Origin of the sequence: Caballeronia sp. INML2, from assembly GCF_023631365.1 — a bacterium.
GTDB lineage: Bacteria > Pseudomonadota > Gammaproteobacteria > Burkholderiales > Burkholderiaceae > Caballeronia > Caballeronia turbans.
The window spans coordinates 57,672-114,118 of sequence record NZ_JALQDH010000013.1 but is presented as its reverse complement, the minus strand read 5'-3'; the positions used below and the strand labels follow the sequence as shown (position 1 = coordinate 114,118).

The following is a 56,447-nucleotide window of genomic DNA, read 5'->3' as shown; positions in this document are numbered from 1 at the left end:
TAAATTGCGCGCTGTGCTTGCTCATAAAAAACACCCCAAGTCGTTGGACGGTTGTCCAACTTTTGGGGTGCAGTTCAATCCAGGGACCGGGGTTTTTTATCGCCTGTCGATCCTGAAATCGATCTCCGATGGCCGCCCTTCCAGCGCCAGCGACGCGCGAACGGCAGGGCTTCGGCTGATCACCTTGCCTCGTCGCACGACGGCCGTGCGCGCCGCCCGCAGGCGTATCGCTTCGATAGGATCGCGCGCGTCGAGCACGACGCAATCCGCGTTGCATCCGGTTTCGATGCCGTAACCTTCCAGCCCGAGAATGCGCGCGGGATGCTTCGTCACCGCATCGAAGCAGGCGCGCATCGCATCGACGCCGGTCATCTGCGCGACGTGCAGACCCATGTGCGCGACTTCGAGCATGTCGCCGGAGCCGAGGCTGTACCACGGGTCCATCACGCAGTCATGGCCGAACGCGACCGTGATGCCGCCCGCCATCAGTTCGGGCACGCGCGTCATGCCCCGTCGCTTCGGATACGTATCCGAGCGCCCTTGCAGCGTGATGTTGATGAGCGGATTTGCGATCGCCGCGACGCCCGCCTCGCGCATCAACGGAATGAGCTTGCTGACGTAGTAGTTGTCCATCGAATGCATCGACGTGAGATGCGAGCCGGTCACGCGGCCGTGCAGTCCGAGCCGATGCGTTTGCGCCGCCAGCGTTTCGATGTGGCGCGACATCGGATCGTCGGATTCGTCGCAGTGCATGTCGACGCGCAAGCCCTGCTCCGCCGCGTATTCGCACAGGAGCTTCACCGATGCCGCGCCGTCGGCCATCGTGCGCTCGAAGTGCGGAATGCCGCCGACGACATCGACGCCCATCGCGATCGCGCGCTTCAGGTTGTCGAACGCGCCCGCGCTGCGCAATACGCCGTCTTGCGGAAACGCGACGAGTTGCAGATCGAGATACGGTTTCACGCGACGCTTGACTTCGACGAGCGCTTCCACGGCCAGGAGGCGCGGATCGCAGACATCGACGTGAGAACGGATCGCGAGCAGCCCGCGCGCCACGGCCCAGTCGCAGTACTGCAACGCGCGCTCGACGAGCGCTTCCTGCGTGAGCTCGGGCTTCAGCTCGCCCCACAGCGCAATGCCTTCGAGCAGGGTGCCCGACGCATTCACGCGCGGCAATCCATAGGAAAGCGTCGCGTCCATGTGGAAGTGCGCATCGACGAAAGGCGCGGTGACGAGCGAGCCGTTCGCATCGATTTCCTCTCGCGCGGTGGCCGCCAGATGCGGCTCGATCGCGGCAATACGCCCCGCTTCCATGCCGATATCGTTAAGCCCGCGCGAGTTCGCGAGCGATGCGCGGCGAATGATCAAATCCATGTGCGAAACCTCCGTCAGGCCGTTCGTCCGATGTGTTCGTCCGATTGTATCGGGACAGAAAAGCCGTGCGCGTTCGATTCAGCGCATCACGCGATGGCGTCCGACCACAGCGAAACTGAGCGACAGCGAACCGCGCGGCATGGCGCGTTCCGGTTCGATCGCGAGCGGATAGGCGTTGCCCTGGCGCGCGAGCGGTTCATAAAGATCAGGACGGCGCGCGGCCAGCGCCTTGCGCCCTGCACTCGCCTCGGCCAACGATGGCCGCACGTCCGCGACGACGAGATGGTCATTGCCCGACGCACGACGAGCGAGCACGCGGCCGTCCGGGCCGGCGATCAGCGCCTCGTCGCCCGACGTGTGGCTGCACGCGATGAACATGCCGTTGTCGGCGGCGCGCGCGGCGAGCATCCCGCGATGCGTTCGATCGCCGCGCATCGGTGCGATGAGAAGCGTCGCGCCAAGGAGCGCGGTCATTCGCACGTTTTCGACGACGTCGTTGTCATCGCCGATCAGAATGCCGATGCGTGCGCAGAAGGGCGCATCGAACACGGTGAAGCGCTCACCGCTATGCAACCCGCGATGCGACGCATGCAGCTTGCGATGGCGCACGTGCGCGCCGCCCGGAAAGAGCATCGCATAGCTGTCGTAAAGGCGCCCGTCTTCGGTGCGCTCGATCCAGCCGACGCCCGCCGCGACGCCGGTATCGTCGACGGCGGCGGCGATCGCGCGGATCGAAGGGCCATCGAACGATTCGGCACGCGATGCGTCGTCCGGTACGCCGATGCTCAATTGCGGGAACACCACCAGCTGTACCTTCTGAAATGCGGCGTCGGCGATCAGCGCACGATGGCGCGCGGCATCGCCATGCTGTGAATCGAGCGCAGTCACGGCGATGCGAAACGAAGTGGCATCCAAGCGAGGCTCCGGAACAATCGAGTAGATGGCCTCATTGAACCGCTCGCACATCGATAAGTAAAATGAATGTTTCGATCGATTCGATCGCCAGAAGGAATCGAATATCCGATGGAACTGAAACTCCTGCGCGCCTTCCTCACCATCGCCGAACTGCGCCATTTCGGCCGCGCTGCCGAAGCCCTGCACCTCAGCCAGCCCGCGCTCAGCAAGCAGGTCGCCGCGCTCGAAGCGAGCCTCGGCGCGCGTCTGTTCGAACGCGGGCGCCACGGCGCGGATCTGACGGCGTTCGGCGCCGGCTTCATCGCCGATGCGCAAGCGCTGGTGCGCGATGCCGACGCCGTGCTCGTGCGCGCACGCGAAGCCGCGAGCGGTGCGCGCGGGTTTCTGCGCGTCGGCTTGTGCCTGTCGACGCTTACGCATGTGCCGAAGCTGATCGCGGAGTTCGGCGCGCTCAATCCGGGCGTGAGCATCACGCTGCACGATCTTTCGTCCCACGAGCAGACGCGCCGCATCCTCGCGAACAAGCTCGATGTGGGATTCATGCGCATGCCCGCTAACGCCGGGCTTTCGGGCTTCACCGTACTCGATGAAACGCTCGCGCTCGCCGTGCCCGAGCACACGCGCTACAAACGTCTGCCCATGGACCTGAACGAACTGAACGAGCCGGGATTCATCGCGCTATCGCGAACGCGCGGGCCGGGTCTCGCCGCGCAGATCGATCGCTGGCGCGCCGGGCACGGCTTCGTGCCGCGCGTGATTCAGGAAGCGGACGACATTCAATCCGTCCTCGCATCCGTGGCGGGCGGCGTGGGCGCCGCGTTCCTGCCATCGCGTGCGCGATACCTGCTGCGCGATGCACGCGTGCTGACCTTGCGCGATCAGGCCGCGCGATGGCGCGTCGGCCTTGCATGGCAGGCCGAACGCGACGATACCGTCACGCACGGCTTCGTCGCGTTCATGAAAGCGCGCGTGAAGACATTGAAGGCGACCGCTACGCTCGACGCCTGAGCTTCGCGAGAAGCATCGCTTTGACGCCGGGCCATTCGTCGTCGATGATCGAAAAGCGCACCGAGTTGCGCTTGCGGCCATCGGGCATGATGCGCTCGTGCCGCACGATGCCTTCCTGTTTCGCGCCAATGCCGAGTATCGCCGCCCGCGATGTCTCGTTGAGCTCGTCGGTGGAGAATTGCACGCGCACGCAGTTCATCGCTTCGAACGCGTGCGCGAGCAGCAGATATTTCGCTTCCGTGTTGATGCCGGTGCGCTGCGTCGATGCCGCGAGCCACGTATGGCCGATTTCGAGCTTGCGGTTCGCGCGATCGATCTTCCAGTAACGCGTGCTCCCGAGGACGCGCCCGCCATCGGCCTGCACGATTACGAAGGGCATCACCGTGCCGGCATCGCGACCCGCGAGCGCGGTGTCGAGGTAGCGGTCGATCGTGTCCTCATTCGGCACGACCGTCACGTTCAGATTCCAGAGCTCGCCATCGGCGGCGGCATCGAGCAAGGCGGCACGGTCATCGCGTTGCAGCGGGCGAAGCTGCACGCGTTGCCCGTTCAGGGTCGGTTGGCTCATCGACTGTCGGCAGGTTTGCGTTGAGACGACATCATAATTCGCCGCGCTATCCGATGCCCGCGAGCCGATATCCGACGCCCGTCTCCGTCACGATATGCACGGGCTGCGCGGGGTCGCGCTCGAGCTTCTGCCGCAAATGCCCCATGTAGACGCGCAGGTAATGCGCGTTCCCGACGTGTTCCGGTCCCCACACTTCGCGCAACAACTGCCGATGCGTGAGCACGCAGCCCGCGTGACGCATCAGCACAGTCAGGAGCCTGTATTCGATCGGCGTGAGGCGCACCGGCTGCCCTTCCCGCGTCACGAGCCGCTTGCCCAGATCGACGGCGATATCGCCGAAGCGAATCATCGGCGTCTCGTCCTGCGCCTGCGCGTTGCGCCGCAACTGCGCACGCATGCGCGCGAGCAGTTCGGGCACGCCGAAGGGCTTGGTCAGATAGTCGTCGGCGCCCGCATCGAGCGCGGCGACTTTCGTTTGCTCGCTCGTGCGCGCCGAGAGCACGATCACCGGCGTGCGCGTCCAGCCGCGCAGCTCGCGGATCACGTCGATGCCGTCCGCGTCCGGCAAGCCGAGATCGATCACGATCAGATCGGGCTTGCGCGTCGCGGCTTCGCGCAGGCCGGCCGCGGCCGTATCGGCTTCGATCGCCGTCATGCCGTGCGCATGCAGCGTCGCGCGCACGAAGCGGCGAATCTGCGGATCGTCCTCGATGACGACGACCGATACGGCCGCATCAGGCATCGCCCGCTCCCGGCGTCGCCGCCTTCGATTCGATATCTTCATCGGGCGGCACGTCTTCCGGCGGCGCATCGTCGGCCGGCAGCGTGAACCAGAAGCGCGCGCCCTGTATGCGTCCGTTCGCGTCCTCACGATTTCCCGCCCCGATCTGCCCGCCATGCGCCTCGACGATCGCGCGGCAGATCGCGAGACCGAGCCCGATGCCCGGCTGCGCCGATTCCTTCTCGCCGCGCGTGAACTTGTCGAAGAGACGGGTCTGCATGCCGGACGGCACCCCCGGGCCTTCATCGTCGATGCACACCCGCACGAAGCGCGCATCGCCGTCGTGCTCCAGCGCGGCGCTGATGTGTATCGGTGTCCCCGGCGGCGTGTACTTCGCGGCGTTTTCCAGCAGATTCGCGAAGAGACGCTCCATCAGCACCGCGTCGAGCTGCAGAAGCGGCAGATCGGCGGGCACGCGCACTTGCACGGCGCGTCTTGCGAGCACGCGGCGCGAGGTCGCGAGCGCCGCGCCCACGGTCTCCTCGAGCATCGACCATTGGCGGTTCAGGCGAATCGCGCCCGCTTGCAGGCGCGCCATGTCGAGCAGATTCGTCACGAGCCCGCTCATGCGCAGCGCTTCCTCGTGGATCGCGTGCACGAGTTCCTGCGCCTCATCCGCGCCGCCTCCGGCTTCGCGCGCCCGTTCCTCCAGCACCGAAGCGAAGCCGACGATCGAGGTGAGCGGCGTGCGCAGATCGTGCGAGATCGCGGACAGGAGCGAGTTGCGCAAGCGCTCCGATTCCATGTTGACGAGCGCGTCCTGCGCGATCTCGACGTAATGCACACGCTCCAGCGCGAGCGCGATCTGCGACGCGAACGTCTCGATCATGCGGCGCTGCTCGGGCACCGCGAGTTCGGCCTCGCGCTCGGTCGCAAGCGCGAGCACGCCGCGCGTGCGCATCGGCGCTTTCAGCGGCAGATAGAGCGCCTGACTCGCGGGCAAGGTTTCGGTGCCGCGGCCCGCGGGCTTCTGCTGGTCGTAGACCCATTGCGCGATGTCGAGATCGAGACGCGCGGCGTCGAGCGTTACATCCGGATTCGGCTCGCCCACTTTCTGCCGCACTTTTTCGGCGGCGTCGGGCAACAGCATCGCGACCTTCGACTGAAACACCTCCGCGACGTGACGCGTGCCGATTTCGATGATCTGCTCGGTCATCAATGCGGCGCCGAGTTCCCTGGTCATCGCGTACATTGCGCCGGTGCGGCGTTCGCGCTGCGACGCGATGCGCGCCTCGCGCCGCAGGCTCGACGTCAGATGGCTGATCGTGAGCGAGGTCAGCAGCATCACGATGAAGGTCAGCAGATACTGCGTGTCCGTCACGGAGAAAGACAGCTCGGGCGGCACGAAGAAAAAATCGAACGCGGCGACGGAAAGGAACGACAGCATCACGCCCGGCCCGCGCCCGAGGCGCACCGCTGCGAAGATCACGCCGAGCAGGTACAGCATCACGAGATTCGTGAGCGCGAACCGATGCGCGGCCAGCATGTCGGCGACGAGCGTGATGGCGCCGCCGATCGCGAGCGCGACGACATAGGCGCGCGGCGGCGAGTGCGCGCCGTCGCGCCAGATGCCGAACGCCTGCGCGAGCGTGCGGCGTCGCTCGTCGCGGGCGCCGGTCGAAACGAGCGTCACGTCGATATCCGAGCCCTGCCGGATGATGCGCTCGCTGACCGGCCGCGCGAACACGCGCCGCCATCCTTCACTCGCCGATGCGCCCGCGACGAGCTTCGACACGTTGCGCATGTGCGCATAGTCGATGAGCGTCGCGGCGGCATCGGCGCCGTCGAGCGTCACCGTTTCCGCGCCGAGTTCGGAGGCGAGCTTGAGCGCATCGAGCGTGCGGCGGCGGATGTCGTCGGACAGGCGTTGCAGCTTCGGCGTTTCGACGTAGACGGCGAGCCAGTCGGCCTTGAGCGCAGCGGCGAGCCGCGCCGCCGCGCGCACGAGCGTCGCGCTTTCCGGTCCCGGCCCGACGCACGCGATGAGCCGCTCGCGCGCGCGCCAGATGCGTTCGATCGACTGATCGGCGCGATATTCGCGCATCTGCGCATCGACGCGGTCCGCCGTGCGGCGCAACGCGAGCTCGCGCAGCGCGATCAGGTTGCCTTTGCGAAAGAAGTTGCGCACCGCGTGCTCGGCTTGCTGCGGCAGATAGACCTTGCCTTCGCGCAGACGGTCGAGCAGTTCTTCGGGCGGAAGATCGACGAGCGTGACTTCATCGGCGAGATCGAAGATGCGGTCGGGCACGGTCTCCCAGACGCGAATGCCGGTGATGCGGCCCACGATGTCGTTCAGGCTTTCGAGGTGCTGGACGTTGACGGTCGTGTAGACGTCGATGCCCGCGTCGAGCAGTTCCTGCACGTCCTGCCAGCGCTTCATGTGGCGCGAGCCTTGCACGTTCGAATGTGCGAGTTCGTCGACGAGGATGAGTTGGGGCTTTCTTGCCAGGGCTGCGTCGAGGTCGAATTCGGCGAGCAGACGGCCGCGGTACTCGATGCGCGCAGGCGGGAATGTTTCGAGCCCTTCGAGCAGGGCGAGGGTTTCCTTGCGGCCATGCGTTTCGACCACGCCGACGACGACTTCCACGTTCTCGTCGCGGCGGCGGCGCGCGGCCTGGAGCATCGCGAAGGTTTTGCCTACGCCGGCTGAGGCGCCGAAGAAGATCTTCAGCCTTCCGCGCTGGCGTTTTTCTTCGTCGCGGTGGAGTTTGTCGAGGAGTTCGTCGGGGGTTGGGCGGGGCATGGTTCTGGTTTTTTGCTTCGCTTTGCTTTGGTTTGCTTCGGTTTGCTCGGGCTTCTATGGAATCCTGTGTTCGTGTCGGTCGATTGGCTCTGCCCCTGTGCGGGGCGGCAGTCACTTTCTTTGCTGCTGCAAAGAAAGTAACCAAAGAAAGCAGCTCGAGACGCCCGCGGTCACACGCAGTTTGGCCATGCTTGCCAGCCCATCGTGGGCTGCCTAAGTGTCTCCCTCATAGGCCCAACCGGGCTTGGCTCGCGCACGGTCTGTCGCCTCGCACCGCTTCACTCACTGGCTCAGCGCCAAATGGCTCCAGCCCGCTTCGCGGCCGACCGGTCAATCGGGTTTGCCGAACCTTCTTTACTAACGCCTCCATCTCACTGCAAGTCAGACCGATGTTGTCCCTTGCATACCCTGCGGCAGCGCGTAGCGCTGTGCCGGCGCCATTTTGTGCTGAACCAGCGCGCTTGAACAACTAGCTTGTCAGACCGTGTGCGATCCAAGCCCGATTAGTCTTGTGAGGGCGACACTTAGGCAGCCCACGATCGCCTGGCAAGCATGGCCAAACTGCGTGTGACCGCGGGCCTAACAAGCTGCTTTCTTTGGTTACTTTCTTTGCAGCAGCAAAGAAAGTGACTGCCGCCCCGCACAGGGGCAGTGCTAATAAACCAAAAACAAAACGGGATCCGGCAAAAAAAAACCCCTACCGCCCCACGTGCTTCTCATCCAAATCAAGATTCAATTTAAGCACATTCACCCTGGGCTCTCCGAGCAAACCAAACTGCCGCCCGCTCGTGGCCCGAGCGACAATCGCCTCGACCTCCGCCACCGACATCCCGCGCTCCTTCGCAACGCGAGGAACCTGATAAGCCGCGGCAGCAGGACTGATATCCGGATCGAGCCCGCTCCCCGACGAAGTCACGAGATCGACAGGCACGGCAGCCCGATTGCCCGGATCGAGCTCATGCAACGCGGCGATCCGCGCCTTGACCTCATCGGCGAGCGCGGGATTCGTCGGCCCGAGATTCGAGCCGCCGGAATTCCCGGCGTTATACGGATTCGGCGTCGTCGCCGACAAACGGCCCCAGAAATACCCAGGCGCATCGAACTGCTGTCCGATGATCGCCGAGCCGATCACCTTGCCATCGCGCTCGATCAGACTGCCATTGGCCTGATGCGAAAACGCCGCCTGTCCGATCGCGGTCACGACCGCCGGATACACCACGCCCGTCACGACGCTCAACGCGACGAACAACACCAGCATGGGACGCAAAAAGCTCTTCATGATGTACATGCCTCGATAAAAGATGCGGTCAACTCCAGCCCAGCGCGGCGATCGTCATATCGATCAGCTTGATGAACGGAAACGGCAACAGAATTCCGCCTAGGCCGTAGATCAGCAGGTTCCGTCGCAACAACGAAGCCGCACCGAGCGCGCGATACTTCACGCCCTTGAGCGCCAGCGGAATCAGAAACACGATGATCAGCGCGTTGAAGATCACCGCCGACAAGATCGCCGACGCAGGCGAAGCCAGATGCATGACATCCAGCACGCGCAACTGCGGATACGTCGTCGCGAACGCGGCCGGGATGATCGCGAAGTACTTGGCGACATCATTCGCGATGGAAAACGTCGTCAGCGAGCCGCGCGTCATCAGCATCTGCTTACCGATCTCGACGATCTCGATCAGCTTCGTCGGATTCGAATCGAGGTCGACCATGTTGCCCGCTTCCTTCGCGGCCTGCGTGCCGGTGTTCATCGCCACCGCGACGTCGGCCTGCGCGAGCGCGGGCGCGTCGTTGGTGCCGTCGCCGGTCATCGCGACGAGCCGCCCCTGCGCCTGATGTTCGCGGATCGTCGTGAGCTTGGCCTCGGGCGTCGCCTCGGCCAGGAAGTCGTCGACGCCCGCTTCCGCCGCGATCGCCGCGGCCGTCAGGCGGTTGTCGCCCGTCACCATCACCGTCTTGATGCCCATCTTGCGCAGCTCCGCGAACCGCTCGCGAATCCCGCCCTTCACGATGTCCTTCAACTCGATCACGCCGAGCGCACGCGTCGTATCGTTCACGCGCTCGGCGACCACGAGCGGCGTGCTGCCGCGACGCGCGATCTCGTCGACGGCGTTCTGCACGTCCTGCGCAAAGCGCCCGCCGTGCTCTTCGACGTACTTCTTCACCGCATCGGCCGCGCCCTTGCGGATCTCGCGATTCTGAAGATCGACGCCGCTCATGCGCGTCTGCGCCGTGAACGCGAGGAACGTCGCGTGCAGTGTCGCCATGTCGCGCTCGCGGATATTGAAGCGCTGCTTCGCCAGCACGACGATGCTGCGGCCTTCCGGCGTTTCATCGGCGAGCGATGCGAGTTGCGCCGCATCGGCGAGATCGCGCTCGGCGATGCCTGGCGCCGCGACGAACGTCGATGCCTGGCGATTGCCGAGCGTGATCGTGCCGGTCTTGTCGAGCAACAGCACGTCGACGTCGCCCGCCGCCTCGACCGCGCGGCCCGACGTGGCGATCACGTTCGCCTGCATCATGCGGCTCATGCCCGCGACGCCGATCGCCGAAAGCAGCCCGCCGATCGTCGTCGGAATCAGACACACGAGCAGCGCGACGAGCGCGGTGATCGTCACGACGTGGCCCTGCTTCGCCGCTTCCACGGAGAACAGCGAGAACGGCAGCAGCGTGGCCGTGGCGAAGAGCAGCACGAGCGTCAACGCGACGAGCAGGATCGTCAGCGCGATTTCGTTCGGCGTCTTCTGACGCTTGGCGCCCTCCACCATCGCGATCATGCGATCCAGAAACGCCTCGCCCGGATTCACCGACACACGCACGACGATCCAGTCCGAGAGCACGCGCGTGCCCCCCGTCACCGACGAGAAGTCGCCGCCCGACTCGCGGATCACCGGCGCCGATTCGCCCGTGATCGCCGATTCGTCGACGGATGCGACGCCTTCGATCACTTCGCCATCGGCGGGAATCACATCGCCCGCTTCGACGAGGACGACATCGCCTTTACGCAGATCGGTCGACGTCGTGATGCGGATCGGCGACTTCGGATGCGGCTCGTTGAGCTTCTTCGCCATCACGTTGTGCTTCGCGCTGCGCAACGACGCGGCCTGCGCCTTCGAGCGCCCTTCCGCGAGCGCTTCGGCGAAGTTCGCGAAGAGCACGGTGAACCAGAGCCACAGTGCGATCGCGAGAATGAAACCGGCAGGCGCTTCGGCCTGGCCGGCGAGCGCGGCAATGAAGAGGACCGTCGTCAGGATGCTGCCGACGTAGACGCAGAACATCACCGGATTGCGCAATTGCGTGCGCGGCCCGAGCTTCCTGAACGCATCGACGATCGCGGGCTTCACGAGCGCCGGGTCGAACATCGAGCGCGCCGCCGTGCGTGCCTGCCCGAGATTCTCCGGGCGATGCAGCGGAGGTTGATTGGATTGAGTCATGCTGTTCCCGAATTCAGTGGCCTGTGATCATGGTGAGATGCTCGACGATGGGACCGAGCGCGAGCGCCGGCACATACGTGAGCGCGCCGACGAGCAGCAGCGTGCCGAGCAGCAGCACCACGAAGAGCGGACCGTGCGTCGGCAGCGTGCCGGCGGTCACGGCAAGACGTTTCTTCGCCGCGAGCGAGCCCGCGATGGCGAGCACGGGCACGATCGAGCCGAAGCGGCCGAACCACATCGCGATGGCGAGCATCGAGTTATAGAACGGCGTGTTCACCGAAAGGCCCGCGAACGCGCTGCCGTTGTTGTTGGCGGCGGAGCTGAACGCATAGAGGATTTCGGAGAAGCCATGCGCGCCGGGATTCGCGATACCCGCGGTGCCCGACGCCGTGAGCACGGCGATCGACGTGCCCACGAGCACGATCAGCGGTGTGAGCAGGATCGCGATCGACACCATCTTCATCTCGAACGACTCGATCTTCTTGCCGACGTATTCCGGCGTGCGTCCGATCATCAGCCCCGCGACGAAAACCGCGAGCAGCGCGAAGACAAGCATGCCGTAGAGCCCAGAGCCGACGCCGCCGAAGATCACTTCGCCGAGCTGGATCAGCAGCATCGGCACGAGGCCGCCCAATGGCGTCAGTGAATCGTGCATGTTCGCAACCGCGCCGCACGACGCCGCCGTGGTCGCGACCGTGAAGATGCCCGATTGCGCAATGCCGAAGCGCGTTTCCTTGCCTTCCATGTTGCCGCCCGCCTGCGATGCGAAGGCGCGCGTATCGACGTGCAACGACGCGTAGAGCGGATTGCCCGCCTGCTCCGCCGAAATCTCGCCGACGCACGCGGCCGCGAACGCGATGGTCATCGCGGCGAGCACGGCATAGCCTTGCCGGCCGTCGCCGACCGTGCGGCCGAACACGACGCACAGCGCCGCCGGGATGATCAGCATCGCGAGCATCTGCATGAAGTTCGAGAATGGCGTCGGGTTCTCGTACGGATGCGCGGAGTTGGCGTTGAAGAAGCCGCCGCCGTTGGTGCCGAGCATCTTGATCGCTTCCTGCGACGCGACCGGGCCCATCGGCAACGTCTGCTTGTCGGCCGTGAGCGTTTGCGTGACGGACTTGCCCTGCGCGTCAGTCGATTGCATCTGATAACGCGTGACCTGAAGCGTCGGCACGTCCTGAGACGCCTTGAAGTTCTGGATCGCGCCCTGGCTCACGAAGACGAGCGCGAAGACGACGGCGAGCGGCGCGAGGATGTACAGCGTCGTGCGCGTGAGATCCACCCAGAAGTTGCCGATGGTCTGCGCCGAGTGCCGCTTGAAGCCGCGAATCAGCGCGACGACGACCGCGATGCCCGTCGCCGCCGACAGGAAGTTCTGCACGGTAAGGCCGAACATCTGCGCGAGATAGCCGAGCGTGCTTTCGCCGCCGTAGTCCTGCCAGTTCGTGTTGGTCACGAAGCTGACGGCGGTGTTGAACGCGGCATCGGGCGTCATGCCGCTCATGGATTGCGGATTGAGCGGCAGCATGCCTTGCAGGCGCAGCAACGCGTACAACACGAGCGCGCCGAGGACATTGAAGAGCAGCACGGCAAGCGCGTAATGCTTCCATGACATCTCGGCATCGGGGTCGACGCCGGCGATGCGGTAGAGCATCGATTCGAGCGGGCGGCCGATTCTGCGCACGACGATCGACGTGCCGTCGAGCACGCCCGCCATGTAACGCCCGAGCGGAATCGCGAGCGCGATGAGTACGACGATGAAGATCGCCGTCTGCACGAAGGTATTGGCGTTCATTCGAGATCCTCCGCACGCAGGAGCGCGTACACGAGGTACACGAGAAGCAGCAGCGTCGAGGCTGCCGCGAGCCACATCATCCAGGCGTTCATGAGCGGCCTCCGGGCACGCGGCGGTGCAATCGCTCGCAGCCGCCCGCGAGCGCCACGCATAGTCCCCAAAAAAGGACGATGCCGGCGAGGTAAAGCAGGTCCATGTCGTGTTCTCCCCTTGTGTGGTTCAGGACAGGGTCGAGATTAAGGAAATGGACGTAAAGGGCGCGACAAAGGTGGGAATCGGGGCGTAAAAATCGCGTAAACAGGCTGTCGTCACGACACAAAGGCCGCGCGCACGCATCGCGCCGCAGTAGATGCCGGGCACGATCCAGCCGCTGGGAAGCGCGCCGAAAAGGTCCGGTCGATTGCCGCGTGGAACGTCTCGGATCTGATCGATGACTTCAAAGACAAGACGCTGAAAGCGCCTCTCGCTGACGGGACGATCTATTACCGAAAGTGGGATCTGGAAAACGTGCTTCGCCCGAAGCTCGGCTCGATGGAAGTTCGCAAGGTCACGCCGGCTGACATCATGCACATGCTGGAACGCAGCAAGCGATCGTGGACCGTCTGCAAACGCATCCTCACGACATCGACGCAACTGTTTGCGCACGCCTCACGGAAGCGGATGATCGACGTCAATCCGTGCGTCGGCATCACGCAGAAGTCGATCATGGGCCCGCGTCCGCCGGTCAGATCACGCGTCATGCTATCCGAGGACGAGTTGCGTAAGTTGCTCGGCGAGATCGACGAGACCATCGGCCGCGAGCACGGCCTTGCTCTTCGTGTACTGCTTGCGAAATGCGTGCGCACGGTCGAGCTGGCCTACACTGCGCCCACGTTTCTCGGCTACCTCGGTCTCGTATATCTCGTGTCCTGGCTGTCGTATCGATACATCGAGTTTGGGGCGGTCAAGGAGTGGAGGGCTCTGCTGCCATCAACGCGAAAGGTCGATGCGGCCGTTGCTGCACCAGCCGACTAGTCGTCGCCCGAGGCTGCATCGCCTGCCGCAGGACGGCCGGAAGACGGTCGTAACCTCAAAAGAAAAAGCCACCCGAAGGTGGCTTGGTGTGACCGGTCTGCACCTGCTTGCCGCCTCGCGGGCGGCTGGTTTGTCACTGGTAAAATGCGCGCTCTAAAACAGGGGGAGCAGTGGCAAAGCGCAGAGTGGATTGGATCGACGCGGCTAAGGGAATCGGCATTTTCTTTGTGGTTCTCGGGCACAGCCCGCTCTCCTACGAGAGTCGAGCGTTCGTGTACGCGTTCCACATGCCGTTGTTCTTCTTTCTTTCAGGGTTTCTCGTCGCCAATGCAAATTCGCTTTCAATGGCTGACAAGGCCAAGTCATTGCTGATTCCCTACTTGCTGTTGTGCCTCATACAGCTTGCGATTTTCACGTCTTACGAAAAGGCGCTCATCGACGACCCGACGACGACTGCGCAGGCGATATGGGGTTTTCTGTACTCGTCTGCCCCGGCGCTGAAAATCGACAAACCGTACTGGTTCCTGCCGTGCCTGTTCGTGACCTTCGCGTATTTCAAGCTTCTCACAAGACTAAGGACTACCCGGGCATTAGCAGTAGCAGTCGTTTTTCTTTCGATCGTCGCCTACGAATACAGCTCAATCGCAAGGTCAATGCACCTGCCTAGGTGGCCCTGGAGTTCCGATACAGCATTGATGGCTGTTTGCTTCATGATTGCTGGCTACCTATGCCGGCCGCTGTCGCCCGTTGTCGAGAGTTTGCGAAGACGCACTTCGTTTTGTATCGCAGCGCTCTTATTCTTCGCGGTATGGGTCGTGGTGCAGTTCAATAGCCGAAGCGACATGCTCGGACTCGGCTACGGGCGACACCTGTACCTCTATGCTGCCGGATCAGCCGCAGGCATTGTTGCCTGCATCTCGCTGGCGCAAGCGCTGTCGCGCGTCCGAGTATTGAAGCGGCTAGGCGAGAACAGCCTCACGCTTTTCATGTTCCAAGGCAACGTTTTAATACTTATCAACGTTGTCATCGGACAGTTGAACAATGCGCAGATCACTGATTGGCATGTCCAGGACACACTCAAGTGGGGAGTGATCTACGCCCTGGTCGCGATCGTTGCGTTGATGCCGTTCTGTTGGCTTGTCAACAGGTACGCCCCCTGGTTGGTGAGGGGCATACCTCGATCGGCCCCGTAGCGCTGCATCCGTGGCCCGCGCTCGGGCACCCACAGGAATTGACGTGCCCGGGAGACCCAAGCAGGTCGCCGTGACTGTGGTCGGCAGCGCCGGGTGACGCTCGATGAAGTAGATGCGCCCGATCCCGTCCTGGAACCGGCCGGCCGATGTGTCGGGATCGACGCCGTTCACGACCTCGAGGATGTCGTCGTTTTTTGCGCCGACGATCGCTGCTGTGCTCGAGGCAAGCTGGCCCTGCGATGTGCTCAGATTAGGCGTGCCGTCGGCGTTCGTCGTGCCAATCGAAGTGAGCGCGGATAGAATGGCTGGCGCCCTCGCCCCCGCCCGATCGCCCACCAAGGCCCGGGGGGTAGCCAAGTGAATAGCTAGACCCGCGCCCAAGCGCCCGCCCTCCTCAAAGCCTTACTGACAAAGCGTCTCTGAATCTCGTGAAAATCGCCACCTGGAACGTCAACTCCCTCAAAGTCCGCCAGCAACACGTCATCGACTGGCTCGCGCTCTCGGGCGTCGACGTGTTGTGCCTTCAGGAACTGAAGATGCCCGACGAGAAATTCCCTCGCGCCGAGCTCGAAGCCGCCGGCTACAAGAGCTGGTTCGCGGGACAGAAGACGTACAACGGCGTCGGCATTCTGGTGCGAGCGGACGCGGGCTTCGAAGTGGATGAAATCAGCGTGGTGCGCAATATCCCCGGTTTCGAGGACTTGCAGCAACGGGTGATCGCCGCGACGATCGACGGCGTGCGCATCGTCTCGGCCTATTTCCCGAACGGTCAGGCGCCCGGCTCCGAGAAGTTCGCCTACAAGATGCGCTGGCTGAATGCGCTGCGTGAATGGCTGCGCGAGGATATGGCGCGTCACCCGCAGCTTGCGCTACTGGGCGATTACAACATCGCGCCGGAAGACCGCGATGTGCACGATCCGAAGGCCTGGGAAGGACAGAATCTCGTCTCGCCCGAAGAGCGCGCGCACTTCGCGCAGCTCGTCGAGCTCGGCCTGACCGATGCCTTCCGCAAGTTCGAGCAGCCCGAGAAGCTCTTTACGTGGTGGGACTACCGGATGATGGCGTTCCGCCGCAACGCGGGGCTGCGCATCGATCACATTTTGTTGTCGGAACAGCTCGCGGCGCGCTGCACGTCATGTGAAGTGGATAAGGTGCCGCGCAAGTGGGATCAGCCGTCCGACCACGCGCCCGTGATCGCGACGATCGACTGATCCCTGTTCAAGCGCCGCTCACGCGTCGAGATGCAGTTCCTGAATCTTGCGCGTGATCGTATTGCGGCCGATGCCCAGCCGCTCCGCCGCCTCGACCTTGCGCCCGCGCGTGAAATCCAGCGCCTCGCGGATCACCGCGGCTTCGAAGCGGCGCGCGAGTTCATCCATCACGTCGGCGGAATTTTCGCGCAACAGGCGCGCGACTTCGGTGCGCAAGCCGTTCTCCCACACACTCGTCGCGACGCCCGCGACCGTCGGCGCCGACGCGATCGCGCCGTTCGGCGCAGCAGGCGCCGGCGCCACCGCGCCATCGGAAGAAACGGCAATGACCTCCGGCGCATAATCTTGCCGCGGCGTGAGATCGGGCGGCAGATCCTTCTGCTCGATCACCTGCGCGGGCGCCATCACCGTGAGCCAGTTGCAGAGGTTCTCGAGCTGACGCACGTTGCCGGGAAACGGCAGCGACGCGAGATACGCGAGCGCCGCATCCGACACACGCTTGGGCTCGACGCCGAGATCCCGCGCACTCTTTTGCAGGAAATGGCGCGTGAGCAGCGGAATATCCTCGCTGCGCTCGCGCAGTGCCGGCAGACGCAGGCGAATCACGTTCAGGCGGTGATACAAGTCCTCGCGGAACAAGCCCTGCCGCACGCGCGCATCGAGATTCTGGTGCGTCGCCGCGATCACCCGCACGTTCGCCTTCAGCGGATTGTGGCCGCCCACCCGATAGAACTGTCCGTCCGACAGCACGCGCAACAGGCGCGTCTGAAGGTCGAACGGCATGTCGCCGATTTCATCCAGAAAGAGCGTGCCGTTCTCGGCCTGCTCGAAGCGGCCCTGGCGCATCGCCTGCGCGCCGGTGAATGCGCCGCGCTCGTGGCCGAACAGTTCGGACTCCAGCAGATCCTTCGGAATCGCCGCCGTGTTCAGTGCGATGAACGGTCCGTTCGCGCGTGGGCTATGTCGGTGCAAAGCGCGCGCGACAAGCTCCTTTCCGGTGCCTGATTCGCCCGTGATGAGCACGGTCGCCGCCGAATGCGACAAGCGGCCGATCGCGCGGAACATATCCTGCATCGCGGGCGCCTGGCCGAGCATCTCGGGCGTTTCCGTCACCCGCTCGTCGACGGCCGCCTCGCCGCGCATGCTTTCGTCGACGGCGCGGCGGATCAGCTCGACGGCCTTGTCGACATCGAAGGGCTTGGCGAGATATTCGAACGCGCCGCCCTGGAATGCGGCCACGGCGCTATCCAGATCCGAGAACGCCGTCATGATGATGACGGGCAGACCCGGCAGGCGGTCGCGCACGGTCTGCAGCAGCTCCAGCCCGGAGCCGCCCGGCATGCGGATGTCGGAGACGAGCACTTGCGGGCTTTCTCCTTCGAGCGCGGCGAGCGCATCGCGCACACCGGAGAAACTGCGCGTCGTGAAGTTTTCTCGGGCCAGCGCCTTTTCCAGCACCCAGCGGATGGATTGGTCGTCGTCTACTATCCAGATCGGCTTCATATCGTTCGGCGAGAAGTCTTCGTATGGTTCGGTGTGAGCCCGTCGAAACGGTCAGGCTTCGATGCCTGATGTGTCACGTGCTTCGCGTGACGTCGCTGGTCGATCGTGATCAATTCTCAAACGGCAACAAGATGGCGAATTCGGTGCAACCCGGCCGGCTCTCGACTTCGATCAAGCCATCGTGCTGATGCACGAACGACTGCGCGAGCGTGAGACCGAGTCCGCTGCCGTCTTCCCTGCCCGATACGAGCGGGAAGAAGATCCGGTCGCGGATTTCGCTGGGGATGCCGGGACCGTTGTCAGTGATATGCAAGTCCAATGCCAGTTTGTGCAGCTTTTTGCCGATCGTCACCTTGCGCGCGATACGCGTGCGCAGTTCGATCCGCGCATCGCCCTGAGAAATGCGCTCCTTCAGCGCTTCGGCTGCGTTGCGCACGACGTTGAGGAGCGCCTGAATCAGTTGCTCCTTGTCGCCGCGCAGGTCGGGCACGCTCACGTCGTAGTCGCGCTCGATCGTGAGGCCGCGCGGGAACTCCGCGAGGATCACGGCCCGCACGCGCTCGCATACTTCGTGGATGTTCACATCGCCGACGATATGCGGATGCCGGTGCGGCTCCAGCAAGCGATCGACGAGCGTCTGCAGGCGATCCGACTCCTTGATGATGACCTGCGTGTACTCGCGCAGTTCGTCGCGTTCGCGTGCGCCGAGCTCGAACTCCAGCAACTGCGCGGCGCCCCGGATGCCGCCGAGCGGGTTCTTGATCTCGTGCGCGAGATTGCGGATCAGCTGCTTGTTGACGGCAGTGAGATCGTGGATGCGCTCTTCGCGATCGGTGCGCAGATGGCGCTCGTTCTCGAAGAGTTCGAGCAGCACGTACTCCGACGCCGCTTCGAGATAGCCGACAATGGCGTGCACATGCACCGGCTCGCGGCTTTGACGTTCGAGCACCGCGTCGAGCCGCGTCGCGTTGAAGCGGTTCTCCGCGATCGACGCGATCGTGGTCGCCAGCTCGTCCGCATTCGCGAACAGCTCGGGCCAGTTCATCTGCGTCAGTTGCTTGCGCGACATCTCCAGCATCGCTTCGGCCGACGGGTTCGCGTACGCGATCCTGAGATTGCGCATGTCCAGAACGAGCACGTTCGTGGGCAGCGCCTCGAATCCCGGAAGCAGTCCGCTTGCCGCCAGTTGCGAGTCGTCCGTCAGCGCATCCGCGTGGCCCTTGCGCGCCTTGATCAGGTTCTTTAACACCATCGTGCAATGGTTGAGGTCGTTCGTGACACCGATCTTCTTCTCGATCTATGACATTGCGGCGATTAAAAAAGGGACGGCGCGCCGTCCCTTTTTTTCACTGCATCGCATGCGTCGCGCGCTTCGCCGGACTGCTCGCTTCGAAGCGCGCTCGGGCCATGCCGCTTACAGCGAGTAGTACATCTCGAACTCGATCGGATGCACCGCCTGACGATAACGCTGCAGCTCGTTCGTCTTCAGTTCGATGTATGCGTCGAGCATCGAATCCGTGAACACGCCGCCGCGCGTCAGGAACTCGCGGTCCGCGTCGAGCGCGTCGAGTGCCTGATCGAGGCCCGCGCACACGGTCGGGATCTTCTTGTCTTCTTCCGGCGGCAGGTCGTACAGATTCTTGTCCGCGGCTTCGCCCGGATGAATCTTGTTCTGCACGCCGTCGAGACCCGCCATCATCAGCGCGGAGAAGCACAGGTACGGGTTCGCCAGCGGATCCGGGAAGCGCGTTTCGATGCGGCGGCCCTTCGGGTTGCTCACGTGCGGAATACGGATCGATGCCGAACGGTTGCGAGCCGAGTAAGCCAGCTTCACGGGCGCTTCGAAGTGCGGCACGAGACGCTTGTACGAGTTCGTACCCGGGTTCGTGATCGCGTTCAGCGCGCGCGCATGCTTGATGATGCCGCCGATGTAGAACAGCGCGAATTCCGACAGGCCTGCGTAGCCGTTGCCCGCGAACAGGTTCTGGCCGTCCTTCCAGATCGACTGGTGAACGTGCATGCCCGAACCGTTGTCGCCGACGATCGGCTTCGGCATGAAAGTCGCCGTCTTGCCGTACGTGTGCGCCACGTTATGGATGATGTACTTCATCTGCTGCAGCCAGTCCGCGCGCTGAACCAGCGTCGAGAACTTGGTGCCGATTTCGTTCTGGCCCTGGCCCGCCACTTCGTGGTGATGCACTTCGACCGGAATGCCGATCTGCTCGAGCAGCAGACACATTTCCGAGCGGATGTCCTGGAACGTGTCGACCGGTGCGACCGGGAAGTAGCCGCCCTTCGTGCCCGGACGGTGGCCGGTGTTGCCGCCTTCGAATTCCTTCGCCGACGACCACGGCGCTTCTTCCGAGCCGATCTTCACGAACGTGCCCGACTGGTCAGTGTTCCACTGCACCGAGTCGAAAATGAAGAATTCCGGCTCCGGACCGAAGAAGGCGGTGTCGCCCAGGCCCGAGCTCTTGAGATAGGCTTCCGCGCGTCGTGCGAGCGAACGCGGGTCGCGCTCGTAGCCCTTGCCGTCGGCGGGCTCGACCACGTCGCAGGTCAGGACCAGCGTGGACTCTTCATAGAACGGGTCGATGAACGCGGTGTCCGCATCCGGCACGAGCAGCATGTCCGACGCTTCGATACCCTTCCAGCCGGCGATGGACGAACCGTCGAAAGCGTGGCCGCTTTCAAATTTGTCTTCGTCGAATGCCGAGACCGGCACGGAAACGTGTTGTTCTTTGCCGCGCGTGTCGGTGAAGCGGAAGTCGACGAACTTGACGTCCTCGTCCTTGACGAGTTGCATGACGTCGGCCACGGATTTACTCATTACCTATCTCCTGATTAACAAAAGTCGGCGAATCGCTTCGCCGCCCCGACCAATCCTGTACATCAATTCAATCGAGGTTGGAAAAGCAGCTTCCGTGCCAAGCGCACCATCTCTGCGCTAAGCGCTTGAAGCAGCGTGCGTTTTGTGTGAAACGACTTCATTTCCTGCGACGGCCATTAATGCGCTGTCAAGCCGTCTGCACCTTTTCGGTGCGTCCGAGTTTGCTCAGTATTATCGGAGCACCTTTTGGGTGCGTCGCGCCTGACGTGCACCACTTTCGCACATCAGGCACTAAGGCTTTGCCCGCGCTCGGTGGTCCCCGCGTGCCGCGCTAGAATAATTCTTTGCGCTTAACGGAGACTGATGCGCCATGAGCACACTCGAACAACTCTATAGCCAGGCCGGAAAACGCGCCGCCGAGAACAACCTGACCTACGCAGGCGCCTTCTCGCCCGTCGAAGCTTTCGAACTGCTGCAACTCGACCCACGCGCGCGCCTCGTCGACGTGCGCACGCGTGCCGAACTGGATTGGGTCGGCCGCCCGGCCATCGATGGCGCGCAGTACGCGCACATCGAGTGGATTCGTTACCCCGGCTCGGTGCCGAACGCCGAGTTTATCGAACAATTGAGACAAGTCGCCACCCCGGATACGCCTGTCGTGTTTTTGTGCCGCAGCGCCGCGCGTTCGAAGCTGGCGGCAGTCGCGGCGCAGAAAGCGGGATATGCGCAAGCGTATGACCTGCTCGAAGGATTCGAAGGCGACAAGGATGGGCAAGGGCATCGGAAAACGGTGTCGGGATGGTGTTTCCGCAAGCTGCCGTGGATCGGGGCTTGAGCGGCTTGCTCAGTCCCGCGCGTCGAGCAGTGTCCGCACGCGCCTGACGCTCGCTTCATCCACAGGCGCGAGCCCCTTTCCATCGACACGCACACCCGAGCCGAAGTGCACCGCGCGCACGCCCGTCGATGCGACGAAAGGCGCAGCCGCATCGACGGTCAGTCCGGCGCCCGCGAGCACCGTGCAGCGCTCTCCCGCCGCCCTTTCGACGAGCTTCGCGATCACCGTCTGCGCGTCCAGCACCGACGGCTTGCCGCCCGACGTCAACACGTTCGTCACGGCATCGAATGTCAGCAGCGTATCGAACGCGGCGAAGAGATCGCGAGCTTCGTCGAACGCGCGGTGAAAAGTGAGCTGTAAGCCATCCGCCGCTTCGATCACGCGCGCGAGGCCGTCGTTATCGACATCGCCATTCGCGTTCAGCATGCCCACGACGATCGCATTCGCCCGCGTCTTCGCCACTGCACGCACGTCGCGGATGATGACCGCGTAGTCGTCGGCGTCGTAGACGAACGAGCGACTATGCGGCCGCACGATTACATTCACCGGAATGCCGACCGCGTCGATCACCGCTTCGATCAGCCCGATGCTCGGCGTCAATCCGCCCTCGCCCATCGCGGTGACAAGCTCCAGCCGGTTCGCGCCGCCGCGTTCCGCCGCGCGCGCATCGGCGACCGTGGTCGCGATGACTTCAAGCAACGTCACTTCGCTTCCTCCGGCGGCACTTCCACGACCTCGCCGCCCAGCGCGATCACGCCTTCACGCAGCACCTCGAACGCCGCGTTCGCCTGCTCGGGGTCGCCCTTGACGCCCAGGTCGATATGCGAGCGCGCGTAAAGAGCGCCGCGCGCCGCATCGCCGACGCTCGGCAGGCTGAATGCGCGCACGCCGTCGAAATCGCGCTCGATCGTGACCATCAGCGGCGTGATGCGCGATTCCGGCAGGCCGAAGACGAGCAGCGAGCGCTCGACATGCGGCGTCGCGTGATGCAGATGCGCGTACTTCGTGTCGAGCACCCATTCGATCATCGGCCAGGCCATCACCGGAAAGCCCGGCACGAAGTGATGATCGCCGACTGAGAAGCCGGGAATCTTGTTGTAGCTGTTCGGAATGATCTCCGCGCCCTGCGGAAACGTCCCCATGTTCAGCCGATGCAGGTTCTCCGGCGACTGCAGATCGACCGGCTTGTCACCCGCCTGCGCCGCCTGCGCTGCCGTTTCCCGAATGCGCGCGCGGATCAGCTCCGCCGCTTCCGGATGCAAGGCGAGCGGCACGCCCAGCGCTTTCGCGGCGCACTGGCGCGTGTGATCGTCCGGTGTCGCGCCGATGCCGCCCGTCGAAAAAACGATATCGCCGGACGCGAAGGTCCGCGCGAGCGTCGCGGTGATGCGCGCGGGATCGTCGCCGACGTATTCGGCCCAGTCGAGCGACAGGCCGCGCGCACTCAGCAATTCGATGATTTTCGGCAGATGCTTGTCGGTGCGGCGGCCGGACAAGATCTCGTCGCCGATGATGATGACGCCAATGCCCATGTGTGCCCCTTTGTTCTTACAGTGAAACGTCGCGGGATTCGACCGTGATCGCCGGATAACCCGGCTCGTTCGCCCGCAGGCGCTCGAGCGCGTGCAGACAGTAATGCGCGAACCACAGCGCGGAAAACACGAGGATGAAGGCATACGCCCAGATCGTCACGGCGGCGACGACCGGAAAGAGCGGCAAGAGCCACACGGACCACGCCCAGAGCATCGTCGGTACGGAACTCAGAAGGCCGCTCACGATGCCGATGGCGAGCAGGGGCCACCGCGCATCGCGCACGATCGCGCGGCGCTCTTCCGCGCTGGCATGCAGCGCGAGCGCGTCGTAAGTCATCACGCGATAGGTCAGCCAGCCCCACATAAGCGGCGGAATCAACGCGAAGAACGGCGGAATCAGCCACAAGGGCAGCGTGACGACCAGCAACACGAGACACACGAGCGTCGTCAGCACCGAGTGGCCGAGACTGCCGTACCACGTGCCGCCGCGCCGTTCTTCGAGCGACGAATAATGCCCTTTCGGCCGTCGCGTGAGCAGCTTGACGACGCCGGGCATCGACAGCGTCGCGATCAGCAGCAGCACCGTGACGACGATGAGCGGCACCGTCATGATGACCACGAGGAATGGCGCGATCACCGCGTGCAGCGACGAGAAGCCGACGGTATCGAAGAGGCGGTACATCGCGGACGTGAGCGCCCAGCCGTCGAGCCAGCTGTTCGCGGCGCCGGTGAGCGTCTGCCAGAAAAACCAGAGGAGCGCGCCCCACACCACGGTGGCAACGCCGAAAGGCATCAGCGTCAGCCAGAGCATGCGCGGATGAAAGACGTTCGCAAGCGCGCGCACGAACGAACGCAGCAGGTCACTCATGCGTGATTCGAAGAAGGAAAAAGAGGAACCGACAGGATAAACCAGCGCCGCACGCGGGCGCTGGTCTCGACGGAAAGTTCAGACCGCCGCCGAGTTGTCGGACGCGGACGCGCCCGCGCGCCGCGCCGAAAGGCGCGCGGCGATGCGTTTGAACGCGAGCCAGTGCTGCTCGATGAAACCGTCGCCGTAGTGCACGGGCTTCACGCCCGGGGCGCCGAGCTGGTCGCGTATGCCGGTCGGCTCGACGGTGCGGTTGAACGATGCCGAGCGGAACAGGATGTCCCAGAACGAGAACAGCACGCCGAAGTTGCAGCCGTAGGTCGTCCCTTCGTGACCGAAGCCGATTGCGTGATGGCGGCGATGGAACGCCGGACTCACGACGATGCGGTCGAAGAGCCACCCGAAGTGCAGCCGGATGTTCGCGTGCTGCACGCTCTGCATGAAATTCGTAATGGCGACGAGCACAACGAACTGCGACGGCTCCACGCCGATCACGAGCGCGACACAGGCGAAGAAGCTCGCCTGCAAAACATCGTCGAGCAGATGGTTGCGATCGTCCGTCCAGAGCGACATCTTCTGCTGGCTGTGATGCACCGCATGCAGTTCCCACCAGATGCCGAAGCGATGCTCCAGGCGGTGATACCAGTAGCCGGCGAAATCGAGGATCAGCAGATAGATGAAAAACGTGACGAGCGGCTGCGTCGTGACGCCGGGCCACAGGTTGTCGATCTCGAGGTTCGGCACGTCATGGATGCGCAGCCAGCTCTGCATCGAATCGAAGAGCGGCTGGAACGTGAAAAAGAAAAACAGATTGAGAATGCCGAGCTTGACGATCCACGTATAGAGCACGTCCACACGCACGCCCTTTCGGTCTTTCCATTCCTCGGCGGGGCGGAACGCTTCGAGCGGGCGCAGGATCGCGTACATCGCGAGCACTTCGAGGACCCCGACAATCACCCAGTAGAGCGCGTCGTAGGTGTCCTCGTCGTAGTCCATCATGCCGATCTTGAACAGCGCCGGCTGCACGACATCGACATAGAGAAGCGTCTGCAGCCAGGAAACGAGACCGTCCAGCGACGAAAGAATGGAATGAAACATGGTGCTCCGTGGTGCTTGGGCCGTCCGGTGCGCCGGCCTTTCCTCAATCGTAGTATAGGGCGCGTAAAGCGCCCTCTGCTCCGCTCATGCCCCGTTGGGCGCCGTCACCGGTGCGCGATTGTAGAAGTAGATGCCGTGCGGCGAGCGGCCGACCTTGATGGTTTCGATCAGCTTACGGTTCGCCAGATCGATCACGCCGACGTGCTTGGCGAAGCGGAACGTAACCCACAGATACTTCTTGTCGGCGGAAAGTTCCATGTCGTCCGGGCCCGGCAGAAGACCGGTGATATCGCCGACGTTCGTGAGCGTGTCCTCGTCGATGATGCTGATCGTGTTCGCGACGCGATTCGACACCAGCACGTGCTTGCCGTCGACCATCGAGCGGAAGTTGTGCGCGCCCTTGCCCGTCGTGATGGTCTTGACGACCTTCTGGTTGCGCCAGTCGACCACGGCCACGTAGTCCGCGCCCGTCATGCCGACGAGCAGGAATTTGTCGCCGGGCGTGAGCCAGACGCCGGCGGGCACCTTGCCGACCTTCATCTTCCATTTCACCGTCTGGGTCGCCAGATCGATCGCGGCGATTTCACCGGACACCTGCAGCGAAATGAACGCGGTCGAACTGTCGTTCGTGAACGCGATGTGGCTCGGCATCGTCGCGAGCGGCAGGCGCTTCGCGAGATTCACGTTCTTGCCGTCGAAATGGTAGATGTCGAGGCGGTCGAGGCGCAGGCCCGTCGACACGAACCATTTCTTGTCCGGCGAAAAGCCGATCTGATACGGATCCTCGATGTCCTGCACCCAGCGCTGGAACGCGCCGGTTTTCGGATCGACGAACATCAGGTTGTTCGACACCGAGTTTGCGACGATCAGCGACGAGCCGTCGGGCGTCGGCATCAGGTGGTGCGGCTCCTTGCCGGTCGGCACGGTGCCGATGACCTGACGCGTGTTTTCGTCGATCAGGCTCAGCGTGGCTTCCGCCGAGTTGAGCACGATCACGTTGTTGGCGAACGCCGCGGTGGCGACAAGAGCGGCGCCGACGGCAAGCGCCGCGCGTGCGGCGGCCGTGCGGACACGGCCGGGATGGAAAATATTGCGCATGGAAAATAGGCTTCGGAAGGCAGGCGTCATTGTAGAACGTTTGCCTCGCGCGGCGCGTTGACCGGGTGCGGCTTTTTGCGCAATACGCTGAAGCGGCGCAAGAAATAGCAGATTTTGCCGCGTGCTGGCCGCAGCCTAGCGCTGCATCGACTCCCAGACCTTGTGGAGCCGTTTCACCGAAACGGGCATTGGCGTGCGCAATTCCTGCGCGAACAGCGACACGCGCAGTTCTTCCAGCAGCCAGCGGTACTCGGAAAGCCGCGCGTCCGCGACGCCGCCGCGCTGCGAAATAGCGCGCTGATAGTGCTGCGCGAGCGGCTGCAAATCGGCGGAAAGACGGGCATCACGCGCCGGATCGGCCTTGAGCTTGTCGATGCGCAGCCCGATCCCCTTCAGATAGCGCGGAAAGTGCGCGAGCTGCGCATACGGCGTGTCGATGACGAAGCGCTTGCTAATGAGCGCGCTCAGTTGCGCCTGCATGTCCGCATACGCCGATGTGAACGTCTTCGCCTGCGCCAGCTTTTTCGCGAGCGCCGCGTATTCGGCCAGAATCGCGCCGACGAGCCGCGCGATCTCCTGCGCGAGCAGCGTCAGGCGGCCTTTGGCGGCATCGCGGCGGGTGTGGAAACTGCCGTCGTCGTCGGGCAGCGGGTCTTGCAGGCACGCGCGATCGAGCGCCGTCTCGACGATCTGGTCACGCAACTCGTCCGCCGTGCCGAGCGCCATGTACTGCATCGACATTTCGCGCAAGCCCGGAAGATTCTTCTCCAGATAGCGAATCGGCTCGCGCAGTTGCAGCGCGAAGAGCCGCCGCAATCCCGCACGATGGATGCGCGCCGCTTCCTCGGGTGAATCGAACACTTCGACGTCGCAATGCGTGCCGCGATCCACGAGCGCCGGATAGCCAAAAAGCGTCTGCCCGCGACGGCGGATTTCCAGCAATTCCGGCAGCTTGCCGAAGTTCCAGGTGGTGAGGTTTTCGTAGAGCGCGGTGCCGACAGTGGCCGGTTGCGTTTGCGGCGCCGATTCCGACTCGCCCGAGAGCGCGTCGAACGCCGCGGCCGACGTCAGCTTCTGAAATTGCTGTTGCGCCTGGCCGCCCAACTCCGCGCGCAGTTGCGCGAGATTGCGGCCCATCGCGAGCTGGCGGCCGTGCTCGTCGATCACCTTGAAGTTCATGAAGAGGTGCGCCGGCAGCGTTTCGAGCTTGAAATCCGCGCTCTTGACGGCGATTTGCGTCTGCCCGCGAATATCGGCGATGAGCGAATCGACGAGCGCGCCCGCGCCGAATTTTGGCCCGGCATGACGCTCTGCGAAACCCGCCGCGTATTCAGGCAGTGGCACGACATGACGGCGCAGTTTCTGCGGCAGCGACTTCAGCAGCAGTTGCGCTTTTTCCTTGATCATGCCGGGAACGAGCCATTCGGCGCGGCGAGCATCGACCTGATTCAGCCCGTAGAGCGGCACCGCGAGCGTGACGCCGTCGCGCGGCGAGCCCGGCTCGAAGTGATAGGTGAGCGACATCTCGATGCCCGACATCGTCATGCGCTTCGGGAAGAGGTCGGTCGTGACGCCGGCGGCTTCGTGGCGCATCAGGTCGTCGCGGGAGAGGAAAAGGAGCTTCTCGTTGCCCTCTTTCTTCTGCTCGTCGCGATACCAGCGCTCGAACGCCGCGCCCGTCCACATGCCTTGGGGAATCAGCGAATCGTAGAAGCCGTAGATGAGTTCATCGTCGACGAGCACGTCCTGGCGACGCGACTTGTGTTCCAGCTGCTCGATGTCGGCGACGAGCTTGCGGTTGTGCGCGAAGAACGGCAGGCGCGTATCGAACTCGCCTTCGACGAGCGCGCCACGGATGAACAGCTCGCGCGCATGCTTCGGATCCTGTTTGCCGAAGCTCACGCGGCGGCGCGCGTAGACGGTCAGCCCGTAAAGCGTCGCGCGCTCGTAAGCGACGACCTGCGCGGCTTTCTTTTCCCAATGCGAATCTGAAATCGACGTCTTCAGCAGATGCGCGCCGACAGTTTCCAGCCATTCCGGCTCGATCTTCGCAATCGTGCGCGCATAGAGCCGGCTCGTTTCGATGAGCTCGCCCGCCATCACCCAGCGCCCCGCTTTCTTCAGGAGCGCCGAGCCCGGCCAAAGATGGAATTTGATGCCGCGCGCGCCGAGATAATGCGGCTCGTCGTCGGCTTTCAATCCGACGTTGCCGAGCAGGCCGGTCAAAAGCGACAGATGCACCTGCTCGAATGTCGCATCCGAGTCGTTCAGGCGCCAGCCGTGCTCGCGCACGACCGTCAGCAATTGCGAATGCACGTCGCGCCATTCGCGCAACCGCAGGTGCGACAGAAAGTTCGCGCGGCACGCATCGGCGAGCTGCTTGTTCGACTTCTTGTGCGCGACGGCGTCCTCGAACCACTTCCAGATGCGCGTCCATTGCAGAAACTCGGAGCGCTCGTCGACGAACTGGCGATGCGCCTGATCCGCCTGCTCCTGCGCCTCGATCGGCCGGTCGCGCGGATCCTGCACCGACAAGGCCGACGCGATGATGAGCACTTCCTTCAGCGCCAGATGATCGCGCGCGGCAAGGATCATGCGGCCGACGCGCGGATCGAGCGGCAGGCGCGCGAGCTCGCGGCCGAGCGGCGTGAGCGCGTTGTCGTCATCGACGGCGCCGAGTTCGTTCAGCAGTTGATAGCCGTCCGCGATCGCGCGGCCCGGCGGCGGCTCGATGAACGGAAAGGTTTCGATCGCCGTCAGATGCAGCGACTTCATGCGCAGAATCACGGCGGCCAGCGACGAGCGCAGGATTTCCGGATCGGTGAAGCGCGGCCGCGCCTGAAAATCCGCTTCGTCGTAGAGCCGGATACATACGCCGTCCGCGACGCGCCCGCAGCGGCCCGCGCGCTGATTCGCCGCCGCCTGCGACACCGGCTCGATCTGCAATTGCTCGACCTTGTTGCGATACGAATAGCGCTTCACGCGCGCCATGCCGGTATCGACGACGTAACGAATGCCCGGCACCGTCAGCGACGTCTCCGCGACGTTGGTCGCGAGCACGATGCGCCGCGCGTTCGACGGCCTGAACACGCGCTCCTGCTCCTGCGCGGAAAGGCGCGCGAAGAGCGGCAGGATTTCCGTGTGCGGCGGATGATGCTTGCGAAGCGCCTCGGCGGCGTCGCGGATTTCGCGCTCGCCGGGCAGGAACACGAGCACGTCGCCGGGGCCGACGCGGCACAGTTCGTCGACGGCATCGACGATGGCTTCCATCAGGTCGCGGTCGGTTCTGCGGTCGTTGCGCCTGGGCGCCGTGCCTTGCGCATTTTTGATCGCCTCGCTTTGCTCTTCAATCGGCCGATAACGCACGTCCACCGGATACAGCCGCCCGCTCACCTCGATTACCGGCGCGGGCTTGTCGTCGCTGCCGAAATGGCGCGCGAAACGCTCGGCGTCGATAGTCGCAGACGTGACGATCAGCTTCAGATCGGGGCGCTTCGGCAGGATTTCCTTCAGATAGCCGAGCAGAAAGTCGATATTGAGGCTGCGCTCGTGCGCCTCGTCGATGATGATCGTGTCGTACGTGTTGAGCAGCGGATCGGTCTGCGTTTCGGCAAGGAGGATGCCGTCGGTCATCAGCTTGACGGACGCGCCCGGCGCGAGATTGTCCGTGAAGCGCACCTTGTAGCCGACGACTTCGCCGAACGGCGTGCCGAGCTCTTCCGCGATGCGCCTTCCCGTGGCCGAAGCGGCGATACGGCGCGGCTGCGTATGGCCGATGAGACCGCTGCCGCCCGCGCCGAGGCCGCGCCCGAGGGCGAGGCAGATTTTCGGAAGTTGCGTGGTCTTGCCCGAGCCGGTTTCGCCGCTGACGATCACGACCTGATTCGCCGCGATCGCGCGTGCGATTTCCTCGCGTCGGCCGGATACCGGAAGTGCTTCGGGGAAGGTGATCGGCGGAATCGGATTCGGTGTGACGATGCGTGACGGGCGCGGCGGACGAGGCTCGCGAGGCTCGCGAGCCTCGCGTTCTCGCGCTGCCGGCGCGCGTTCGGCCGCTGGCGCCGAGCCAACGGGCTCGCGACGCGCGCTGGTCGCGAGATGCTCGTTTCGACGCTCGACGCGTTGGGGGTCGTTGCTGCGTGTATCGGCTGCTTTGGGCGGAGCGCCGCTCTCCCGCCGTTCGGCTCGATGTTCCTCGCGCGGCGCACGCGCGTGTTGCGCGCGACGGGCGTCATCGCGCTTTGCTGGTGCGTGCTGCTGAGATTCAGAGCGCGGCTCGCGCGGCGCACGCGCGTCATCGCGTTTCGCCGGCGCGGGCAGTTGAGATCCGGAATGCGGCGCGCGCGCCGGAGCGCGGTCCGTTTTCCCCGCTAGCGCGGGATTCGGCTTCGCCCGATCGCGGGCAGGCGGCGCAGCTTGCGGCTTCTGGGGCGCAGGCGGTCGTTTCGTCGCCGCCACGGCGCCCTGCTTGCTAGCAGGACTACCGGCCTCGCCGCCCTTCTGAAGCGGCGCAACCGCCGCCTTGCCCGACGGCGCGGACGCGGCCGGCGCGCCCGCCGCAAAGCGTCGCGCAGCGAGCTCTTTCTTGCTCAGCCCCGCAGGTTCGCCGGAATCGCCGGACGCCCCCCCGCCCTCCCGCGCATCGCGCAGCAGATTTTCACGCAGTTGTCGCAACTGCTCCTGAGTATCGAGGGATTTATCGGCGGACTGAGACTTGCCCGCCTGATCGGGACGTGATGGACGAGAAACATTCGGCATAGCGTCGCATTATAATCCCGGGATGAATTCCCAAACCGACCTCACGATGACCGCGTCGCCGCCGGCCGCAGAGCCCGAAGCGCCGGATCTCCACGCTCAGTTCGTCGACTGGATGCGCTCTGTCGCGCCGTACATTCACGCGTTTCGGAACAAAACGTTCGTCGTGGCGTTCGGCGGGGAACTGGTGCAGGAAGGTCGTCTGAACGCGCTCGTGCAGGACGTCGGCCTGTTGCACGCGATGGGCATCCACGTCGTATTGGTGCACGGCTCGCGCCCGCAGCTCGACGAGCAATTGAGTCTTCACGGCGTCGAATCGTCGTTTTCGCATGGCCTGCGCATCACCGATGCCCGCGCGCTCGAGTCCGCGAAGGAAGCCGCCGGCGAAGTGCGTCTCGACATCGAGGCCGCGATCAGCCAGGGCCTGCCGAACACGCCGATGGCCCACGCGCACATCAGCGTCGTGTCGGGCAACTTCGTGACGGCGCGACCGGTCGGCATTCTGGACGGCGTCGATTTCCAGCATACGGGCGTCGTTCGCAAGATAGACGGCGATTCGATCCGCCAGTCGCTCGCGTCGAACAAGCTGGTGCTGCTGTCATCGCTCGGCTTCTCGCCGACCGGCGAGGCGTTCAATCTGTCGATGGAAGACGTCGCGTCCGCCGCCGCCATCGCGCTGCGTGCCGACAAGATCATCTTCGTGACCGAAATTCCGGGTCTCGTCGATTCGGAAAACGAACTCATCCGCGAGCTGTCGCTCGACGACGCCTATCGCCTGCAGGAAAGCGGCGAGCTGCAAGGCGACACGGCGTTCTATCTGAAGCATACGGTGCGCGCATGCCGCGGCGGCGTGGCGCGCGGCCACATCATTCCGTATCGCCTCGACGGCAGCGTGCTGCTCGAACTGTTCCTGCACGACGGCGTCGGCACGATGATCTCGTACGAGAACCTCGAAAGCCTGCGTGAAGCGACGCCGGATGACGTCGGCGGCATCCTCACGCTGATCGAGCCGCTCGAAAGCGACGGCACGCTCGTGCGGCGCGGGCGCCACCAGATCGAGCGGGATATCGACCACTTCTCCGTCATCGAGCACGATGGCGTGCTGTTCGGCTGCGCCGCGCTCTATCCCTACACGCAGGAGCGCATCGGCGAGATGGCGTGCCTGACCGTCGCGCCGGAAGCGCAAGGTTCGGGCGACGGCGAGCGCTTGCTCAAGCGCATCGAGCAGCGTGCCCGGGCGCGCGGGCTCACGCGTATCTTCGTGCTGACGACGCGCACCGAGCACTGGTTCCTGAAGCGCGGCTTCGTGAAGGTGACCGTGGACGATCTGCCCGAGGATCGCCGGCGCCTCTACAACTGGCAGCGCAAGTCGCTCGTCCTGATGAAACAGCTTTGAATTCGCTTTGAGAAGCGCGAACTGCGCTTCGTCCCCCGATACAGAGGAGAAACTCACAATGGCCCGAATGGTTCAATGCGCGAAGCTCGGCAAGGAAGCCGAAGGACTGGACTTTCCGCCGCTGCCGGGCGAACTCGGCAAGCGCATCTACGAAACGATCTCGAAGGAAGCCTGGCAAGGCTGGCTCAAGCAGCAGACGATGCTCATCAACGAAAATCGTCTGAACATGGCCGATCCGCGCGCGCGCCAGTACCTCATCAAGCAGACCGAGAAATATTTCTTCGGCGAAGGCGCCGATACCGCCACGGGCTACGTCCCTCCGCAAAGCTGAATTCGCGGCTCGATCGCACTGCTACAACCGGCCCAGAGCGGCCGGTTTTTTGTTGCCGCGCATTGCGCAAAATGTACCGGCTGGACCATCAGGTGAATGGACCGAAATTCAGCGCAATCCTATAGCAGGCAAGGGATCGGGGCTCCCGCGGAACCTTGCCAACATCGGCCGGTTTGCACATCGTCTGTCATCGTGTTATCATTTATTTGTTATCAACAGTAATTCACCCTCATTCACGCGCATGAGTTCGGCGTATCGCAGTTCGGACACACGGCGGTAGTGACAGTTTTCATACAAAGAGGCGCGTCGGTTTTTTAGCTGGTCTTGCCAGACTCACGCCGGCCTTTTTCGTCTCAGGTTGTTTTTTCGCCGACGTCGCGGCCCACCCGCGGCAACTCAGGTTTCGCCGGGTTCGCCGTCCGCACGTCAAATTCGTTTGTTTCATCCGAGTGCAATTTCGCGACCCACCGCGAAGCACCGGCACCGCGTTTTCTTTTCGTTCTTCAGCATCTGCTTCCGTCAGATCGCTGCGCGGAGCCATTTGCGTACGTTCCCCGCAATGCAAGCGGCGCCGTCGCGAAACTGCACTGTCCCGGCAATACGCGCTGTCCTGACGACGGCGCGCCCGAAGCTCTTTCGCGAGCTCTCGGGATCGAATACGGAGTTTTTCGAACTATGTCTTCTCTTCACGAGGGCGTTTGGCGCACACACGATTCATCCAGTCAGAAGTCCGATCTCACCCTCGACGACATCACCATCGTCGATCAATCCCTGCTCAAGCGCGCGGTCGGCGCAATGGCCATCGGTAATGCGATGGAATGGTTCGACTTCGGCGTGTACAGCTACATCGCCGTGACGCTCGGCAAGGTGTTCTTCCCGTCGAGCAGCCCGGCAGCGCAGTTGCTCGCGACTTTCGGCACGTTCGCGGCCGCGTTCCTGGTGCGCCCGATCGGCGGCATGGTGTTCGGCCCGCTCGGCGACCGCATCGGCCGCAAGCGCGTGCTCGCGATGACGATGATCATGATGGCCGTCGGCACGTTCTGTATCGGCATCATTCCGAGCTACGAGTCGATCGGCGTGATGGCGCCGGTGCTGTTGCTCGTCGCGCGTCTCGTGCAGGGCTTTTCGACGGGCGGCGAATACGGCGGCGCCGCAACCTTCATCGCCGAATTCTCGCCGGACAAGAAGCGTGGCTTCATGTCGAGCTTTCTCGAGTTCGGCACGCTCGTCGGCTATGTGCTCGGCGCGGGCGTCGTCGCGGTGCTCACTGCGGTGATGTCGGAGCGCGAACTGCTGTCTTGGGGCTGGCGCATTCCGTTCATGATCGCCGGTCCGCTCGGCCTGATCGGTCTGTATATCCGGATGAAGCTCGAAGAAACGCCGGCGTTCCAGCGCGAAGCCGAGAAGGCGGAAGCGGTGGCGCACGAGACGACCAAGGCGCAGTTTCGCGAGACGCTGATCCAGCAATGGAAGCCGCTGCTGCAATGCGTGGGCCTCGTGCTGATCTTCAACGTGACCGACTACATGGCCCTCTCGTATCTGCCGAGCTATCTGTCGGCGACGCTCAAGTTCAATGAGACGCACGGCCTTTTCATCGTGCTCGTCGTGATGGTGCTGATGATGCCGCTGACGCTCATCGCTGGCCGCCTGTCGGATGTCATCGGCCGCAAGCCCGTGATGCTCGCGGGTTGCATCGGCCTGCTGGTGCTGTCGATTCCGTCGCTCTCGCTGATCCGCGTGGGCACGGTCCCGTCGATCTTCGCGGGCATGATGATCCTCGGCGCGCTGCTCTCGACGTTCACGGGCGTGATGCCGTCGTCGCTGCCGGCCCTCTTCCCGACGAAGATCCGCTACGGCGCGCTCGCGATCGGCTTCAACGTGTCGGTGTCGCTCTTCGGCGGCACGACGCCGCTCGTCACGGCATGGCTCGTCGAGAAGACCGGCAATCTGATGATGCCCGCGTACTACCTGATGGGCGCGTCGCTCATCGGTATCGTGTCGGTGCTCGCGCTGCACGAAACGGCGAAGAAGCCGCTGAAGGGCTCGCCGCCGGCGGTGGCGTCGAAGTCGGAAGCGCACGCGATCCTGCGCGGCCATCGCGAAGCCGCCGAAATGGACGACGCGTTCCCGGAAGGCACGGTGCGCGCGTAAGGCGTCAGGCTTTCTGAAGGCGCAAGGCCGGTGCGTGAGCGCCGGCCTTTTTTATGTCACGAGCGCGACGATGCGCGCGTCCGGTTTTCCATCGTCTATATCGAGCAACGCGAGCGTGATCGGCAACTTGAAGCGCCGTGGCCCCGCGCTGCCGGGATTCACGAAGAGCACGCCGCCCCGCCGCTCGACGAGCGGCTTGTGCGAATGACCGGTCACGACGACGTCGATGCCATCGAGTTGCTTCGGCGCGTCGGCGATATCGTGGACGACGTGGATCGTCGCACCGCCCAGTTCGATGCGCGCGTCCCCGGGCAATCGCGCGACGTCATCGCCGACATCGTTGTTGCCGCGCACGGCGGTGAGCGGCGCAAGGGACGCGAGCGCATCGAGCACGCCGTGCTTGCAGATATCGCCCGCGTGAATGATGTGCGCGCACCCGCGCAATGCCTCGAGCGCTTCGGGGCGCACGAGGTTGTGCGTATCGGAGATGAGGCCGATGCGCATCACGTTTCTTCGTTCGCGAGGATGCGCTCGATGCGTCGATCGGGCACGAGCCATACGGCCGCGACGAGCGCGTAGAGCGTCGCGGCGATCCACGGCTGCCAGAACGACACACCGATGGCGACGAGATAGAGCAGCACCGAAAGCCTGCCCTTGCGGTCCGCGCCGACGGCGCGTTCGAGCGCGGCGTTTTCGCCGTGCATCGAAATGAGCGTGCGGGTGAGGATGTACCACGCGACGGCGGTCATGAAGAGCACGAAGCCGTAGCAGGCGGTCGACACGGCGGTCAGATGGTTCTCGCCCATCCAGTTCGTGGTGAAGGGAAAGAGCGACAGCCAGAAAAGCACGTGCAGATTCGCCCACAGCACCCGGCCGTTCACGCGCTGGATCGCGTGGCAGAGATGATGATGATTGCTCCAGTAGATGCCGACGTAGATGAAGCTCAGCACGTATGCGCAGAAAACGGGCAGGAGCGGCGCCAGCGCGGCGAAGTCATCGCCGTGCGGCACTTTCAATTCCAGCACCATGATCGTGATGATGATGGCGATGACGCCATCGCTGAATGCTTCGAGCCGGGTCTTGCCCATCGTATGTCCTCGCGCCGAAATCGGTGCCGCCGATTATGCGGGAGGGTCCAGCACTTGTCGAACGGCCTGATGACGGCGGCGGGCGCGGCTTTGGCGCGCTGTCGGGCAATGGTAGAATCGCGTCCGCCCTGCCGGGGTGATGAAATTGGTAAACATAGCGGACTTAAAATCCGCCGCCTCACGGCTTGCCGGTTCGAGTCCGGTCCCCGGCACCAGGCGCGATTGCCCTGCGCCCATTAATCGTTCAACGGCGGTGTAGTTCTAGTTTTCGGTAAAGAATTTGGTCGTCGGAATAACGACCCGCCTTCCGAGATCTTGAGCAAACACCCTCACACCGCATTCAACAACCGCTCTGCATCCCTCACCGCATCGAACAGCGCCTCGATCGCCGTATCGCGGTCGAGCAGGCACACATGCTCGATATCGAACGGCAACGCATCCACACCGATGAAACGCACCGTTCCGCCGAAGCAGTCGCGCGTCTTGCCGCTGCGCACCGACGCGATGTAGTTCGGGGTGATATAGAGGGCAACGGGCATCATGGCGGCCTCGGCGATGGTCCGGTCGATGCACCAGAGTCTAGCGATGCTCGCCCGCGCGCTGCACCCGCCTGACGCGGGGACTGCTTCCCCCCTTTCGCGGCCCCCGCCGCTACACCGCGTGCCCCAGGACGCGCGCGACGTAATGCCGTCCCCACGCCTCGCCATGCGCGATCGCCTCCGCGACGGTCTCGAAAGGACCGTGGTCGCCCGTCATTTCGCCCGAGTCGTCGGCGAGTGTCGAACCGTGCACCGGTTTCTGGTCGATCCGCGTTACCCGCACGCGGATCGCGTAACCCTCGGACGGAGCCGCGTCCGCGTCGCCGTCGGGCTCGATCGGCCGGGGCGTGGCCTGCATGGCGAGCAAGTAGTCGCCTACTTCGATGTCCTTCTGCATGGCGGTCGTCTCCATCGGTACGCAACGCGCTGATCGAATGACAGTGCCGATTGTGCTACCGCATCGCGCGAGAAAACAAGCGCCCGGTCCGACCCTCGCGCGGCGCGCATGATATAAAGTTTCGCCCCGTCCTCTTTTCGCTTCGACGCCTTCGATGAACCATCGCACCCGCCACCCGCTGCTCGTCCTGCTCACCATTGCCCTCGCTTGTGTCTCGGGCTGCACGTCCTATTACAAGAACGTCGAAGCCTGCAAGGACAGGGTGCGCGCGGACTACCCCGACGCCGCCAGCGCGCCGCTGAAAATCACGGGCTCCGGCGCGAGTTATCATGGCTCGCGCGTGGTCGTGCACGGGACCATCCACACGCCGCCGAAGCCGCCGGCCACCAGGTCGGCGCCGGTGCCCGCGGCCGCCGAATGCACGTTCAGCGAGACGTCGATGACAGGCTTCCAGTGGCTCGTTCCCGCGAAGCTCGCGCCGAAGCCGCCCGTCGCCGCATCCGACGATTAAGTCCGAAATCCGCCCGCGACGAGGAGATCGACGCCCATGCTGCTCGCCCAGATCAGCGATCTGCACATCACGGCGCAGGGCACGCTCGCCTACGGCCGCGTCGATACGGCCGCCTTTCTCGCCCGCGCGATCGGCGTGCTCAATGCGCTCGATCCTCGCCCCGACGCCGTGCTCGTCACGGGCGATCTGGTCGATGCGGGCGGTATCGACGAATACCGGCATCTGCGCACGCTCCTCGATACACTCGCGATCCCGTGGCGCGTCATGGTCGGCAATCACGACGACCGCGCGAATCTGCGCGCGGTGTTCGGCGATCGCCCCGAACTCGCGGGCCACGACGGCTTCGTGCAATACGCGTTCGATGTCGGCGAAGTGCGCGTGATCGCGCTCGACACGCTCGATCCCGGTTCGGGCGCGGGTCGCTTGTGCGCCACGCGCCTCGCCTGGCTCGAAGCGCAGCTCGACGCGAGCGGCCAGCAGCCTGTCGTCATCGGCATGCATCATCCGCCGGTCGCGTGCGGCATCGGCTTCATGGACGACATCCGCCTCGCGCCGGACGACAGCCGCGCGCTCGATGCGCTCGTGCGCCGTCATTCGAACGTCGAGCGCATCGTGTGCGGTCATGTGCATCGGGCCATCGGCGTGCGATTCGGCGGCACGCTCGCCTGGTGCGTGCCGTCGACCGCGCATCAGGTGGCGCTGCAACTGAAACCCGGCGGCCCCGATGCATTCGTCATGGAGCCGCCTGCGTTCGGGCTGCACCTGTGGCGCGCGGATCTCGGGCTCGTCACGCATTGCGTGAGCGTCGAGCAAGGCGGCGGCCCGCAGCCTTTTTAACGGCGCGCTGCGGCGCTCGCGCGTCTTCAGTATGATCGGCGGCTGACCATCGTCCTCGATTCATGCTCGAATCTCCGCAATCCAATCCTCCGGTGCGCCATCCGCACTATTCGCGCGCCACCCTGTGGCTGCTCGCGACGATTGCGGGCGTCTCGGTCGCGAACATCTATTTCAACCAGCCGCTGCTCGGCGACTTTCGTGCCAGCTTTCCCGACGACGCCCGGCTGATCGGCGCGGTGCCCGCCTCGACGCAACTCGGCTATGCGCTCGGCATGCTCGTGCTCGCGCCGCTCGGCGACCGCTTCGACAGGCGTCTTCTGATCCTGCTGCAGCTCGCGGCGCTGGGCGCTGCGCTCGTGGCCGCGGCGAGCGCGCCCACGCTCGCGGTTCTGATCGCCGCCAGTCTCGCGATCGGCATCGTATCGACGATCGCGCAGCAAGCCGTGCCCTTCTCCGCCGAGCTCGCGCCCGCCGCCGAGCGCGGCCATGCCGTCGGCACGGTAATGAGCGGGCTCTTGCTGGGCATCCTGCTCGCGCGCACGGTGTCGGGCTTCGTCGCGCAGTACTTCGGCTGGCGGGCCGTGTTCGGCGCGTCCGTGCTCGCGACGATCGCGCTGGCCGTCGTCGTGATCGCGCGGCTGCCGAAGAGCCAGCCGACCTCGACGCTCACCTACGGCAAACTCCTCGGCTCGATGTGGCACCTCACGGTGGAAAGCCGCGCGCTGCGCGAGGCCGCCTTCACGGGCGGCGCGCTCTTCGCCGCGTTCAGCATTTTCTGGTCGGTGCTCACGCTGCTGCTCGCGGGCGAACCGTTTCACATGGGTCCGCAGGCGGCCGGGCTTTTCGGCATCGTGGGCGCCGCGGGCGCGCTCGCCGCGCCGCTCGCGGGAAAATCCGCCGACAAGCGTGGGCCGCGCGCCGTCATCTCGCTGTGCATCGGACTGGTCGGGTTGTCCTTCGTCGTGTTCGCGTTCTCGGCGACAAGCATCGCGGGGCTCGTCATCGGCGTGATCGTGCTCGATGTCGGCGTGCAGGCCGCGCAGATTTCGAATCAGTCGCGCATCTACGCGCTCAAGCCCGAGGCGCGCAGCCGCGTGAACACGGTCTACATGGTCGCTTATTTCATCGGCGGGGCGCTGGGTTCGGGACTCGCATCGCTAGCGTGGCAGGCGATGGGCTGGACGGGCGTCTGTCTCGCCGGTCTCGCCGCGACGGGTCTCGCCGGTTTCAGCCACTGGCGCGGGCGCGGCCGGCGATAGCGGATTCAGATGCGCGCGCGCGCGTAGTCGCACAACGCGTCGAGCACGCGATCGAATTCGAGCGACTTGTCGAAAAAGTGATGCACGCCGTATTGCAGGCAACGCTCGCGATAGGTCGGCAGCGCGTGATTGGTGAGCACCGCGACGAACGCACCCGGCGAGCGTGCCGCGCCGCACTCCTTGAGCCACGCGAGCACGTCGATGCCCGAGCCGCGCTTCAGCTGCAGATCGACGATCACCGCGTCGAACGCCTGCGCCGACAGCAGCGCAATCGCGTCGTGCGGCGCATCGGCGAACGCGGTCACGCGCCACGGCCCGAGTGCTTCGATCGCCTCGGTCAGGCTGCGGCGGATGAGCGGCGAGTCCTCGATCAGCAGCACCGCGAGCGGCGCCCGCGGCGTCGGCGGCCCGCTTCGGTCGTCAGTGGTGGTGTGATGGCTCACGTCGGGCGCCCTCCGGCTTTGCTCGCGGATCTCGAACGGTGCGCCGCTATTCGATCAGGCCGTTCTTGATCGCGTAATACGTGAGATCGGCGTTACTGGAGAGCCGCATTTTTTCGAGCACGCGCGCGCGATACGTGCTCACCGTTTTCACCGACAGATGCAGTTCCTGCGCGATTTCCGTCGGAAGCCGGCCGCCCGCGAGCTTGCAGAAGATCTGGAACTCGCGCTCGGACAGCAGCTCGTGCGGCCGTTCGGCGGCGGGCTTGTCGAGCTTGTCGGCGAGCGCATCCGCGATGAACTCCGACAGGTAACGATGCCCGCGCGCCACGGTGCGGATCGCACGCACGATCTCCTCGGGCGCCGCGTCCTTGTTCAGATAGCCGTTCGCGCCCGCCTTCAGCAGGTTGATCGCGTACTGGCTCTCCGGGAAGCCCGAAAGCATCAGCACGCCCTGCTCCGGCCGGATCTGCTTGATCACGCGCAAGGTATCGACGCCGTTCTTGTCGGGCATCGCGATGTCGAGCAGCACGACGTCGAACGCCTGCGCGCGCACGAGCGCGATGGCTTCGTCGCCGGTGGCGGCCTCGCCCGCGACTTCCATGTCGGGTTCGTCCACGACGAACTGCCTGAACCCGCTGCGCACGATCGCGTGGTCGTCGGCTATCAAGACTCGAATCATTCGCGTCGTCCGCGCTGCCGGACGTTCTTGTAGTAGTTGATCGGTCATTTCATGCAGGCGCCGGATACGCGTTGCGTATCCGGGGCATCGCCCTTACCCGTTGCGGCCTTCCAGCAGGTCCGCCATGTCGTCGGCGTGCTCTTCCTCGACCGCCAGAATGTCTTCGAAGATGCGTCGCGTCGTGACGTCCTTGTCGCCGAGATAGCGGATGATCTCGCGATACGTATCGATCGCGATGCGCTCGGCGATCAGGTTCTCGCGGATCATGTCGATCAGATCCTTGCCTTCGCTGTACTCGGAATGCGAGCGCGACGAGAGCCCGTCCGGCGCGAAATTCGGCGCGCCGCCCAGTTGCACGATGCGCTCGGCGAGCGTATCGGCGTGTTCCTGTTCCTCGTTCGCATGCTCGAGGAATTCCTGCGCGACCGCTTCCGAGTGAATGCCTTTCGCCATGAAGTAGTGGCGCTTGTAGCGCAGCGTGCAGACGATTTCGGTGGCGAGCGAGTCGTTGAGCAGCTTCAGGACCGTCTCACGGTCCGCGCCGTAGCCCTCCGTCACCGCGCCTTCGTCCATGTGCTGGCGCGCATCGGCGCGAATTTTCTCGACATCGAGGACAAAAGCGTCCGTGGACTGGTTCGACCCGGTATTTACAGCAGACGATTTGGACATTTGGTTCGCTCCTCTGGGATGGGTGACATGACGTTTCGCTGGAGCAGGCCCTTGCAATGCGGCGCGCATAGACCGCTCCTATCCAATCGAAAAACCGGATGCATGCGCCATGCCTGATCGCTCGAAAAAACCGCGCGACGGTCGTGACTTCCGCGCGCGGCTTGATGGTTCATGGCTTTCGCCCTATCCGGGCGTCACGTCCGGAACACGCCGAGCAGCAGGGTGACGACGAACACGACGAGGAAAATGAAGAAAAGAATCTTCGCAATTTCCGCCGCGCCGGCCGCGATCCCCGTGAAGCCGAACACGGCGGCGATGATGGCGATGACGAAGAAGACAGCAGCGTAATGAAGCATGTGAGCTCCTTCATGATTGGTCGGAAACGATCGGCGATGCTCGCGAAGCGGCGCTAATCGATGGCTTTTTTCGTGACGACGAAGCCCAGCACCAAAAACACGACGCACAGGATCAGGAACAGCACGAACAGGAATTTGGCGATGGCCGCGGCGCCGGCAGCGACGCCCGTAAAGCCCAGCACGCCGGCGATCACGGCCACGATCGCGAAAAACAAGGCCCACTTCAGCATGATCGTTCCCCGTAGTGAATGGATGACGGAACCATGCTAGCCATACCCGCCGCGCGGCGCATTCGGGCAGGCTCCTTTTTTGCTGTGGGAATCCACCGACACTCGCTTTCAAATCGGCTGCCTAAGTGAAACGCCGAACTTCCGACACCATGAGCCACGTACCGCGCGCCGCGATACCCACGATACCCACGATGCCCGCGATCCTGCCGGACGACCCGCCGCCCTTTGCAACGGACGAGCCCGACAATCCAAAAGCGCCGGCGCCCGCCGGCCTCGCGCGCCGCGCGGCGCGTTTCAACGAATGGATGCGCCGGTACAGCTGGGCGGTCGCGATGACGGTCGCAATCGTCATCACCGTGGGCGGGCTGATCATTCTCGAATCGGGGCGCATCCGGATCGCGTCGGAATACGAAACCGCCCTCGAAGCGAAGGGCGCCACCGCGCAGCTTTCGACGCTCGCCGCCGATATCGCCACCCTCACCGCCGACGAGCGCGGCTTCGCGCTCAAGGCCGACGGCGCGTTCCCGGCGCACTTCCGGGAAACGGCGCAACGCGTGCGGCGCACGCTGGCGTGGCTGGATGCGTACTACCGGCGCATCGGCGACGACACCGCCCTCGCGAGCTTCGCGCAGATCCGCGCCGCCGCCGACGATGAAATCGCGCAAGGCACGGCGCGCCTCGCTGCGCCGCCGACTGGCGCCGCCCTGCGTGAGCGCGCGCTCGCGCTGCCGGCGGCCGACACGAGCGCGACGCTGGACGCGGCGCTGTCGCTGTTGCGCCTGAACGAAGAACAGCGCGCACAGCACGCGCTCGACGCAAGCCGCGCCGATCAGCGCATCTCGACGCTTTGCGTCGCGGCATTGTGCGCGCTCAACATCGTGTTGTTCATCCTCCTTTTTCGCAATCTGGGCATTCAGCTCGACAAGCAGGCGCGCGTGCAGAAGGCGCTCATCACGCAGCAGGAAGAGCTGGATCAGCTCGTGTTCGCGCGCACGCGCCAGCTCGAAGCGCTCGCCTGGCACCTGCAATCGGTCAGCGAAAACGAGAAGACGGAGCTTGCGCGCGAACTGCACGACGAGCTCGGCTCGATCCTCACCGCGAGCAAGATGGATGTCGCGTGGGTGCGCGGCAAGCTGAAGGACAGCGAGCCGGCGATGGCCGAAAAACTCGCTCGCGCGCTCGGCAATCTCGATCAGGGCATTGCACTGAAGCGCCGCATCATCGAGGACATGCGGCCGACCGTGCTTGCCAGCTTCGGTCTCGTGACCGCGCTGCGCTCGCTCGTCGACGAAGCCGCGCAACGCAACGGCTGGAGCGTCGAGTTCGATCTGCCGGGCGATGACGTGAAGCTCGGCGAGGCGATCGAGATCGCCCTCTTCCGCGTCGCGCAGGAGACGCTGACGAATGCGGCGAAATACGCGCGCGCGAGCCGTATCCGCGTGACGCTTCGTGTCGATGAAGAGAACGTGTCGCTCTCGATCACCGATGACGGCATCGGCATCCGGCCGCAGGATCTCAAGCGCACGCAGACGCACGGACTCGTCGGCATGCGCCAGCGCGTATCGGCGCGCGGCGGGCGCTTCGAGATCGAGCGCGCGTCGCCGCATGGCACGGCGATCAGCGTGTCGATGCCGCGCGAGCGCAGCGCGGGCGCGTCGGTCGCCATGCCGTCCGCGTAGGACGATGCCGACATCGAATGCAGACGCCGCCGACAGGAAAATCGCACGCGTGCCGACAGCCTGAGACCGCGCGCTTTTTTTATGATTGTTCACACAGGTAAGCGGGGGCGACGGGGCGACGACAAGGCGCCCGTCATTCGACACAATGCGCGAACTCAATTCCTGTCACGCATTTCAACTCCAAAGGGGAATAAACATGACTCGACTCATCGCTCTACTGCTGATTGCAGGCACGGCGGCTCTCGCGGGCTGCAACACCGTTTCGGGAGCTGGCCAGGACATCTCGAAGGGCGGTCAGGCCATTTCGAATTCCGCCGAGGAGCACAAGTAAGCGGCGACGTGCGCCGCGTGATCGCGGCGCACGCGCTCAGGGCGTTCCATAGCGTTGAGGTAGTTCCCTGTCTTCCCGCCACGTTCGCGTGGCGGGATTTTTTTTGCGTCGCCCTCGCGCGCGTGACGGGCGAAAAAAAAACCCGGCCGATGCGCGCGGCCGGGCTTCGTCGCTTCAGGCGCGAAACGTCATTGCGTGTCGGGCAATTCCAGCGCCGGCTGTTGCGTGTTGCCGCCCTGCGCGACCAGCACGCGGATCTTTTCCGGCACCAATTGCGAGGCCGCATTTCCGGAAGGCAGCGTGGTCACGAGCCAGTCCGCGTTGTTGACGAGATCGAACGAGGCCGACTTGTATACCGGCGTCTTCGAGCCCGGCAGCGTCGCGATCAACTGATACGTGCCGCCCGAGACATAGATGGAATCCTGCGTCGTCGCGGGCACGGCGTTCTTGTAGGCGACGCCCGCCATCGTCGGGCTGACGCTCGCGATGTTCGTCCCCGGCGCGACGAGATAGACATCGAGATTCGGCGCGTTCGTCGACGCGTTGAAGGCGCGCACGCGTGCGCTGCCCGAAAGCAGGCCCTTGTCGAACGGATCGTCGATCACCGCGATCGACGGCACGAAGCCCGCGTCCGGCAGCGCGATCACCGTGTACTCATGCCCTTTCGCGGCATTCGAGATGCTCGTATCGGTGGCGAGTTGCGTCGTCGTGTTCACGGCCGCGTAGGAGAAGCTGTGCTGGCCCGTGTCGATGTTCGCGAAATTCGTCACCGCCTTGTAGGCGAGATTCGGCTGCAGGATCTTGGCGTTGTCGTAGAAGTCGACGTTCGGGCCGCTCGGAATCGCGTGAATGAAATGGACCTGCGGCTGGGTGACGCCGATTTCCTTGCCCACATCGTCGGAGCTTCCTCCGCAAGCGGAGAGCAAAGCGGCGACGGCGGCGAGCGCGGCAGCGGTGCGGATGAGCTTCATGGTTCCACCTTCCTTTGTTTTGATCGTTCTCTGAGTCCGCGGCGCGATTGCGTGGCGCGTACTGCGCATTCGCGTTCGACGTCGCGACTCTCCCGGGTTGACTTTCCTCGGCCGTCGGTGGCGTTGTCAGCTTCGATGACACCGCCATGACGGGTGAAGGCATTGAGCAATCGACGTGCCCTTGATCGGTGCGTAATCGCTCGGAGAGGCCGCAAAGCCTTGCGAGAGAAGGCTTTGCTTTCGTTAGAGGATTGCTTCGGGAGAGAAGATGCGGAAGGTGGACGAGATGCGCAGACGCGCCATTATTGGCCGAATCTTACAAGCGGCGAAGCGGGGTTCACTCACCGAAATTTTCGGGTACGAGTGCCGTCAAGTCAGATCGGCGGTGCCTCGTGATGGGAGTTTGGGAAAGACGACGGCGCAAACCCACGTTCGCTCTTTCTTCCGTGTCGTGCTCCAGTTCCCAAATAACGACGCGACGCGCGTCGACTTGCGACAAGGACAAGTACAGCTCCGCTCCTGTCACTGCCTATGGCATTCGGACCGGATGTCGACACAAGCCCGACCGCGATCCCGTATCTGCACGCGGAACCGCGCGCAGCGCAACGATGGTCGAAACGTCTCGCCGGCCTGCACAACTCGTCGCTGCCGCGTATCGGCCTTGCATGCGCCGGCCGCACGCTGATACCGGAAGTGGACGCGGGACGAAACATGCCGGTCGAGATTCGACGCGTTCATCTCGTGGCCGCATGCAGTTTGGATCAGCTTGCAGAAACCAGTGAGCGACGCGAAGAAACTGCTACGCCGGCAACGTGCTCATATCGTCGACTGGATCAATGAGATAGAGGATTTCGCCGATACGGCCGCGCTCGTCGCATCGCTGGATTTCGTGGTCTGTGTCGGCACATCCATAGCCCATCTCGCTGGCGCAATGGGCAAGCGCGTATGGTTGCTCGATCGGCATCGAAGCTGCTGGCGCTGGATGCGTGATCATGGAGACACGCCGTGGTATCCGGGCATGCGGATTTTCAACCAGAAAGAACGCGGCGATTGGGATGAAGTGTTGACACGCGCCCTCGCAGAACTGCAACAGGACGCCTGGCGGTTGTAGTTCCTGAATGGCGTTACAAGCGGTGAACCCGGGCATACCTATATCGGTGTGCCCGGGTCCGAGAGTCGTCAAATGGAACTGGCGGAATGCCGCCAGTTCTATCGACGTGCGCTTACCAGCGGTAGCCTGCCTGAGCCTTGACGGCAGTCGAACCGCCATTCGCCGACGAAACACCGACGCCGAGGTTCAAGTTCATCGTCACCTGATAGGCCGCGGCGACGCCGACGGCGGTCGCGCTACCGTAGTTGCCGACTGCCACACCGGCCCACTTCTCGCCCGGGTTGAGCACCGGAATGCTCGGGATGGCCAGGGTCGATGCCGCTGCGCGATCAGCGTAGCGTTCCATGTCGTGCTTCGCGCCTTCGATTGCCTGTTCGGTGTAGGCGTTAGCGCCTGCGACGGCTTGATCGGTGTAGGCGTTGGCCTGCGAGATCTTGTCGTTCAACTGATTGACGTTGACCGCATCCGTGCCTTGCGTGCCGGCCGCGACGTTCGTGATCTGACGTTCGCTGCCTGCCGCGCCGACGGAGACCGTGTTCGCTCGATCCGCGACGGAGTTCGCGCCGAGGGCCACCGAGTTGTCGGCGTTGGCGCTGGCGTTCGCACCCATGGCAGTGGCGTGGACGCCCGCTGCCGTGGCGGTTTCGCCGGCTTCGCCGCTCGCCGCAAAGAGCGAGTCGGAGACTGCAGGCGCGGCAGCGCCGAGGACCATCGGAGCTGCGGCCCGCATGGTCGAGCGGAGCATCGTGCCTTCGACACGGCCATTGCCGTCGCTCTGGAGCGCGAGGATGTCGGCGGTGTTTTGCGCGACGAGCTGGCTCACGGCGTTTAGCTGGTTCATGTTCACGGCGTCGTTGCCGTGAATGCCATCTGCGACGTTTGTTATACGACGGTGGATATTGAGCATGCCACCGCCGACGCTGACAACGTTCTGCTCACCACCGTCTTCACTGGAGGCGCCTATAGCGACAGAGCTGCGGCCCGATGCACTGGCGCCTACTCCGATAGCTGTGCTAGAGCTACCTTCCGCGTGAGCATCACTGCCGATAGCGGTAGCGCCACCGTTCGTGGCGATTGCATAGTCGCCAAAAGCCGACCCTCCTGAGACTGCTGAGGCCGACCGGCCGACGGCCGTCCCCCAAAAGTCTGCTCGTGCCTCCGTGCCTATAGCAACGCTATCGCCCCCCGACATCGCATTCGTTCCGAGCGCAACGCCGTTCCATGCTGCGAAACCTCCAGCGCCGAGTGCCACGCCTCCCTGGTCGGTACGGGCGCCTGTGCCGATAGCAACCGTCCCGTCGAACGCAGAGGAGTTCGATCCGATGGCCACAGCGTCGCCGCCAGCGGAGCTTTTGGCTCCCACCGCAACGCCTGAAGAATCAGCGCTTGAATCAGTGCCCAAGGCAACGCCGTAAGGGTTCGCATGCGCTCCCGTACCAAACACAGCACTGTAAAATTCAGCAGATGTATCAGCACCTACAGCGACGCCCGATGGGCGCGATTGAGCATTATTTCCAATAACGACGGCCGGGCCCTTCGAACCCTCGACAAAGAACGCGTTTGCGTGATTACCGATCACCACGCTGTCCGGAATATTAATGAGCCCTACGTCGCCAATCATTACTCCGCTTGAACCTATGTAACTGTTATCGCCAATAACGTTGAGACCATCGCGCGTGACGGACGATTCCACCCAATTATTAAAACCTATGATCGTGCCAGCCGAGACGTTTGCCGTCGCGAGCACCGCGATGCTGCCGAGGATCGCCACCGTTACCGGCTTGAATCGGAAAGAACAGAACCCCATGATTAAATCCTTTTAATAGTTAATTTGATTTACACTGCGCTGCGTTCGGCTCCCGGCGAAGTGGTCGCCAAATGCAGCATTCTTTTCGCTCACGCGAAAATCACTTTCCAGCCTTGAGTGTTTAAGATCTTCGGGCCATGAACTGAAACCGTGCTGTGTTACAGTGATGCTGCGACGTCAGGGCCTCATCCTGCCGATTGCGCCTAGCTCGCTATTGAAGGCGATCGTCTTGGTGCGACGGTGCTGTCCGAACTCATCTCTTATCGCAGCATAAATTGAATAACGCAAACCTGAGTGAGTTAAATCACTTCATTGCAAAAGACAGTTGTCGGTTTCGATCCCTGTGCGACTGTGCGCTTTTTTATGGCTCTTCATCAGCTGATTCAGATGTCTTATGTGATTAACATTAGTTAGCATTACTATTTGATTGCCGATCCAGCATTATAGAGAGACGATTGAAAGGAGGGCCTCATCTCTTCCTTTTTTACCAATCTGCCTGCCTTTTAGGCATTAGCGCATTTCGTTATAAATGGCGGCTTGCATTAACGGGGGCAACGTGCCATCAGCCTGTTCACGGACCGCCTAATCGCCAAGATCTTTTAGGGGTTTTTTACGACCAAGCGTTCGCCGGGAACGTCCCATGAAACAGTTTCGCGATTTCGTCACTCAATGGCGAGCCGTTCGACAGGTGTATAAGGCAGAGGAGGAACCGATGTATTAGGCCGGGTGCCCAACGAGGGCGAAGCGCATTCTGCGCTTAAACGGCAGTCCGACGCACGAACGCTTGAGCGCGCCTTCCGGATATGCCTTCGACGGCTCGCGTCAAGCTCTAGACTCATCTGTTCGCCATGATGCGTCACCAGTGCGCGAAGGACGGGCCACATACCCATGTAGTGCACCATGAAGCTCGTGGGCGTCTGAAGCTGATTAGGCGTGTTGAGCGTCGTGCAATCGAGTAACTCGTCTTCGGCGGCCATGCCATTGCGCCGCATTACGTGAATGAAAAGATCTTGATCGCCGCCGTTCGAGTAGACGGACGACTTGTCCGCGAATTTGGCGACCACCTGCTGAGCTGCGATCCTCCATCAGCGTTTCGCATCGGATATCGGTCAAAAGCAGGGAGTCTTGCGTCAGCAAGATCGCCCTCGGCGCAGGCACGCAGGGTCCGCAACAACACCTGGTATTTCAGGATCATGCGCATTTGCAACCAGCCGATCGCGCTCGCACCGACGTATTCGTGTGCGTACCCCTGCCGCGCGCAATAGCGGCGATGGTTCTCAAACGACGCGCGAGCGTTAACGTCGGTGAAAAAACGGCTCCGCGACGCGCTCTGGCCGCTGATTCTGTCCGGCGCTCGGCGCGCGGGCAAGTACGAAGACAGATTGTTTCACCCTGATGGTCCGAAGATAGAAGTTCGGGAGCGCCCAAATATCCGCGCCGCGATACGGACACCCAGCCCAGCGATTACGGACTCGCGACGATTACGCGCTCTTCGGCAAGAAGTCTGTCAAGCCAGCCCCCGCCGCCGATAATCGAACCAAAAAGAAAGCCCCACGGAAAGCAAAATAACGACCGTCGCAATCACGGTCCACTGCGTGACGACTTCGCCGAGCAACAACGCGCCCAACATGACCGCGACCACCGGATTCACATAAAGACAACTCGTCGCGACAATCGTGCTCGTATTGCGAATCAGAAAGTTATACGCGACATATGCAGCCATCGATCCGATCACCACGAGATACACGAACGAAAATCCCGCGCCGGCGCTCATGTGCGTCAGACGCTCGCCCGACGCCAGCGCGATCGCCGTCGCGATCAGCCCGCCCAGGCCGATCTGCAAGGCCGTCGACATGAGCAGATCCGACGGCTGCCGCAGACGCGTCGCCAGATGCGCGCCGCCCGCCCAGAAAATCGCGGCGCACAGAATCGCCAGCGTGCCGACAGTCGAACTCGGAGAAGGATCGCCGTGGTTCAGCAGCACGATGCCGATGAGACCGAGCGCCACCGCGAACCATTCGCCTCTCGCGACGCCGCGCCCGCTGAGCGCGGTGAAGATCGTCGCGAAGAGCGGCACGGTGGCTACCATCACCGCCGCCGTGCCGGTGCCCACCGTGCGCATGCCGTAGGCCATCATCCCGCTCGACAAGCCCTCCAGCAAAGTGCCGACGATCGCCGCATTGCGCACTTCCCGCGCGCTCGGCCACACCGCCTTGCGATGCACGGCGATCGCGAAGAGCCCGACCCCGGCGCACAGGTTTCGCAGGCCGCCGAGCATGAGCGGCGGGAACGATTCGAGCGACAGATGAATCCCGAGATACGTCGAGCCCCACACGAGATACACGACGGCCAGCGCGAGCGCGACTTGCCCTTTGAAGGAGCGCGGCGCACGAAACGGAAAGCGGTCGGGGAAACTGAACGGCAGGCGCGGCGGCGGCAGAGCGGACATGCATTACTCCGCGACGGCTGCGCGCCGGATGACTGCGAAAGAGACCGGGACAGACGCTGCGGCAACTACCAGACTGGACGACATGACGGAACGAAGGAAGTGCGGATTGCGCGAGGAGAGACCGCGCAATCCCCGGGAAAACCCCGAGAATTCGCGGCGCTCGACATTATGCAGTAAGCACGGAACGCGATTGCACAACTTTACGAATGGTTGCCAAGACGCCACGCCGCGGTGTAACGTGTCGGCTGCTAACGCGGGGGTCCTGCGTTGCACATCGTGATTTCGATCATCGGCTCATTCGACGAAATCGCTTCGTGTGGCGTGGGTGAGAAATACCCTTTGAACCTGATCTGGATAATGCCAGCGCAGGGAAGCGTTCGGGTTCCATGGTTCGCAGCATCCAGACCACTTCTTCCGGACCCGTACCTTTCCATCTCGTTCCTCCCTGTTTAGCTCCTGAATCAGCCGAGCTCGACGGCGTTCGTCCGCGTCGAGTCCGGATAAAACCGTCCCACACAGGAGAGACAGCCACATGAATGCCAACCCGAAATTCCTGTCCGAGAATGCCGTCGTCGATGCCGCCGCCATCGCGCCGCTGCCGAACTCGCGCAAGGTCTACGTGACCGGCTCGACGCCCGACATCCGCGTGCCGATGCGCGAAATCACGCAATCGGACACCCCCGACGGCTTCGGCGGCGAGAAGAATCCGCCGGTGTACGTGTACGACACGTCCGGCCCGTACACCGACCCGGACGCGAAGATCGACATCCGCTCGGGCTTGCCCGCGCTGCGCCGCGCGTGGATCGAGCGTCGCGGCGACACGGAGGAGCTCGCGGGACTGTCGAGCGAATTCGGCCGCGAGCGCGCCGCCGATCCGAAGACGGCCGAACTGCGCTTCCCCGACCTGCATCGCCATCCGCGTCGCGCGGTGGCCGGAAAGAACGTCTCGCAGATGCACTACGCACGGCAGGGCATCATCACGCCGGAGATGGAGTACATCGCGATCCGCGAGAACCAGCGGCGCGCCGAATATCTCGAAAGCCTGAAGAAGAGCGGCCCGAACGGCGAAAAGCTCGCGGCCATGATGGGCCGCCAGCACCCCGGCCAGGCGTTCGGCGCGGCGGCGTTCGGCAAGGACGGGCTCCAGGCAATCACACCCGAATTCGTGCGCGAGGAAGTGGCGCGCGGCCGCGCGATCATCCCGGCGAACATCAATCACCCGGAAAGCGAGCCGATGATCATCGGACGCAACTTCCTCGTGAAGATCAACGCGAACATCGGCAATTCGGCGGTGACCTCCTCCATCGGCGAGGAAGTCGACAAGATGACGTGGGCGATCCGCTGGGGCGGCGACACGGTCATGGATCTCTCGACGGGCAAGCACATTCATGAAACGCGCGAGTGGATCATCCGCAATTCGCCGGTGCCGATCGGCACCGTGCCGATCTATCAGGCGCTCGAAAAGGTCAACGGCAAGGCCGAGGACCTGACGTGGGAAATCTTCCGCGACACGCTGATCGAGCAGGCGGAGCAAGGCGTCGATTACTTCACGATTCATGCGGGCGTGCGCCTGCAATACGTGCCGCTGACGGCCAACCGCATGACGGGCATCGTGTCGCGCGGCGGCTCGATCATGGCGAAGTGGTGCCTCGCGCATCACAAGGAAAGTTTCATCTACGAGCACTTCGAAGACATCTGCGAAATCATGAAGCAATACGATGTCTCGTTCTCGCTCGGCGACGGCCTGCGCCCCGGCTCGATCTACGACGCCAACGACGAAGCGCAGCTCGGCGAGCTCAAGACCCTCGGCGAACTGACGCAGGTCGCCTGGAAGCACGACGTGCAGGTGATGATCGAAGGCCCCGGCCATGTGCCGATGCAGCTCATCAAGGAGAACATGGACCTGCAACTGGAATGGTGCGACGAGGCGCCCTTCTACACGCTCGGGCCGCTGACCACGGACATCGCGCCGGGATACGACCACATCACGTCGGGCATCGGCGCGGCGATGATCGGCTGGTTCGGCACGGCGATGCTCTGCTACGTCACGCCGAAGGAACACCTCGGCCTGCCGAACAAGGACGACGTCAAGGAAGGCATCATCACCTACAAGCTCGCGGCGCACGCGGCGGATCTGGCGAAGGGTCATCCGGGCGCGCAAGTTCGCGATAACGCGCTGTCCAAGGCGCGTTTCGAGTTCCGTTGGGAAGACCAGTTCAACCTTGGCCTCGATCCGGACAAGGCGCGCGAATTCCACGACGAAACCCTGCCGAAGGATTCGGCCAAAGTCGCGCACTTCTGCTCGATGTGCGGCCCGCATTTCTGCTCGATGAAGATCACGCAGGACGTACGCGATTTCGCCGCGAAGCAGGGCTTGAGCGAAAACGAGGCGCTCGCCAAAGGCATGGAGACGAAGGCGATCGAATTCGTGAGAAAGGGCTCGGAAATCTATCAGCCGACCTGATGCTCATTTTTGGCTGACAACGGCCTTTCGCACAGCGCGTGCGAAAGGCCGTTTTTTTATGGGGACCGGGCGCAATGTCTTGTCGCGCCTGGAGGAAAGATTGATCTGACGATTCAGGCACCTTTTCTGCTGGAGATGTGCACGAACCGGCGAAAACATGGCGGCCCCCCTTTGGGCCGACGCCGAAACGGTTGCACCGCGTCGCGCGTAGTCGCGGGCGAACCGGAGCCGATTCATCTCATCATCGAATTGGAGAGTCGACATGAAAAACATCAAACAGATCGGCGCCGCTGCAGTGGTCGTTGCGTTTCTGGGAGGATTGACCGCTTGTAGCGACATGACCACGCGTCAACGGGATACCGCCATCGGCGCTGGCGTCGGCGCGGCCGGCGGAGCGGTGATCGGCGGCAGCGCACTTTCGACGCTGGGCGGCGCCGCCGTTGGGGGCATCATCGGGAATCAGGTCGGCAAGTAGCGAAACCGTTGCCTGTGCGGCGAAGTGTTCCGCTTCGCCGCCATAAAAGAGTCCGCCGTTTCAAATTTGTTACAGAAAAACGCTTCGGTAATGCTTTGTCACATGACGCCGGACGCTTGCCCCTCATCGTTGGCCTAAGCTGTTTCTTGACGGACCGTTCGATTTTTATCGATCCCGGAGTCCGGCCAGCCGTAGTGCAAGGAGCAGCATCATGATTTCCGCCCGCAGCATTCCCGGACTCGTAACGGCCGCCGCCGCGCTCGCCGTCGGGCTTCTTCTGAGCGGGTGTTATTACCCTTACGGCTATCCGGCTTATCCATCCTATCCCGTCACCAGCGCGATCTACACGCAGCGCGAATTCACGGTGCCGGCGTCGGGTGCGGCCGTCGCTTCGTCGCCTGCCACCCTTCCGCCGCAATACGAGTACGCAGTCGGCTCGCCCTATTCCGACTACTACCAGACCTATCCGTACCCTTATCCGTACTATCCGCCGTACGCCGCTTACCCGGCTTATTACCGCTATGGCTACGGCTATCCGGCGGTCTCGTTTGGATTCGGTTATTGGGGCGGCGGCGGTTGCTGCTGGGGCCACGGCGGGCACGGCGGCGGTTGGCACGGCCACGGCGGGCATGGCGGGCATGGCGGAGGCGGATGGCACGGCGGCGGCGGCAGCTGGCATGGTGGCGGCGGCCACGGCCACTGAGCGCGGTGCCGCGCGTCGGCGCGCGCGACATGCGACGGAAAATCGTTTTTTCCGTCGCCCCGTAACAGGGCTGCAACATTTTCTGACGCGCACACGCCTTCGCGCGCGGATTGCGCGACTGTGCGCCCGGACACTTTCCTTATCCGACAAGGCTTCGGCACATTTCGCCAGACGATTGGCACAGTTCTGGCTACATAGGTCCCCTATTCGCCACGCCGCAATGGCGATCCAAGCACCTAGCAGCAAAACTTCGCGCGCATCATCGGCGCACTTTCCGTATCGGGGGATCGGACATGATGGCCTTTATGTTTTTTTTGCTGTGGATGCTTGCCTCGCTCGGCCTGTTGACCGTGTGGGTGTTCCGCCAGACGCCTCCTGCCGGCCCTGACGATCGCGCGCCCGATGCGGTCGCCAAAGGCTGACGCCCGCCACTTACGCACGCTCCCGCGCCACTCGCGCATCGACGACGCGCCCCAAGCGGCGCGCTTCGTCACGCCCGCGCCCTACGCCCACGCCGCAATAACCGGCATTCACGACTTGACGCAGGCCGTTCGCGCCCTATTCTTAGTGGGCGCGTTTATGCGTTTGCTTAAGTCGGCGGCCGACTCCTGCTGAACATCAAACTCCACGCGCATCGCGGCTTTGCTTCGCGCCGCTTCGGCTCATGACAAAGAGAAGGAGACCCTGATGTTTCACCAGCTACTCACCCCGATCGCCAATTCGCTGTTCGCGTCCTTTATCGTCGCCGCGCTGCCGATCATCCTCGTGCTCGTGCTGCTGGGCTGGGCGCGCCGCCCCGCGTGGCAGGCATCGCTCGCCGGATTGATTCTCGCGTTCGTGATCGCCGTGGCGGGCTGGCGTTTCCCGGCCGGGCTCGCGCTCGATTCGGTCGCGGCCGGCGCCGTCTTTGCGCTGTGGCCCGTCATGTGGATCGTCTTCGCCGCGATCCTGCTCTACAACGTCGCGCAACGCTCGGGGCGTTTCGAAGCGTTTCGTCTGTGGATGGTCGACAACCTCCCGAACGACCGGCGCATCGTGCTGGTGGTGATCGGCTTCTCGTTCGGCGCGCTGCTCGAAGGCATCTCGGGCTTCGGCACGCCGATCGCCATCACGAGCTCGCTGCTGATTCTGCTCGGCTTCCCGACGCTGGAAGCGCTCACCTTCACGCTGATCTTCAACACGGCGCCGGTCGCGTTCGGCGCGCTCGGCGTGCCGATCACCGTGCTCGGCGCGGTCACGCACCTGCCGACCGACGCCCTCGCGAAAATGGTCGGCCGCCAGTTGCCGTTCTTCGCGTTCTTCCTGCCGTTCTACGTGATCGGCATCTACGCAGGCTTTCGCAACATGACGCGCGTCTGGCCCGTGCTGCTCGTCTCCGGGGGCGCGTTCGCGCTCACGCAGTTCGTGACGTCGAACTACATCAGCTATGCGCTGACCGACGTGCTCTCCTCGCTCGTCTCGCTGATTCTGACGATCGCGTTCCTGCGCGTGTGGAAGCCCGTCGCCGACGAGCGCTTCGCCGTAAACGTCGAGCGCCTCGGCGATAAAGACGACAAGCGCGCGGCGCTTTCGGGCGGCCACGGCTGGGTGCCGTGGATCGTCGTGTCGGCGGTCGTGATCGTGTGGACGGTGCTCAAGATTTTCCTGATCGGCGACGTCAAGGTCGCGTGGCCCGGACTCGACAAGGCCGTCTATATCACGCTCTATAAGCAGCCGTACGGCGCGATCTGGGACTTCCAGCCGCTCGCGACCGGCACCGCGATTCTGGTGGCGTCGATCATCACGGCGCTCCTCGTGAAGTTGCCCGCGCGCGAGTACGGCGCGGCGATCGTGGATACGTGGGTGCAGACGCGCATCGCCATTCTGACGGTCGCGACGATCGTCGGCCTCGCTTATCTGATGAACTACTCGGGCATGAACTACACGCTGGGTCTGGGCGTGGCGTCTGTCGGGCCGTTCTTCCCGCTCGTGTCCGCGTTCCTCGGCTGGGTGGCGGTGTTCCTCTCGGGCAGCGACACGTCGGGCAATGCGCTCTTCGGCAATCTGCAGGTGGTCGCGGCGAACCAGCTGAATCTGAACCCGGTGCTGATGGCGGCGACCAACTCGTCGGGCGGCGTGATGGGCAAGATGATCTCGCCGCAAAACATCTCGACCGGCGTGGCGACGACCGAACTCAAAGGCAAGGAAGGTCTCGTCTTCGCGCGCACATTCAAGCATTCGATCCTGCTCACGATCGTGCTCGGCGTGCTCGTGTGGCTGCAGCAGAACGTGCTGACGTGGATGATTCCGCCGCATTGAAATCGCGGCGCCTTTCTCCCGCTTCTTGCGCTTTCGTTCGGCGGGCGTTTTATCGGTATGAGCGCGGTGCTAACATGCGCGGACTTTTGATGAGCATCCCGAAGTCCGCCCTGTTATGTCACCCGCCAATCTGTTGCAACTGATCGTGCTCGCCGCCTTGTGGGGCGCATCGTTTCTCTTTATCCGCGTCGGCGTCGTCGAATTCGGCGTAGCGCCGCTGATGGCCCTGCGCGTCGGAATCGGCGCCGTGTTTCTGATCGCGATGCTGCTGGCGCGCCGCCCGTTCGCCGCCTCTGTCGCGACACTGCGCGCGCGCTGGCTTCAGTTGCTGGCCGTCGGCATTCTCAACTCCGCCGCGCCCTTCTGTCTCTTCGCCTACGCCGAACTGACGCTGTCGGCGGGCGCGACGTCCGTCATCAACGCGACGACGCCGCTCTTCGGCGCGCTCGTCGCCTTCCTGTGGCTGCGCGATCGCCTGACGACGGCACGCACGATCGGCATGGCAATCGGCTTCGCGGGCGTGCTCGTGCTGGTGTGGAACCAGATCGCGCCCGGGCACGCGGGGCATGACGCGGCGCTGCCGGTGCAGGGCATCCTCGCGGCGGCCGCGGCGCTCGCGGCATCCGCGCTCTACGGCGTCGCGGGCAACTTCGCGAAGAAGTATCTGATGGACGTCGACGCGATGACCAACGCCGCCGGCAGCATGATCGGC

52 protein-coding genes, 1 tRNA gene and 1 riboswitch (1 of these 54 only partly in view) are annotated in these 56,447 nt (G+C 63.7%); of the genes, 22 read left to right on the top strand and 31 right to left on the bottom strand.

Going from position 1 to position 56,447, the window contains the following annotated elements:
- Positions 1 to 96: 96 nt before the first annotated feature.
- Both NCT32_RS04815 and NCT32_RS04810 read right to left on the bottom strand, forming a co-directional pair.
- On the bottom strand, positions 97 to 1,374 hold the full coding sequence (locus NCT32_RS04815) for an amidohydrolase family protein (RefSeq protein WP_061119862.1): 1,278 nt from the start codon (positions 1,372 to 1,374) through the stop codon (positions 97 to 99).
- Positions 1,375 to 1,452: 78 nt separating this feature from the next.
- Positions 1,453 to 2,289 (bottom strand): nitrilase-related carbon-nitrogen hydrolase, encoded by an 837-nt coding sequence (locus NCT32_RS04810; protein WP_061119944.1) that lies wholly within the window; start codon positions 2,287 to 2,289, stop codon positions 1,453 to 1,455.
- Between the two features lie 108 nt (positions 2,290 to 2,397).
- Here NCT32_RS04810 and NCT32_RS04805 point away from each other — a divergent pair, with 108 nt between their 5' ends.
- Positions 2,398 to 3,297 carry a LysR family transcriptional regulator gene (locus tag NCT32_RS04805; RefSeq protein WP_061119863.1) on the top strand — a complete coding sequence of 300 codons (900 nt, stop codon included), beginning with the start codon at positions 2,398 to 2,400 and terminating at the stop codon, positions 3,295 to 3,297.
- Here the strand turns inward: NCT32_RS04805 and NCT32_RS04800 are convergent.
- The 8 genes from NCT32_RS04800 to NCT32_RS04765 form a co-directional block, all read right to left on the bottom strand.
- Positions 3,281 to 3,865 (bottom strand): GNAT family N-acetyltransferase, encoded by a 585-nt coding sequence (locus NCT32_RS04800; RefSeq protein ID WP_061119864.1) that lies wholly within the window; start codon positions 3,863 to 3,865, stop codon positions 3,281 to 3,283. The two genes, NCT32_RS04805 and NCT32_RS04800, sit on opposite strands and share 17 nt — an antisense overlap.
- Positions 3,866 to 3,911: 46 nt before the next feature.
- The gene (gene kdpE, locus NCT32_RS04795) at positions 3,912 to 4,607 is read right to left on the bottom strand and encodes a two-component system response regulator KdpE (RefSeq protein ID WP_061119865.1); all 696 of its coding nucleotides are present in this window, start codon (positions 4,605 to 4,607) and stop codon (positions 3,912 to 3,914) included.
- Positions 4,600 to 7,389: a sensor histidine kinase KdpD gene (locus NCT32_RS04790; RefSeq protein WP_061119866.1), complete on the bottom strand. Its 2,790-nt coding sequence runs from the start codon at positions 7,387 to 7,389 to the stop codon at positions 4,600 to 4,602. The genes kdpE and NCT32_RS04790 overlap by 8 nt, the downstream gene beginning before the upstream one ends.
- A gap of 697 nt (positions 7,390 to 8,086) precedes the next feature.
- Entirely contained in the window at positions 8,087 to 8,668 is a 582-nt protein-coding gene (kdpC, locus tag NCT32_RS04785; protein ID WP_061119945.1) for a potassium-transporting ATPase subunit KdpC, read from the bottom strand.
- Between the two features lie 28 nt (positions 8,669 to 8,696).
- Complete coding sequence (gene kdpB, locus NCT32_RS04780; protein WP_061119946.1) at positions 8,697 to 10,754, bottom strand: potassium-transporting ATPase subunit KdpB; 2,058 nt, start codon at positions 10,752 to 10,754, stop codon at positions 8,697 to 8,699.
- Positions 10,755 to 10,839: 85 nt separating this feature from the next.
- Positions 10,840 to 12,624, bottom strand: coding sequence for a potassium-transporting ATPase subunit KdpA (gene kdpA, locus NCT32_RS04775; protein ID WP_061119867.1), 1,785 nt, complete (start codon positions 12,622 to 12,624; stop codon positions 10,840 to 10,842).
- On the bottom strand, positions 12,621 to 12,716 hold the full coding sequence (gene kdpF / locus NCT32_RS04770; protein ID WP_040049727.1) for a K(+)-transporting ATPase subunit F: 96 nt from the start codon (positions 12,714 to 12,716) through the stop codon (positions 12,621 to 12,623). Before kdpF ends, kdpA begins: the two co-directional genes overlap by 4 nt.
- Positions 12,717 to 12,843: 127 nt before the next feature.
- Positions 12,844 to 13,269 carry a hypothetical protein gene (locus NCT32_RS04765; protein WP_143756377.1) on the bottom strand — a complete coding sequence of 142 codons (426 nt, stop codon included), beginning with the start codon at positions 13,267 to 13,269 and terminating at the stop codon, positions 12,844 to 12,846.
- Between NCT32_RS04765 and NCT32_RS04760 the strand changes: the two genes are divergently transcribed.
- The 3 genes from NCT32_RS04760 (at position 13,156) to xth (ending at position 16,042) form a co-directional block, all read left to right on the top strand.
- On the top strand, positions 13,156 to 13,638 hold the full coding sequence (locus NCT32_RS04760; RefSeq protein WP_061119868.1) for a hypothetical protein: 483 nt from the start codon (positions 13,156 to 13,158) through the stop codon (positions 13,636 to 13,638). The genes NCT32_RS04765 and NCT32_RS04760 overlap by 114 nt on opposite strands.
- A 170-nt stretch (positions 13,639 to 13,808) precedes the next feature.
- The gene (locus tag NCT32_RS04755) at positions 13,809 to 14,831 is read left to right on the top strand and encodes an acyltransferase family protein (protein ID WP_061119869.1); all 1,023 of its coding nucleotides are present in this window, start codon (positions 13,809 to 13,811) and stop codon (positions 14,829 to 14,831) included.
- Between the two features lie 428 nt (positions 14,832 to 15,259).
- Positions 15,260 to 16,042 (top strand): exodeoxyribonuclease III, encoded by a 783-nt coding sequence (xth, locus tag NCT32_RS04750; RefSeq protein ID WP_061119871.1) that lies wholly within the window; start codon positions 15,260 to 15,262, stop codon positions 16,040 to 16,042.
- An 18-nt stretch (positions 16,043 to 16,060) separates the two neighbouring features.
- Here xth and ntrC read toward each other — a convergent pair whose 3' ends face one another.
- Both ntrC and glnL read right to left on the bottom strand, forming a co-directional pair.
- Positions 16,061 to 17,545 (bottom strand): nitrogen regulation protein NR(I), encoded by a 1,485-nt coding sequence (gene ntrC / locus NCT32_RS04745; protein ID WP_061119872.1) that lies wholly within the window; start codon positions 17,543 to 17,545, stop codon positions 16,061 to 16,063.
- A gap of 109 nt (positions 17,546 to 17,654) precedes the next feature.
- Positions 17,655 to 18,797 carry a nitrogen regulation protein NR(II) gene (gene glnL / locus NCT32_RS04740; RefSeq protein WP_061119873.1) on the bottom strand — a complete coding sequence of 381 codons (1,143 nt, stop codon included), beginning with the start codon at positions 18,795 to 18,797 and terminating at the stop codon, positions 17,655 to 17,657.
- A 22-nt stretch (positions 18,798 to 18,819) separates the two neighbouring features.
- On the opposite strand from glnL, the gene NCT32_RS04735 reads away from it, so the two are divergent.
- The gene (locus NCT32_RS04735; RefSeq protein ID WP_250476510.1) at positions 18,820 to 18,972 is read left to right on the top strand and encodes a hypothetical protein; all 153 of its coding nucleotides are present in this window, start codon (positions 18,820 to 18,822) and stop codon (positions 18,970 to 18,972) included.
- On the opposite strand, the gene glnA is transcribed toward NCT32_RS04735, so the two are convergent.
- On the bottom strand, positions 18,960 to 20,375 hold the full coding sequence (gene glnA, locus NCT32_RS04730) for a type I glutamate--ammonia ligase (protein WP_061119874.1): 1,416 nt from the start codon (positions 20,373 to 20,375) through the stop codon (positions 18,960 to 18,962). The genes NCT32_RS04735 and glnA overlap by 13 nt on opposite strands.
- A gap of 370 nt (positions 20,376 to 20,745) precedes the next feature.
- Here glnA and NCT32_RS04725 point away from each other — a divergent pair, with 370 nt between their 5' ends.
- A complete protein-coding gene (locus NCT32_RS04725; protein WP_250476509.1) occupies positions 20,746 to 21,210 on the top strand; it encodes a rhodanese-like domain-containing protein in 465 nt (154 codons plus the stop codon).
- 9 nt (positions 21,211 to 21,219) lie between these two features.
- Here NCT32_RS04725 and NCT32_RS04720 read toward each other — a convergent pair whose 3' ends face one another.
- From NCT32_RS04720 to hrpA, 6 genes are all read right to left on the bottom strand, one after another.
- A complete protein-coding gene (locus tag NCT32_RS04720; RefSeq protein ID WP_061119876.1) occupies positions 21,220 to 21,915 on the bottom strand; it encodes a copper homeostasis protein CutC in 696 nt (231 codons plus the stop codon).
- Entirely contained in the window at positions 21,912 to 22,742 is an 831-nt protein-coding gene (locus NCT32_RS04715) for a molybdopterin-binding protein (RefSeq protein ID WP_061119877.1), read from the bottom strand. Before NCT32_RS04715 ends, NCT32_RS04720 begins: the two co-directional genes overlap by 4 nt.
- Before the next feature lie 16 nt (positions 22,743 to 22,758).
- The gene (locus tag NCT32_RS04710) at positions 22,759 to 23,610 is read right to left on the bottom strand and encodes an EI24 domain-containing protein (protein WP_061119878.1); all 852 of its coding nucleotides are present in this window, start codon (positions 23,608 to 23,610) and stop codon (positions 22,759 to 22,761) included.
- A gap of 78 nt (positions 23,611 to 23,688) precedes the next feature.
- A complete protein-coding gene (locus NCT32_RS04705) occupies positions 23,689 to 24,708 on the bottom strand; it encodes a sterol desaturase family protein (RefSeq protein ID WP_061119879.1) in 1,020 nt (339 codons plus the stop codon).
- 84 nt (positions 24,709 to 24,792) lie between these two features.
- Complete coding sequence (locus tag NCT32_RS04700; protein WP_061119880.1) at positions 24,793 to 25,806, bottom strand: beta-propeller fold lactonase family protein; 1,014 nt, start codon at positions 25,804 to 25,806, stop codon at positions 24,793 to 24,795.
- A gap of 135 nt (positions 25,807 to 25,941) precedes the next feature.
- Positions 25,942 to 30,564: an ATP-dependent RNA helicase HrpA gene (gene hrpA, locus NCT32_RS04695; protein ID WP_250489932.1), complete on the bottom strand. Its 4,623-nt coding sequence runs from the start codon at positions 30,562 to 30,564 to the stop codon at positions 25,942 to 25,944.
- Positions 30,565 to 30,586: 22 nt separating this feature from the next.
- Here hrpA and argA point away from each other — a divergent pair, with 22 nt between their 5' ends.
- From argA to proP, 3 genes are all read left to right on the top strand, one after another.
- A complete protein-coding gene (gene argA, locus NCT32_RS04690; RefSeq protein ID WP_061119882.1) occupies positions 30,587 to 31,957 on the top strand; it encodes an amino-acid N-acetyltransferase in 1,371 nt (456 codons plus the stop codon).
- Between the two features lie 58 nt (positions 31,958 to 32,015).
- Positions 32,016 to 32,288 (top strand): oxidative damage protection protein, encoded by a 273-nt coding sequence (locus NCT32_RS04685; protein WP_035506430.1) that lies wholly within the window; start codon positions 32,016 to 32,018, stop codon positions 32,286 to 32,288.
- A 675-nt stretch (positions 32,289 to 32,963) separates the two neighbouring features.
- Positions 32,964 to 34,439, top strand: a complete 1,476-nt coding sequence (proP, locus tag NCT32_RS04680) for a glycine betaine/L-proline transporter ProP (RefSeq protein WP_061119883.1) — start codon at positions 32,964 to 32,966, stop codon at positions 34,437 to 34,439.
- Positions 34,440 to 34,490: 51 nt separating this feature from the next.
- On the opposite strand, the gene NCT32_RS04675 is transcribed toward proP, so the two are convergent.
- Together NCT32_RS04675 and NCT32_RS04670 are read right to left on the bottom strand one after the other, a co-directional pair.
- Positions 34,491 to 34,943 carry a metallophosphoesterase family protein gene (locus NCT32_RS04675; protein WP_061119884.1) on the bottom strand — a complete coding sequence of 151 codons (453 nt, stop codon included), beginning with the start codon at positions 34,941 to 34,943 and terminating at the stop codon, positions 34,491 to 34,493.
- Positions 34,943 to 35,527 (bottom strand): TMEM175 family protein, encoded by a 585-nt coding sequence (locus NCT32_RS04670; RefSeq protein ID WP_061119885.1) that lies wholly within the window; start codon positions 35,525 to 35,527, stop codon positions 34,943 to 34,945. Before NCT32_RS04670 ends, NCT32_RS04675 begins: the two co-directional genes overlap by 1 nt.
- 130 nt (positions 35,528 to 35,657) lie before the next feature.
- On the opposite strand from NCT32_RS04670, the gene NCT32_RS04665 reads away from it, so the two are divergent.
- Positions 35,658 to 35,742, top strand: a tRNA-Leu gene (locus NCT32_RS04665).
- A 114-nt stretch (positions 35,743 to 35,856) separates the two neighbouring features.
- Here the strand turns inward: NCT32_RS04665 and NCT32_RS04660 are convergent.
- Positions 35,857 to 36,069, bottom strand: a complete 213-nt coding sequence (locus NCT32_RS04660) for a hypothetical protein (RefSeq protein ID WP_061119886.1) — start codon at positions 36,067 to 36,069, stop codon at positions 35,857 to 35,859.
- 109 nt (positions 36,070 to 36,178) lie between these two features.
- Complete coding sequence (locus NCT32_RS04655; protein ID WP_061119947.1) at positions 36,179 to 36,463, bottom strand: hypothetical protein; 285 nt, start codon at positions 36,461 to 36,463, stop codon at positions 36,179 to 36,181.
- Between the two features lie 154 nt (positions 36,464 to 36,617).
- On the opposite strand from NCT32_RS04655, the gene NCT32_RS04650 reads away from it, so the two are divergent.
- The 3 genes from NCT32_RS04650 to NCT32_RS04640 all read left to right on the top strand — a co-directional run bounded on the left by NCT32_RS04650 (position 36,618) and on the right by NCT32_RS04640 (position 39,070).
- Positions 36,618 to 36,974 carry a hypothetical protein gene (locus NCT32_RS04650; RefSeq protein ID WP_061119887.1) on the top strand — a complete coding sequence of 119 codons (357 nt, stop codon included), beginning with the start codon at positions 36,618 to 36,620 and terminating at the stop codon, positions 36,972 to 36,974.
- A 36-nt stretch (positions 36,975 to 37,010) separates the two neighbouring features.
- Positions 37,011 to 37,811 carry a phosphodiesterase gene (locus NCT32_RS04645; RefSeq protein WP_061119888.1) on the top strand — a complete coding sequence of 267 codons (801 nt, stop codon included), beginning with the start codon at positions 37,011 to 37,013 and terminating at the stop codon, positions 37,809 to 37,811.
- Between the two features lie 62 nt (positions 37,812 to 37,873).
- Positions 37,874 to 39,070 carry an MFS transporter gene (locus tag NCT32_RS04640; protein WP_061119889.1) on the top strand — a complete coding sequence of 399 codons (1,197 nt, stop codon included), beginning with the start codon at positions 37,874 to 37,876 and terminating at the stop codon, positions 39,068 to 39,070.
- Positions 39,071 to 39,075: 5 nt separating this feature from the next.
- On the opposite strand, the gene NCT32_RS04635 is transcribed toward NCT32_RS04640, so the two are convergent.
- The 5 genes from NCT32_RS04635 to NCT32_RS04615 form a co-directional block, all read right to left on the bottom strand.
- On the bottom strand, positions 39,076 to 39,513 hold the full coding sequence (locus NCT32_RS04635) for a response regulator (RefSeq protein WP_061119890.1): 438 nt from the start codon (positions 39,511 to 39,513) through the stop codon (positions 39,076 to 39,078).
- Positions 39,514 to 39,559: 46 nt separating this feature from the next.
- Positions 39,560 to 40,192 carry a response regulator transcription factor gene (locus tag NCT32_RS04630; RefSeq protein ID WP_061119891.1) on the bottom strand — a complete coding sequence of 211 codons (633 nt, stop codon included), beginning with the start codon at positions 40,190 to 40,192 and terminating at the stop codon, positions 39,560 to 39,562.
- A 93-nt stretch (positions 40,193 to 40,285) separates the two neighbouring features.
- Positions 40,286 to 40,861 carry a bacterioferritin gene (locus tag NCT32_RS04625; RefSeq protein WP_061119892.1) on the bottom strand — a complete coding sequence of 192 codons (576 nt, stop codon included), beginning with the start codon at positions 40,859 to 40,861 and terminating at the stop codon, positions 40,286 to 40,288.
- 194 nt (positions 40,862 to 41,055) lie between these two features.
- Positions 41,056 to 41,217, bottom strand: coding sequence for a DUF1328 family protein (locus NCT32_RS04620; protein ID WP_016344888.1), 162 nt, complete (start codon positions 41,215 to 41,217; stop codon positions 41,056 to 41,058).
- 53 nt (positions 41,218 to 41,270) lie between these two features.
- Positions 41,271 to 41,447 (bottom strand): DUF1328 domain-containing protein, encoded by a 177-nt coding sequence (locus NCT32_RS04615; protein WP_008350561.1) that lies wholly within the window; start codon positions 41,445 to 41,447, stop codon positions 41,271 to 41,273.
- 149 nt (positions 41,448 to 41,596) lie between these two features.
- Here NCT32_RS04615 and NCT32_RS04610 point away from each other — a divergent pair, with 149 nt between their 5' ends.
- Positions 41,597 to 43,126: a sensor histidine kinase gene (locus NCT32_RS04610; RefSeq protein WP_061119893.1), complete on the top strand. Its 1,530-nt coding sequence runs from the start codon at positions 41,597 to 41,599 to the stop codon at positions 43,124 to 43,126.
- 196 nt (positions 43,127 to 43,322) lie between these two features.
- Positions 43,323 to 43,457: an entericidin A/B family lipoprotein gene (locus NCT32_RS04605; protein WP_016344885.1), complete on the top strand. Its 135-nt coding sequence runs from the start codon at positions 43,323 to 43,325 to the stop codon at positions 43,455 to 43,457.
- A gap of 188 nt (positions 43,458 to 43,645) precedes the next feature.
- Here NCT32_RS04605 and NCT32_RS04600 read toward each other — a convergent pair whose 3' ends face one another.
- Positions 43,646 to 44,428, bottom strand: a complete 783-nt coding sequence (locus tag NCT32_RS04600) for a DUF4397 domain-containing protein (RefSeq protein WP_061119894.1) — start codon at positions 44,426 to 44,428, stop codon at positions 43,646 to 43,648.
- 778 nt (positions 44,429 to 45,206) lie between these two features.
- Between NCT32_RS04600 and NCT32_RS04595 the strand changes: the two genes are divergently transcribed.
- Complete coding sequence (locus NCT32_RS04595) at positions 45,207 to 45,539, top strand: hypothetical protein (protein ID WP_061119895.1); 333 nt, start codon at positions 45,207 to 45,209, stop codon at positions 45,537 to 45,539.
- Between the two features lie 112 nt (positions 45,540 to 45,651).
- Here the strand turns inward: NCT32_RS04595 and NCT32_RS04590 are convergent, their stop codons facing one another.
- The gene (locus NCT32_RS04590) at positions 45,652 to 47,346 is read right to left on the bottom strand and encodes a YadA-like family protein (protein ID WP_086961351.1); all 1,695 of its coding nucleotides are present in this window, start codon (positions 47,344 to 47,346) and stop codon (positions 45,652 to 45,654) included.
- Between the two features lie 1,507 nt (positions 47,347 to 48,853).
- Positions 48,854 to 49,795, bottom strand: coding sequence for an EamA family transporter (locus NCT32_RS04585; protein ID WP_061119897.1), 942 nt, complete (start codon positions 49,793 to 49,795; stop codon positions 48,854 to 48,856).
- 245 nt (positions 49,796 to 50,040) lie between these two features.
- Positions 50,041 to 50,185, top strand: a riboswitch (TPP riboswitch).
- 142 nt (positions 50,186 to 50,327) lie between these two features.
- On the opposite strand from NCT32_RS04585, the gene thiC reads away from it, so the two are divergent.
- The 6 genes from thiC to NCT32_RS04560 all read left to right on the top strand — a co-directional run.
- Positions 50,328 to 52,259 carry a phosphomethylpyrimidine synthase ThiC gene (gene thiC, locus NCT32_RS04580; RefSeq protein ID WP_061119898.1) on the top strand — a complete coding sequence of 644 codons (1,932 nt, stop codon included), beginning with the start codon at positions 50,328 to 50,330 and terminating at the stop codon, positions 52,257 to 52,259.
- A 262-nt stretch (positions 52,260 to 52,521) separates the two neighbouring features.
- Positions 52,522 to 52,734: a glycine zipper 2TM domain-containing protein gene (locus NCT32_RS04575; protein ID WP_061119899.1), complete on the top strand. Its 213-nt coding sequence runs from the start codon at positions 52,522 to 52,524 to the stop codon at positions 52,732 to 52,734.
- A gap of 211 nt (positions 52,735 to 52,945) precedes the next feature.
- On the top strand, positions 52,946 to 53,437 hold the full coding sequence (locus tag NCT32_RS04570) for a hypothetical protein (protein ID WP_061119900.1): 492 nt from the start codon (positions 52,946 to 52,948) through the stop codon (positions 53,435 to 53,437).
- A 293-nt stretch (positions 53,438 to 53,730) separates the two neighbouring features.
- Positions 53,731 to 53,859: a hypothetical protein gene (locus tag NCT32_RS37230; protein ID WP_284502139.1), complete on the top strand. Its 129-nt coding sequence runs from the start codon at positions 53,731 to 53,733 to the stop codon at positions 53,857 to 53,859.
- A 265-nt stretch (positions 53,860 to 54,124) separates the two neighbouring features.
- Positions 54,125 to 55,735 (top strand): L-lactate permease, encoded by a 1,611-nt coding sequence (locus tag NCT32_RS04565; RefSeq protein ID WP_061119902.1) that lies wholly within the window; start codon positions 54,125 to 54,127, stop codon positions 55,733 to 55,735.
- 115 nt (positions 55,736 to 55,850) lie between these two features.
- On the top strand, positions 55,851 to 56,447 hold the 5' portion of the coding sequence (locus NCT32_RS04560; RefSeq protein WP_061119903.1) for a DMT family transporter. Its footprint extends 336 nt past the window's final position; the window shows 597 of its 933 coding nt (coding positions 1-597); it begins with the start codon at positions 55,851 to 55,853; the stop codon falls past the right edge of the window.

Bases quoted from the DNA above. Each gene is read 5' to 3' on its own strand.
- NCT32_RS04815 (WP_061119862.1), bottom strand. From the start codon at position 1,374: ATGGATTTGATCATTCGCCGCGCATCGCTCGCGAACTCGCGCGGGCTT.
- NCT32_RS04805 (WP_061119863.1), top strand. From the start codon at position 2,398: ATGGAACTGAAACTCCTGCGCGCCTTCCTCACCATCGCCGAACTGCGC.
- NCT32_RS04800 (WP_061119864.1), bottom strand. From the start codon at position 3,865: ATGAGCCAACCGACCCTGAACGGGCAACGCGTGCAGCTTCGCCCGCTG.
- kdpE (WP_061119865.1), bottom strand. From the start codon at position 4,607: ATGCCTGATGCGGCCGTATCGGTCGTCGTCATCGAGGACGATCCGCAG.
- NCT32_RS04790 (WP_061119866.1), bottom strand. From the start codon at position 7,389: ATGCCCCGCCCAACCCCCGACGAACTCCTCGACAAACTCCACCGCGAC.
- kdpC (WP_061119945.1), bottom strand. From the start codon at position 8,668: ATGAAGAGCTTTTTGCGTCCCATGCTGGTGTTGTTCGTCGCGTTGAGC.
- kdpB (WP_061119946.1), bottom strand. From the start codon at position 10,754: ATGTTCGACCCGGCGCTCGTGAAGCCCGCGATCGTCGATGCGTTCAGG.
- kdpA (WP_061119867.1), bottom strand. From the start codon at position 12,624: ATGAACGCCAATACCTTCGTGCAGACGGCGATCTTCATCGTCGTACTC.
- kdpF (WP_040049727.1), bottom strand. From the start codon at position 12,716: ATGAACGCCTGGATGATGTGGCTCGCGGCAGCCTCGACGCTGCTGCTT.
- NCT32_RS04760 (WP_061119868.1), top strand. From the start codon at position 13,156: ATGGAAGTTCGCAAGGTCACGCCGGCTGACATCATGCACATGCTGGAA.
- ntrC (WP_061119872.1), bottom strand. From the start codon at position 17,545: ATGAAGCCGATCTGGATAGTAGACGACGACCAATCCATCCGCTGGGTG.
- glnL (WP_061119873.1), bottom strand. From the start codon at position 18,797: ATGGTGTTAAAGAACCTGATCAAGGCGCGCAAGGGCCACGCGGATGCG.
- glnA (WP_061119874.1), bottom strand. From the start codon at position 20,375: ATGAGTAAATCCGTGGCCGACGTCATGCAACTCGTCAAGGACGAGGAC.
- NCT32_RS04725 (WP_250476509.1), top strand. From the start codon at position 20,746: ATGAGCACACTCGAACAACTCTATAGCCAGGCCGGAAAACGCGCCGCC.
- NCT32_RS04715 (WP_061119877.1), bottom strand. From the start codon at position 22,742: ATGGGCATTGGCGTCATCATCATCGGCGACGAGATCTTGTCCGGCCGC.
- NCT32_RS04710 (WP_061119878.1), bottom strand. From the start codon at position 23,610: ATGAGTGACCTGCTGCGTTCGTTCGTGCGCGCGCTTGCGAACGTCTTT.
- NCT32_RS04705 (WP_061119879.1), bottom strand. From the start codon at position 24,708: ATGTTTCATTCCATTCTTTCGTCGCTGGACGGTCTCGTTTCCTGGCTG.
- NCT32_RS04700 (WP_061119880.1), bottom strand. From the start codon at position 25,806: ATGCGCAATATTTTCCATCCCGGCCGTGTCCGCACGGCCGCCGCACGC.
- hrpA (WP_250489932.1), bottom strand. From the start codon at position 30,564: ATGCCGAATGTTTCTCGTCCATCACGTCCCGATCAGGCGGGCAAGTCT.
- argA (WP_061119882.1), top strand. From the start codon at position 30,587: ATGAATTCCCAAACCGACCTCACGATGACCGCGTCGCCGCCGGCCGCA.
- NCT32_RS04685 (WP_035506430.1), top strand. From the start codon at position 32,016: ATGGCCCGAATGGTTCAATGCGCGAAGCTCGGCAAGGAAGCCGAAGGA.
- proP (WP_061119883.1), top strand. From the start codon at position 32,964: ATGTCTTCTCTTCACGAGGGCGTTTGGCGCACACACGATTCATCCAGT.
- NCT32_RS04675 (WP_061119884.1), bottom strand. From the start codon at position 34,943: ATGCGCATCGGCCTCATCTCCGATACGCACAACCTCGTGCGCCCCGAA.
- NCT32_RS04670 (WP_061119885.1), bottom strand. From the start codon at position 35,527: ATGGGCAAGACCCGGCTCGAAGCATTCAGCGATGGCGTCATCGCCATC.
- NCT32_RS04660 (WP_061119886.1), bottom strand. From the start codon at position 36,069: ATGATGCCCGTTGCCCTCTATATCACCCCGAACTACATCGCGTCGGTG.
- NCT32_RS04655 (WP_061119947.1), bottom strand. From the start codon at position 36,463: ATGCAGAAGGACATCGAAGTAGGCGACTACTTGCTCGCCATGCAGGCC.
- NCT32_RS04650 (WP_061119887.1), top strand. From the start codon at position 36,618: ATGAACCATCGCACCCGCCACCCGCTGCTCGTCCTGCTCACCATTGCC.
- NCT32_RS04645 (WP_061119888.1), top strand. From the start codon at position 37,011: ATGCTGCTCGCCCAGATCAGCGATCTGCACATCACGGCGCAGGGCACG.
- NCT32_RS04640 (WP_061119889.1), top strand. From the start codon at position 37,874: ATGCTCGAATCTCCGCAATCCAATCCTCCGGTGCGCCATCCGCACTAT.
- NCT32_RS04630 (WP_061119891.1), bottom strand. From the start codon at position 40,192: ATGATTCGAGTCTTGATAGCCGACGACCACGCGATCGTGCGCAGCGGG.
- NCT32_RS04625 (WP_061119892.1), bottom strand. From the start codon at position 40,861: ATGTCCAAATCGTCTGCTGTAAATACCGGGTCGAACCAGTCCACGGAC.
- NCT32_RS04620 (WP_016344888.1), bottom strand. From the start codon at position 41,217: ATGCTTCATTACGCTGCTGTCTTCTTCGTCATCGCCATCATCGCCGCC.
- NCT32_RS04615 (WP_008350561.1), bottom strand. From the start codon at position 41,447: ATGCTGAAGTGGGCCTTGTTTTTCGCGATCGTGGCCGTGATCGCCGGC.
- NCT32_RS04610 (WP_061119893.1), top strand. From the start codon at position 41,597: ATGAGCCACGTACCGCGCGCCGCGATACCCACGATACCCACGATGCCC.
- NCT32_RS04605 (WP_016344885.1), top strand. From the start codon at position 43,323: ATGACTCGACTCATCGCTCTACTGCTGATTGCAGGCACGGCGGCTCTC.
- NCT32_RS04600 (WP_061119894.1), bottom strand. From the start codon at position 44,428: ATGAAGCTCATCCGCACCGCTGCCGCGCTCGCCGCCGTCGCCGCTTTG.
- NCT32_RS04590 (WP_086961351.1), bottom strand. From the start codon at position 47,346: ATGGGGTTCTGTTCTTTCCGATTCAAGCCGGTAACGGTGGCGATCCTC.
- NCT32_RS04585 (WP_061119897.1), bottom strand. From the start codon at position 49,795: ATGTCCGCTCTGCCGCCGCCGCGCCTGCCGTTCAGTTTCCCCGACCGC.
- thiC (WP_061119898.1), top strand. From the start codon at position 50,328: ATGAATGCCAACCCGAAATTCCTGTCCGAGAATGCCGTCGTCGATGCC.
- NCT32_RS04575 (WP_061119899.1), top strand. From the start codon at position 52,522: ATGAAAAACATCAAACAGATCGGCGCCGCTGCAGTGGTCGTTGCGTTT.
- NCT32_RS04570 (WP_061119900.1), top strand. From the start codon at position 52,946: ATGATTTCCGCCCGCAGCATTCCCGGACTCGTAACGGCCGCCGCCGCG.
- NCT32_RS37230 (WP_284502139.1), top strand. From the start codon at position 53,731: ATGATGGCCTTTATGTTTTTTTTGCTGTGGATGCTTGCCTCGCTCGGC.
- NCT32_RS04565 (WP_061119902.1), top strand. From the start codon at position 54,125: ATGTTTCACCAGCTACTCACCCCGATCGCCAATTCGCTGTTCGCGTCC.